This window comes from Agrococcus lahaulensis DSM 17612, assembly GCF_000425105.1.
GTDB lineage: Bacteria > Actinomycetota > Actinomycetes > Actinomycetales > Microbacteriaceae > Agrococcus > Agrococcus lahaulensis.
Genome location: NZ_AULD01000005.1, coordinates 776522 through 834192, shown reverse-complemented (window position 1 = coordinate 834192; position 57671 = coordinate 776522). Strand labels below are relative to the sequence as shown.

Below are 57671 nucleotides of genomic sequence, written 5' to 3'. Positions count from 1 at the left end.
CGCCTGCGCGCCCGGAGCCGCGCTCGGTGCGGCCGCGGACGCATCCGCCGTGCCCTGCTCCGCCGTCCCCTTGGGCGGCAGACCCGCCTTCGCGCGCTCCTCGGCCTCGATGCGGTCGTACTCGAGCCGGGCGGTGCGGTCGCCGCGGATGATGAACCGCAGCACCATCCAGAACAGCAGCCCGAGCACGATCGTCGGGATGAGCGAGAAGATCGCGTTCCCCCACCAGCTCTCAGGCATGCGGTGATCCTATCGCTCGCTGCGCCGCCCTGCGGGCGCCGCGAGCCGGCGACCCGGTCCGATTCACTTCGGCTGGCCGGGCGAAGGCGTCAGGAAGTCGCCCGTCATGCCGAGCGTCGCGTCGGTCATCCGCATCGAGGAGGCAGCGTCGGGCGCGCTCCCGGTCAGCGCACGGATCGCGTCGATGGTCTCCGGCACGACGATCGACTCGTTGTGGACCTGGTAGGTCAAGTACACCTCGTCGTCCTGCACGGTGACCAGATCCTCCCAGATCGCCACCTCCCACATGTCGCCCCGCGGTCGGCCGAGGTCACGCATGAGCTCGATCGTGGAGTTCAGCGCGACGAGACCGTCGGACATCCGGATGAACGCGACGCGCGGAGCGGCGCGGAACGCGTCGAGCACCTCATCCCGGGTCACCTGCTTCGTCATCCGAAGGGTCCAGTAGTGGTTGTGCGTCTCCGTGTGCGCGCCCTTCGCCGCGATGGTGACGAGGTCGAGCTCAGGCATCACCGTCTGCGCGTCCGGCCCTTGATGCGAGGGGATCCTCGCTTCCGGGACGACGGTGTTCATGATGCCGCCCAGGTGCGATTCCCATGGATCCGTGGCACGTCGGATCAGCACCCCTCGAGCGCTCGAGAGGAGGCCGGCGTCATGCAGCGCGCCCAGCACGCGCACGATGCTCGTCGTGTTGCACGACACGACCCGGGTGCTCTCGCGACCGAGCGCGCTCTCGTAGTTCGCCTGCGCGACGAAGGAGTGCCCGGTCGTCTCATGCGACTCCCCACCCTGGAGCACGAACTTGACCCCGGCATCCCGGTACCGCTGGATGTTGCCAGCCGCGACGCGCTTCGGAGTGGTGTCCACCACGATGTCGACCGCGCTGATGAGATCCTCCAGCGTGCCGGCGATGTCCAATCCAGCCGCACGCATGGCGCGCGCCGCGTCGTCGGTCGCGCCGAAGATCGGCGCCTTGCCTCTCGCGGCCATGATGCGCCAATCCGTCGCGACGTCGGCGACGCCGACGAGCTCCATGTCTGGCTGCAGCCGCACCGCGTCGGCGACCCGCTTCCCGATCACGCCGTATCCGTTGACGGCCACCCTGGTCTTGCTCATCGCCCATCCTCCCGGTTGGTTCGGTGTGTTGGATCCTGCGCGCTCGTCGCCGACCGCGCATCCCCGCGCGTCCCTCGCGCCAGCGGGAACCGCTCGCTCTCGCCTCCCGAGAGGAGCGCGAAGCGTCCCGCGACTCCGACCCGGACGGGAGGTGCGCCGCACGGCAGCAGCGAGACCGTCACGAGATCTCGGCTCAGGGACACGTCGATCCGATGGCCCCGGTAGCCGATCTGGAAGCCCGCATCCTCGAGGTGGCCGGGCAGGCGGGGATCGAGGATGAGCGCATCCGCCTCGGTCCGCAGGCCGGCGAAGGCACGGATCACGATGTCGATCGTCCCGGACATCGCCCCGAGGTGGATCCCCTCGCGCGTGGTGCCGCCCTGCGTGTCATCCAGGTCTGCGATCAAGGCCGCCCGGAACGTGGACCAAGCCTGCACCTCGTCGAATCGGGCCAGGACCGAGGCGTGCACGACACGGCTGAGCGTCGAGCCGTTCGCGGTTCGGGGGAGGTAGTACGCGATCGTGCGCTCGAGGTCCCGCTCCGAGCACTCGTAGCCGAGATGATGCAGCTGCTCGATCACGCCGGCGGGCCCGAGGAGGTAGATCAGCATGAGCACATCCGCCTGCTTCGAGAGCTTGTAGCGGTTGGCCATGTCGCCCTCGGCCTCGAGGATGAGATCGAGCCGCCCGATGTTGCCGTACGTGGCGCGGTAGCGCTGCCAGTCGAGCTCGAGCAGCTGCTCATAGCCGTCGAACTGGCTGATCACGCCATCGGCATGGAACGGCACAGCAAGACGGCTGCCGAGCACGGACCACATACGGATCTCGTCCGTCGTGATGTGCAGCCGGTCTACGAGGTCGTCACCGGGATGACCTCGCAGCTCCTCCAGCGCATCGGCGGCGCGGTCGCAGAGCCACGACACGAGCACGTTCGTGTAGGCGTTGTCGCGCAGGCCCTCGCCCGGCGCGTGCGGGTATCCATCGTGGTACTCGTCGGGCCCCATCACGCCGTCGATGTGGTATCTGCCCGTCTCGGGCTCCCAGCGTGCCGACGACGCGAACATCCGGGTGACCTCGACGATGAGCTCCGCACCGCGCGCTGCGAGCCAGTCCCGGTCGCCGGTGGCCTGGAAGTGCTGCCACGCGTTGAAGGCCACCGCGAGCCCGACATGGCGCTGACGGCTCGAGTTGTCCGGCATCCAGCGGGCCGAGCGCGTGTTGTACAGCTCTCGCGGGGTCTCCTCGCGTCCGTCGCTGCCGCTCTGCCAGGGGAAGAGCGCCCCCTCGAGTCCTTGCGCGCGCGCCGCGGCCCGAGCGGCATCCAGCCGCCGCCAGCGGTACTCCAGCAGCGCCTGACCGACCCGAGGGCATCGCAACCCGACGACCGGCATGACGAACAGCTCGTCCCAGAAGACGTGCCCCCGGTAGCCCTCGCCGTGGAGACCGCGGGCGGGCACCCCGGCATCGAGCGCTGCGCTGTGCACGGAGATGGTCTGGAGGAGATGGAAGACATGCAGGTTGAGGAGCAAGCGTGACTGCTGATCGGAATCGAGCGCGATCGCGAATCGATCCCACAAGCGCCGCCACGCCGCCACATGCTCGGTCAGCAGCGCCTCGAAGCCCGGGCGCCGACGGTCCAGCTCGGTCAGCGCGGCAGCGCCGGGGGACGCGATGGCACCGTCGCGGGAGGTGACCACGGCGACATCCTTGTCGATCGTGACCGGCAGGCCGTCCGCGAGCCGGAGGTCGAACTGCCGCCAGTGAGCCGCGCCGTCGCGCTCAGCGGCGCGTGGCGTCACGGTCGCATCGCCCGTGAGCGTGGTCCGAACGGCGAGCGCGATGCCGATCCGACTCTGCACGGTGCTGACTTCGCACAGCACCGTGTCGATGGCCGCCTCGGTGAACGAGGGGTCGGAGAGATGCCGGGTGCTGGCATAGGCGCGGACGTTGCCGTTCGCCACGGCCGCATCGATGCCGACCCGAACGCCGACGGCGCCGCTGAAGCCCTCGGCCGTGATGGTGGTCTCCAACCCCGCGAGGTGAGGGTTGTGCATCGCGACCAGCCGCCGCTGGAGGATGCTGAGTCGTTGGCCGGACTCTCCGATCAAGGTGGCTCGGCGCGTGAGGACCCCGCGACGCAGGTCGAGCTCGCTCCGCTCCTCCACGACTCGGATCCCCCCGCTCGACCACCACGGCCCATCCCCGATGCGGAGGTCGAGCGGCAGCCAGTTGGGGACGTTGACCAGGTGCTCCTCCTCGAGCGCGTGACCATGGATCACGCCGGTGGCACGGTTGTAGACCCCTGTCAAGTACGTGCCGGGATAGTGCACGCCGTCATCGTGATGCTCGGGACGCGCCCCTCGGGTCGCCATGTACCCGTTGCCCAGAGCGGTCAGCGCCTCGCGATGGCCCTCGTGCGCAGGGTCGAAGCCGTCGTAGACCAGGGTCCAGGAGTCGGCCTCGGTGGCGCCCAGGTCGAGCTGTGAGACGTCTCCCAGCACGACATCGGCGCCGGCCAGCTCGAGCTGCTCGCGGTTCCCCGTGCGGTCGATGCCGACCACGAGCCCGAAGCCGCCGCGTCGAGCAGCCTCGACACCGGAGACAGCATCCTCCACGACCGCCGCGCGCGCCGGCGGTACGCCGAGCAGGCGCGCCGCCGCGAGGAACATCGCCGGATCCGGCTTGCCCGGCAGCCGCTCCTCCGCAGCGGTCTGCCCGTCGACGATCACGTCGAACTCGACGTCGAGCCCGGCTGCAACCAGCGAAGCGCGAGCGTTGCGGCTCGCGGTGACAAGGCCCACAGGAACCCCGCCCGAGCGCAAGCGCTTCAGCAGGGCGACAGTTCCCGGATAGGCGGCTACGCCCGCGCGGCGCACCGATTCGAGGAACAGCACGTTCTTGCGCGCACCGAGCCCGTAGACCGACCACTCGTCCGGCCCGTCCTCTGGACTGCCGTCGGGCAGTCGGATGCCGCGCGACGCGAGGAACGCGACCACTCCATCCTCGCGCTGCCTCCCGTCGACGTAGCGCCGGTAGTCCTCACCCTCGTCGAATGGCCGTGCCGCATCGGCGGTCGAGAGCCGAGGATCTCGCAGGACCTCATCGAAGAGCTGCTTCCACGCCGCCGCGTGCACGACCGCGGTCTGGGTGACCACCCCATCCATGTCGAACAGCACCGCCTCGTAGGGCACCGCGGGCTCGTGGCGCGTCGGTTCGGGCTCCGTCGCGCCACCGGCTCGGCTGGACAGGCGCATGCTAGACGGATCGGTCCACGGTGCCGCTCTGCGGCCGGCCTGCCGGATCGGGCCCCCACGACCACTGCCAGTCGGTGATCTCTGGCATGTCCTCGCCGTGGACTCGGATGTACTGGCGGTGCTCGAGCAGCTTGTCCTTGAGCTCCTCGCGCACGTGGGCTGAGCTCTCGCGAAGCCGCGGAACGCGGTCGATCACGTCGATGGCCAGACTGAAGCGGTCGATCTGGTTGAGCACGCACATGTCGAACGGGGTGGTGGTCGTGCCCTCCTCCTTGTACCCGCGCACGTGGAAGTTGTGGTGGTTCGTGCGCCGGTAGGTCAGCCGGTGGATCAGCCAGGGGTAGCCGTGGTAGGCGAAGATCACCGGCGCGCCTGTCGTGAAGAGCGCGTCGAAGTCGCGGTCCGTCAGCCCGTGCGGGTTCTCAGCATCGTCCTGCAGCCGCATGAGGTCGACGACGTTGACCACTCGGATGCGCAGGTCGGGGAAGCGAGTGCGCAGGAAGTCGACGGCCGCGAGCGTCTCCATCGTCGGCACGTCGCCGGCGCAAGCCATCACGACGTCGGGCTCGGCACCCGCGTCGGAGCTCGCCCATTCCCAGATGCCGATCCCCTTGGTGCAGTGCACGACGGCGGATTCCATGTCGAGGTACTGCAGCTGCGGCTGCTTGCCCGCCACGATGACGTTGACGTACTGGCGGCTTCGCAGGCAGTGATCGGCGACGGACAGCAGCGTGTTCGCGTCCGGCGGCAGGTAGACGCGGATCACCTCTGGCTTCTTGTTGATCACGTGATCGATGAAGCCCGGATCCTGGTGCGAGAAGCCGTTGTGATCCTGCCGCCACACGTGCGAGGTCAGCAGGTAGTTCAGCGATGCGATGGGTCTGCGCCATTCGATGCGGTTGGCGGTGTCGAGCCACTTGGCGTGCTGGTTGAACATCGAGTCGACGATGTGCACGAACGCCTCGTAGCACGAGAAGAACCCGTGTCGGCCCGTCAGCAGATAGCCCTCGAGCCAACCCTGGCAGGTGTGCTCGGACAGGATCTCCATCACTCGGCCGTCTCGGGCGAGGCGATCGTCTTCCGGCACCGTGCGCGCGTTCCATGTCCGATCCGTCGCCTCGAGCACTGCGTCCAGTCGGTTGGAGTTGTTCTCGTCCGGGGCGAAGACCCGGAAGGTGTCCGAGTTCATCGCCATCACGTCTCGCAGCATCTCGCCCAGCACTCGCGTGGACTCGACCGCCCCCGTGCCCGGTTCCGTCACCGCGACCGCATAGTCGCGGAACTCCGGCATGCGCAATGCGCGAAGCAGCACGCCGCCGTTCGCATGGGGGTTCGCGCTCATCCGGCGGGCGCCCGTCGGGTGCAGGGTCCGGATCGCCTCGACGGGAGCACCGCTCTCGTCGAACAGCTCCTCGGGACGGTAGCTGCGCAGCCAGTCCTCCAGCACCTTTCGGTGGCCGTCGTCCTCACGAGCGGCGCTGAAGGGCACCTGGTGGGAGCGCCAGGAGCCTTCGACCTTCTTCCCGTCCACCTCGGCTGGCCCTGTCCAGCCCTTCGGGGACCTCAGCACGATCATCGGCCAGCGAGGACGCTCGTTCATGCCGTCCTCGCTGGCTCGCCGCTTGATCTCCGCGATCTGGTCGAGGCAGGCGTCCAGAGCTCTGGCGAAGTCCTGGTGCATCTGCCCGGGATCATCGCCCTCGACGTAGTGCGGCGTGTGGCCGTAGCCCCGCAGCAGGCCGTCCAGCTCGTCCCGGTCGATCCGGTCCAGCACTGTCGGATTCGCGATCTTGTAGCCGTTCAGGTGGAGGATCGGCAGCACGGTGCCGTCGCGGGCCGGATCGATGAACTTGTTCGAATGCCAGCTCGCGGCAAGGGGACCGGTCTCCGCCTCGCCGTCACCCACCACGGCGGCGACGATCAGCTCCGGATTGTCGAACGCCGCACCGTAGGCGTGCGAGAGCGCGTAGCCAAGCTCCCCGCCCTCGTGGATCGAGCCGGGAGTCTCCGGCGCGACATGGCTGGGAATCCCACCGGGGAACGAGAACTGGCGGAACAGCCGCTCCATCCCCACGGCGTCCTGCGAGATGTTCGGGTAGGTCTCGCTGTACGTGCCTTCGAGCCACGCCGCCGCCACCGGGCCCGGCCCGCCGTGCCCGGGGCCCATGACGTAGATCGTGTCGAGGTCTCGCTCGATGATCGCCCGGTTGAGGTGCGCGTAGATGAAGTTGAGCCCGGGGGTCGTCCCCCAGTGGCCGAGGAGGCGCGGCTTGACGTGCTCGGGCAGCAGCGGCTCGCGGAGGAGCGGATTGTCCATGAGGTAGATCTGTCCCACCGACAGGTAGTTGGCCGCCCGCCACCAGGCGTGGATGCGTTCCAGTTGCTGGGGGTCGAGGACGGTTGCCGGCTCGGGCTGGCCCTGCGCGTTCACGGGGTCTCCTGTCTCTCAGACGATTCGGCCTTCACCTGCTGGGACGGCTGCCGGGCACCGCTCGGCTCCGGGAGCGGCCGGTCGCGCTTCGCACCGGCTGCGGCTTCGACGGGGCTCGGCAAGCGCAAGCGCTTCAGCAGCAGGGCGTTCACGGCGACGATCACACTGGAACCGGACATGGAGATCGCGGCGATCTCGGGGCTGAGCATGAGTCCGAACGCGGGATAGAAGACTCCGGCTGCGATCGGCAGGGCGATGACGTTGTACCCGATCGCCCACGCCAGGTTCTGACGCATCTTGCGCACGGTGCCCTTGCCGATCGTCAGGGCGATGGGGACATCGAGCGGATCGGATCGCATCAGCACGACGTCTGCGGTCTCGATGGCCACGTCGGTGCCGGCGCCGATCGCGATGCCCAGGTCTGCCTGAGCCAGCGCGGGCGCGTCGTTCACGCCGTCCCCGACCATCGCCACGCGCTTGCCGGCCTGCTGCAGCTCCCGCATCTTGACAGCCTTGTCACCGGGCAGGACCTCGGCGATGACGGTGTCGATGCCGAGCTGGGCGGCGATCCGGTTGGCGGTCGCCTCGTTGTCTCCGGAGAGCATGACGACCTCGATGCCGGCTTCGTGCAGGGCCGCGACAGCGGGTGCGGCAGTCTCGCGTGCGGCATCGGCGAGGGCGATGACGCCGACAGCCCTGCCGTCCACGGCCACGAGCACGGCGGTCCGGCCCGTCGACGCGAGGGACTCCCGCTCCTGTGCCACGAGGGCCAGGTCGATCCCTTCGCCGACCATCAGCTTGCGGTTGCCGACGAAGATCTTCCGTCCGTCGACGGTCGCGCCGGCGCCGTGCCCAGGCACGTTCCGGAAGGCGCTCGCCGTCGTCGAGCGGACGCCGCGGGCGACGGCGTAGTCCACGACGGCCCCCGCCAGCGGGTGCTCGGACTCCCGCTCGACCGCGGCGACGAGCGCCAGGAGCTCGTCCTCGTCGATGCCGTGGGCGATGAAATCGGTGACCTCCGGCTCCCCCTTGGTCAGGGTGCCGGTCTTGTCCATCACCACGGTGTCGATGCCGGACGCGGTCTCGAGGGCGGTCGCGTTCTTGAACAGGATGCCGCGCTTGGCTCCCAGCCCGGTGCCCACCATGATGGCCGTCGGCGTGGCGAGGCCCAGGGCATCGGGGCAGGTGATGACGACGACGGTGATGGCGAAGAGGATGGCTTGCGGAACGCCAGCGCCCGCGAGCCACCAGGCAAGGAATGTGGCCGACCCTCCGATCAGCGCGACGAAGACGAGCCAGAACGCTGCCCGATCCGCGAGCCGCTGACCGGGGGCCTTCGAGTTCTGCGCCTCCTGCACGAGGGCGACGATCTGCGCCAGTGCGGTATCGGCGCCGACTCGGGTCGCCCTGACCCGCAGCGTCCCGGTGGTGTTCACGGACGCGCCGATCACGTCGGCTCCGGGCGACTTGGACACGGGCAGGCTCTCCCCCGTCACCATGGACTCGTCGATCTCCGACTCGCCCGACTCCACCACCCCATCCGTCGGGATCTTCGATCCGGGGCGCACGAGCATCAGGTCGCCGGGCATCACCTCGGCCGTCGGAAGCTCGATGGTCTCGCCGTCGCGGATGACGAGAGCCTTCGGCGGCGCCAGCTCGAGCAACGTGCGCACCGCATCGTTCGCACCGCCCCTGGCCCGCATCTCGACCCAGTGCCCCAGCAGCACGAAGGTGGCCAGCACGGTGGCCGCTTCGTAGAACACCTCCCCGCCGCCCGTGAGGGTGACGACGAGGCTGTAGATCCATCCCGCTCCCACGCCCACGGCGACGAGGACCATCATGTCGAGCGTCCGCGCGCGCAGCGCCCGGTAGGCGCCGTCGAAGAAGATCCACGCCGCGTAGAAGATCACCGGCAGGGAGAGGATGAGCGCGAAGACGTCGTCGCGCAGGCCGAACGGCGCCGGGACGGTGAAGCCGAGGACCTCGCGCCCGATCGGCGACCACAGCGTGATCGGCACCGAGAGCATCGCCGCCACCAGGAAGCGGTTCCGCATGTCGCGGATCATCGATCCCATCGACATGCCGTGGCCGCCGCCGTGACCCATGACGTCCTGCGCCTCGCGGGTACCGAGCCGGCTGTCGCGGGCCGGCCCGGCGTCGGCATGTGCGGCGTGGGCGATGGATCCGGCACCCTGGCTGTGGTGGGAGTCGCCGTCACCCCGAGCCGCGTGATCGCCCATCGGGTCGCAGAGGTGGTCGGGCACGGACTGGCCGGAGCAGTGATAGCCGCAGTCGCGGATCCATTCGGTCAGGTCGGCGATCGACGTCACCGTCGGGTCGAACGTGACGGTCGCGGTCTGCGAGACGGGATTGGCATCCACGCGCGTCACGCCGGGACGACGGGACAGACTGGTCTCCGTGACGGCCTTCGAGGACGCCCAGTGCACTCCCACCATCTCCATGACGACGGTCTCTTCCGTCTCACCCATGGCGCATCGTTCCTCTCAGTAGTGCGTCGTGAGGACCAGCATCAGGGGGATCGACGCGGTGATCCCGACGATGCCAGAAGCCCGTCAGATTGTCGACAGCAGCTGCTGCATCTCAGCGATCTCCGCCTCCTGATCCGCGACGATCTGCTCGGAGAGCGCGAGCGCCTCGGTGTTCTGACCGTCTTCCAGCTCGGTCTGCGCCATCTCGACGGCGCCCTCGTGGTGCGCGATCATGAGCTCGAGGAATCGGCGATCGAACTCGACCCCGGAGAGGCCCGCGAGCTCCGCCATGGCCTCCTCCTGGCTCATGCCGTCCATGTCCATCCCGCCGTGGTCCATGCCGCCCATGCTCATGGTCTCCTCGCCCCACGCCTCGAGCCACGAGGTCATCTTCTCGATCTCGGGCCCCTGGGCAGCGGAGATCCCCTCCGCGAGGGATCGGACCTCTTCGCTCGCCGCCCGCTCGACGGCGAGGTCAGCCATCTCGATGGCGCCCTCGTGGTGGACGATCATCATCTGGGCGAACATGGTGTCGGCGTCGTTGTGGCTCGCGCCGGCCTCCCCGGTCGAAGACGCGGTCGGTGCAGCGCTTGGAGGTGTCGCATCGGGTGTCGTGGTGCTGCTGGCGCCGCTGCAGGCGGCGAGCGCGAGGGACACCACGATCGCGGTGCCGGCGACGGCACCGCGCTTGCGGATGCTCTTCATCAGGTTCATCTCTCCTCGAGTGTTCGCAGTGCGGGGTCTCCGCCGGTCCGGGACCGCGGCCCGGATCGGTGGTGCCGGGACTCATCTGCCCAGAGCGTCCGCACTCGGTTCACCCTCATGTCTACCGAGGATGCGGAGTCCCGGATCCGTTCGGGTGAGCGACTTCACGGAACCTTCATGACCCGGCCCCGAGACTGCACGACCCGTCCGGCGCCAAGGGCAGCTCGACCGCGATCACCGTTCCCTGTCCTGGCCCGCCGCTGGCGGCACTCACGGAGCCGCCGTGGGCCTCCGTGATCGCCCGGACGATGGCCAGCCCTACCCCCGAGCCGCCGTGAGCCCGATCGCGCGCGGTATCGACGCGGTAGAAGCGATCGAAGATGCGGGGCACGTGCTCCTGCGGGATGCCCTCCCCGTCGTCCCGCACCGTGATCCGGAGCAGGGCGCCGACGCGAGCAGCGCCGAGGCGCACGTGACCACCGGCCGGGGTGTGCCGCAGCGCGTTGTCCAGCAGGTTCGTGAGCACTTGACCCAGCCGATCGACATCGGCGTCGAGCAGTGCAGCGGCGGCGCTCGGTGGTACGTCCACGCTGAACGCCACGCCTGCGGCGACGGCACGGCCGATGATCTGGGCGGCAGCGTCATCGAGGAGCCGCCCCGCCGGCACACGGGTGCGCCGCATGGCGAGCCGCCCCTCCTCGGCCGTCGTGACGAGCGCGATGTCCTGGCTCAGGCGAGTGAGGCGCGCGACCTGTGCTCGCAGCATCTCGATGGTCGGTGCGTCGGCACGGGCGACGCCATCGCGAATGGCTTCGAGGTAGGCCTCGAGCACGGCGGCCGGCGTCCTCATCTCGTGAGCGAGCTCGCTCAGCATCCGGGTACGCGCGACCTCGAGCCCCGCCAGGTCGACCGCCATGCGGTTGAACGCCCGCGCGAGCTCGTCGAACTCCGACCCCATGCCGAGCAGCGGAGCGCGAGCCGAGTAGTCGCCGACCGCGACCTGCTCCGCCGCGCTGCGGACCCCGGCGAGTCGGCGCTGGATCCGGCGCGCGAGGAAGGCGCTGATGACGATCGACGTGACGGCGGCGGCGACGAGCGCCAGTGAGAGGCTCAACGCCGAGGCGGTGCGGAAGGCTTCTTCTGCGTGCCGATTGACGGCCGGGTCTGCGGTCCCGGATTCGAGCAGGTGCGCGTGGAAGATGGGCGGCCCCACGGCTGAGCCCACGGCCCACGCGGTCAGAGAGCCGACGCCGACCGCGATGGCGATCGCCGCCAGCAGGCGAGCGCGCAGCCCCCTCGCCTGCAGCCTCGAGCGACCGACGAGCGCCCACCGACCCTTCACCGACCGGCGCCCATGCGATAGCCGACGCCGCGCACGGTGCGGACGAAGTCGGGGGCGGCCGGGTCATCCCCGAGCTTGCGGCGCACGTGCGCGACGTGGACGTCGACGAGGTGCTCGTCCCCGACCCAGTCCGATCCCCAGACTGCATCGATGATCTCCCTGCGGGAGAGCGCGAGCTCTGGCCGGGTCGCGAGCGCCATCAGGACGTCGAACTCCGTCCTCGTCAAGCGCACCGGCCGGCCATCGACCAGGGCCTCCCTGCCCGCTGCATCCAGCGTGAGGCTGCCGAACGTGAGTGGCGGCTCGGCCGCTCGCCGAGCACGCTCGCGCGGCCGTCGCATCATCGTCTTCACGCGTGCGACCAGCTCGCGCGGGCTGAACGGCTTGGTGAGGTAGTCGTCCGCGCCGACCGCGAGCCCGACCAGCTTGTCGACCTCCTCCGCGCGCGCGGTGAGCATCACGACGTAGCAGTCGGAGAACGTCCGGAGCGCGCGGCACACCCGGACCCCGTCCGCGCCCGGAAGACCGAGATCGAGCACCACGACGTCCGGATCCCATTCGCGGGCGATGGCGATCGCATCCGCGCCGTCGCCAGTCGTGCGGACCTCGAACCGTCCTCTCTCGAGGTAGGTCGCGACCAACCGGGCCAGCGGCTCCTCGTCCTCGACCACGAGCACCCGGGGTCCGACGTCGGCCGAGGTCACCATCCCCTCATCCTGCCCGAACCGCGGGATGCGTGCCGGGGCGTGCGCATCGCCGTCCGATGTCGATGCGCTTCCATCAGGCTGCGCGAGCGGAGCTGCTCGCGGCGCGTGGAGTCAGGTGAGCAGCTCGCGCACGCGCTCGCGGCCGATCGCGAGCAGGAGCGTCGGGATGCGCGGTCCCGTCTCGCGGCCCACGAGCAGCCGGTAGAGCAGCGCGAAGAACGCGCGCTGCGCGGCCGAGAGCTCCTTGTCGCCCTTCACGATCGCGTCGGGCTCGAGCCCGCGCTGCACCTTCGCGACGCCGTAGGCCTGGTTGGTGAGGCCGTCGAGCGTCCACGCCTCCTCGATCGGCGGCAGGCCGCCGCCGCCGTCGAGCAGCAGCCGGAGCGCATCCCGCTCCCCCTCGGTGAGCGCGTCGAGCGCCTCGCGGTCGGGCTCGGCGCGCACGATCGTGTGCTCCTCGGCGGGCATGTGGGTCGCGACCCACGCCTCGACGCGGTCGAGCCGCGGGCGCAGCGCGTCGAGGTCGGTGATCGGGTCGTCGGCGTCGAGGCCGCGCAGGATCCGCAGGATCTGCTCCTCGTCGCCGAAGGTGATGTCGACGACGGATGCGAGGGTGCGGTAGGCGACGCGGCGCGGCGTCTCGGGCAGCCGCTCGTGCGCGGTGGAGGTCGCGCGCTCGAGCGCCGCGAGCTCGGCGGGCTGGGCGGTGCCGGCGGCGGCCTTCCGCGCGAGCGCATCCCACTCGTCGTAGGTGCGCTGCAGCTCGGAGCCGAAGGCGACGTCGAACGACTGGTTCATGCGGCGGCGGGCGTAGAGCCAGCGCAGCACCGGCGCCTCCATGACCGCGAGCGCGTCGGCGGGCACGGGCGCGCCGCCGCGCGAGGACGACATCTTCGCGACGCCGCCGAAGCCGACGAACGCGTACATCGGGCCGAGCGGGCGCTGCCAGCCGAAGACCGGCGCGAGCTCGAGCCCGACCTGGAAGGACGAGCCGGGCGACTGGTGGTCGACGCCGCTCGGCTCGAACACGACCCGCTCGAAGGCCCAGCGCATGGGCCAGTCGACCTTCCAGACGAGCTTGCCGGAGCGGAACTCGCGCAGCAGCACCGTCTCGCGGTGCCCGCACCGGCACGCGTAGGTCATCTCGGTCGAGTCGTCGTCGTAGGCCTCGATCGTCGTGAGGTCCTTGCCGCAGCTCGTGCAGTAGGGCTTGTAGGGGTAGTACTCGGCGCCGCCCGAGCCGTCGCTCTCGCTCGCCGCGCCCGAGGAGGCGTCGAGGGCGCGCTGCAGCTCCTCGTCCTCGTCCTTCGCGGCGGGCAGGGTGCGGTACTGCGCGAGGATCGCGTCGATCTCGCGGCGGTGGCGCATCGCGTGCAGGATCTGCTCGGTGTAGGCGCCCGCCTGGTACTGCTCGGTCTGGCTGATGCCGCGGTAGCGGATGCCCGCCTCGGCGAACGATGCCTCGGCCTGGGCGCGGAAGTGCGCGGCCCACGACTCGTGCTCGCTCCCGGGCGGGGCGGGCACGCTCGTGAGCGGCTTGCCGATGTGCTCGGCCCACGACTCGTCGACGCCCTCGATGCCGGCCGGCACCTTCCGGAAGCGGTCGTAGTCGTCCCAGCTGAAGATGTGCTCGGCCTCGATGCCGCGGCGCTGCAGCTCGTCGACGACGAGGTGCGGGCTCATGACCTCGCGGAAGTTGCCGAGGTGGATGGGACCGGAGGGCGAGATGCCGGATGCGGCGACGGGCTTCGTGCCGCGCGCGTCGGCCTCGGCGATCACCTCGTCGGCGAGGCGCGAGACCCAGTCGGCGCGCTCGTGCTCGGCGGATGCGCCGGCGATCTCGGCATGGGCGTTCGGCGTCTCGGTCACGACTCCCGATCCTACCGAGCGCCGTCCGCCCGGCTGCCGGAGCGCATCCGCCGCTCGCGCCCGGCGAGCGGGTCAGGCGATGGCGAACACCGCGTTGTCGATGAGGCGCACGCTGCCGACTCGGGCGGCGACGAGGACCTGCGCGGGGCCCCGGTGGTCGTCGGGGGCGAAGAGGAACGTCGCGGGGTCGACGACCGCGAGGTAGTCGAGCTCGACGCCCGGCTCGCGCTCGAGCACGGCGCGCGCCGCCGCGAGCATCGCCTGGACGCCCTCGGCTGCGACGGCGCCGGCGGCCTCGAGCGCGCGCGAGAGGGCGAGCGCGTCGGTGCGCTCGGCCGGCCGCAGGAGCCGATTGCGGCTCGAGAGCGCGAGGCCGTCGGGCTCGCGCACCGTCGGCACCCCGATGATCCGCACCGGCAGGTTGAGGTCGCGCACCATGCGGCGCACGAGGAAGAGCTGCTGCGCGTCCTTCTCGCCGAAGACGGCGACGTCGGGCGTGATGATCGAGAGCAGCTTCGTCACGACGGTCAGCACGCCGTCGAAGTGGCCGGGGCGGCTGCTGCCCTCGAGCACGCCGCCGAGTCGGCCCGCGGTCACGAGCGTCTCGGAGCGGCCGCCGTCGGGGTACATCTCCTCGACCTCGGGCATGAAGAGCGCCTCGGCGCCGAGCACGATGAGCTGCGCGGTGTCGGTCTCGGGGGTGCGCGGGTAGCGGTCAAGGTCCTCGTTCGCGCCGAACTGCATCGGGTTGACGAAGACGGAGGCGACGACGGTGTCGGCGTGCTCGCGGGCGGTGCGGACGAGCTCGAGGTGCCCCTCGTGCAGCGCTCCCATCGTTGGCACGAGCGCGATGCGGCGCCCGGCCGCGCGCTCGGCGGCGACGAAGGCGCGCGCGTCGTCGACGGTCGTCAGGCTCTGGATGGGCTCGGGCACCAGCCAAGGATAGGTGCGGGCGGGTGCGCGGCCGCGCGACCGGCAGGGCGCGCGCCGCTCGGCCGGCTGGGCGCGGCCGAGGCCCGGCGACCGGTCGGCGGCGCACCCGGCCGGTCGAGCGAGGGTCAGGGCTCGAGCGGCGGGTCGGGATAGCGCGCGAGCGCCGACTCGACCGCCGAGCGCACGACGCCGCCGAGCACGCGCCCGGGCCGCTCTACGCCCAGCTCGTGCAGCTGCCGCAGCGCCTGCGCGACGATCCCTTCGGCGAAGTCGCGAGCGGCGCCGATCGCCTCGGCGTACGCGGCGCGATCGGCCTCGTCGACGACGATCGGCTCGGCGCCCATCTCGACCGCGAGCGCTTGCCCGATGGGCAGCACGGGACCGGGCGCAGTGACCGCGATCGTCGACTCGAGCAGCCGCGAGAGGTCGAGCGACGTGCCGGTGAACGCCATCGCGGGGTGCAGCGCGATGGGGATCGCGCCGCGCTCGATCGCAGGCCGCAGCACCTCGACGCCGTGCTCGGCGGCGGTGTGCACCACGAGCTGCCCCGGCTGCCACGCGCCCGTCGCGGCGAGGCCCGCGACGAGGCCCGGCAGTTCCGAGCTCGGCACCGCGAGCAGCACGAGCTCGCTGCGCTCGACGAGCGTGGGGGTGTCGAGCAGCGGCACGCCCGGCATGAGCGCCTCGGCGCGCTCGATCGCATCCGCGCCGGTCGCGACGATGCCGACGATCGCGTGGCCCGCGCCCGCGAGCGCCGCGCCGAGCACGGGGCCGACGCGGCCCGCGCCGACAATGCCGACGCCGAGCCGACCGGGCCTGCCCGTCGCGTCCGCGGCGCTCACGAGCTGCTCCCGGGCGACCGGTCAGCGCCCATGGCGAGGACGGCGCCAGCGGGCGTCGGGGTCGGCCGGATCGGGTCGGGATGCGTCGGGTGCGCTCGCAGGGGCGCCCGGCTCCGGGTCGTGGTGCGCCGCCGGCTGCGACCCCGGGGCGAACGGCTGCTGCGGCGGGTGCGCCGGCTGCTGCTGCGCTGGTCGCCACGGCTGCGGCGCGGGCTGCCACGGCTGCTGTGCACCGACCGGCGGCCACGGCTGCGGCTGCGGCTGCTGGGCGGGCTGCCACGGCTGCTGCTGCGCCGGTCGCCACGGCTGCTGCTGCTGCGCGGGCGGCCACGGCTGCCCGAGCTGCCCCTGCGCCGCCGGCCACCCGCCTCCAGCCGGCGCCGACGGCGCGTGCGGCTGCCCGGAGGCAGCGGCGCCCGGCCCGCTCGGCGGCGCCATGAGCCCGTCCTGCACCGCCGGTGCCGTCTCGAGCACGGCGTTGCGGGAGAGCGCGCTCGCCCACGACTCCGACGCATCCCGGTCGATCGCGACCTTGATCGAGCGCATCGCGTGCTCGAAGAGCGTGCTCGCGTCGCCCTGGTCGATCGCGCCGATGCCCGGCGACAGCACCGTGTCGGGCACGTGGAGCTGGACGCGCGCGAGACGCGCGAGGCCGTAGATCGGCCCCTGCTGCAGCGCGACCGACTGCACGCGCGCTTGCGGCACGAGGTGCATCGAGCGCCAGATGCGCCCGTGGCGCAGCAGGAACGCCGCGTCGTGCACGTGGAAGCCGTTGCGCTGGACGGAGAACCACCGGAAGATGCGCGCCCGCGGCGGGCTGACGACGAAGGCGTCGGGCGCCTGGCCGAAGAGGCCGGCGTCGATGAGCGGCGACTGGGCCAGCTCGGGCAGCACGAGCCCGACGACGGTGCGCACGTCGCGCAGGTCGCCAACGGGCAGCAGGTAGCTCGCCATCTGACTGCTCCCGCCCTGCCCCGAACCGTCGGGCTTCATCTTGCCGGCGCGCGTGAACGTCACCTGCCACCAGCCGAACGGCCGCCACAGCAGCGGCTGCTTGATCTGCAGCGCGAAGATGCGGCCCGGCGGGATGATCTCCGTCGTCGTCGACGCGAGGCCGTAGGCGAGGCGGATGCCGTCGGGCGTCGCGGCGATCGAGTAGCGCAGCTTCGAGCCGAGCGACTTCATGCCCGCGACGAAGAACGCGAACGCGCCGGGCAGGAGCGCGAACACCGCCCACCATTGCTGGAAGCCGATGATCACGACGAGCGTCACGACGAGGTAGGCGACCGCCCACGCGATCGTGCCGTCGAGCAGCGACGAGAGCGCGATGCGCTGCACGGGGATGCGCACGAGCGAGTCGGGCGCGAGGTGGGCGATCTCGGCGTCCGGCCGCAGGAAGTCGTCGACGACCGAGGCGCCCCCCGCCGCGCCGCGCTCGGCGGCGAGCCGCTCGGCGTCGCCGGCCGAGCGGCCCGACGCGCGGTCCATGATCTGGTACCGCAGCGCATCCGCCACGGACGAGCTCAGGTAGTTGAGGTCGACGTTCGAGTCGTTGCCCGCCTGCTGCACCTCGAACTTGCACGCGCCGAGCAGCCGCGCGAACCACGGCTTCTGGATGTTGATCGCCTGGATGCGCGCGAGCGGCGCGCGCCGGTGCTTCTTGACGAGGATGCCCTGCTCGACCTCGACCGCGTCGCCCGTGATGCGGAAGCGGTGCACTCGCCACGCGACCCAGAAGAGCGCGACGGCCACCGCGACGAGCGCGATGACACCGAGCAGCACCCACAGCAGCTGCTCGACGATGAAGTCGCCGAAGGGGTCGTCGTTGAACTCGTCGAACTCGTCGGGCACGAACGCGCCCAGCACGCGGTCGCGGAAGGTCGAGATGAGGATGCCGAGCACGATGATGAGCGCGAGGCCGCCGCGCAGCAGCGGGGTCGCGGGGTGCAGCCGGTGCCACTCGCCGTCGACGAGCTCGATGGCCTTCTGGTGCGCCTGCTGCTGCGCGCTCGGTGCGGCGCCCGGGCCCGGCTGCTGCTGCATGCCGAAGGCGGGCGGATGCGTCGGGTCGGCCTGCTGCTGCGAGCCCGCCGCGGGCTGCGGCGGGTGCCAGCCCGCCTGCGGGCCGGGGGGCTGCTGCTGCGGGTCGGTCACAGACCCGCCCGTCGCGACTCGGAGACGTCGACGAGGTGGTCGCGCAGCTCCTCCGCCGTCGAGCCCGGCATGCCGGGGATCGTGATCGCGCTCGACGCGGCGGCGGTGACGAACTTGAGGGTCTTGAGCCCGAACATCCGCTCGAGCGGGCCCTGCGTGATGTCGACGATCTGCATGCGGCCGTAGGGCACGGCGACGAAGCGGCGGAAGAGCATGCCGCGGCGCACGAGCAGGTCGTCGGCGCGCTGCAGGTAGCCGATGGTGCGGGTGCGGAGGAACGCCCACACGGCGCTCACGATCGAGAGCACGACCGCGGCCGCGATCGGGATCCAGCCCCACGGCATCGGCAGCTGCTGGTCGTTCGCGAACCAGATCGGCACGGTGACGCCGATGCCGAGCACGGCCCAGCCGATCACGTTGCCGATCGAGTCGACGAGGGCGTAGCGCATGCTCACGCGCTGCCACTCGCCGGGGACGTCCAGGCGCTCGGCCACAGTTCCTCCTCTGCCGGTTCCTCCGGCGATCGATCCAGGCGTGGCCAGGCTAGCCGCCCGGGAGCCGCCCGGCGGTCTGGGATACTCGTCGGGTGACGACCGACACCGAGCAGCGCAAGCGCCACACCGGCCGATGGATCGCCGTCGGGATCGTCGGCGTCATCGTGCTCGCCCTGCTGGCCGCGATCGGCTGGTACTTCCTGCGCGTCAACCCCTCGCTGCAGCAGGTCGAGACGATCGAGACGGCGTTCCCCGAGGAGTCGCTGCGGCCGTCGGTCGAGCCGGTCGAGGGCAACGCGCCCGTCAACGTGCTGCTGCTCGGCAGCGACTCGCGCGCGACCGACGGCTCGCTGCTCACCGGGCTCGGCGACCGCGCCGACACCATCCTCGTCGCCCACATCCCGCCCGACCGCGAGACGGTGCAGATCATGTCGATCATGCGCGACTCGTGGGTCGAGATCCCCGGCCACCCGGGCATGCGCAAGGTCAACGCGGCGCTCGCGCTCGGCGGCGTGCCGCTCATGGTGCAGACGGTCGAGGGCATCATCGACCAGCGCATCGACCACGTCGCGGTGATCGACTTCGAGGGCTTCAAGGACCTCACGACCGCGCTCGGCGGCGTCACGCTGCAGAACGACATCGCCTTCAGCGAGGGCGCCTACTCGTTCCCTGCGGGCGAGATCACCGTCGAGGGCGACGCGGCGCTCGCCTACGTGCGCGCCCGCTACCCCTTCAGCGACGGCGACTACCAGCGCGCCCACAACCAGCGGGCGCTGCTGCGGGGCGCGATCGAGCAGCTCATGACGCGCGAGAACCTCACGAACCCCGACCGGCTCGCCGACATCTTCGCGACCGTCTCGCCGCACATGGCGATGACCGACACGCTCTCGCTGCCCGTCGGCGTCCAGCTCGCGACGCAGATGGCGCAGCTCGACTCCTCGCGCGTGCAGACCTTCACGATGCCGACGCTCGGCACCGGCATGGAGGGCTCGCAATCGGTCGTCTACGTCAACTGGGACGGCGTCGAGCAGATCCGCGAGGCGTTCGACGCCGAGTCGATGACGAGCTTCCAGCCCGCGCCGGAACGTTGAGCCCGGAGCGCACAAGTCGGCGAAGCCGACTTCTGCGCGCAGGGCTCAAGGCCGAGTAGCGCGCCCCAGGGCGCGCGTATCGAGGCCTCACCCCGGAGGCGCGCCCCGGGCGCGCGTATCGAGGCCTCACCCCGGAGGAGCGCCGCAGGCGCGCGCATCGAAGCCCAGTCAGGCCGGCTCGGGCGCGGATGCGCTCGGCGCCGTCTCGTCGTCGTCCGGCGGCAGCACGCACCACGACTCGGCGACGAGCCCCGCGACGAGCTGCAGCAGCGCCCCGACCAGCACGACGCCGAGCGCGACGAGCGCGTGCTCGGCGACGACCGAGCGGGTCGAGAAGAAGCCGATCGCGCCGAGCGCGGCGCCGGCGAGCAGCGCTCCGAGGGTCGCGGATGCCTTGGCGAAGCCGAGCACGCCCGTCGCGTGCCGGTAGTCGATGCGCCGCTTGCCTCGCCCCGCTTGCCGCACGGGCCACGCGGCGATGAGCAGCACGCCGCCGAGCACCGCGAGCGCGGGGCCGAGCGTGAGCGGCGGCACGAGCGCCGCGCGGCCGGTCATGACGAGCATCGCCTCGAGCAGCCAGCCGACGAGCGCGGCAGCGGCGACGAGCAGCCCGACGACGAGTGGGCTCGTGCGCGTCACGGCAGCTTCCACGCATCGCCGTGCGCGTACTCCGCGAGCTCGGCGATCGGCCCGTGGCCGGGGATCGACGCGCGCGGGTCGACCTCGAGCCACGGCTGCAGCACGAACTGCCGCTCGTGCGCCCGCGGGTGCGGGATGACGAGCCGATCCTCGGCGTGCTCCATCTCGCCGATCGCGACGATGTCGATGTCGATCGTGCGGCTCCCCCATCGCTGCGACCGCTCGCGGCCGAGCGCGGTCTCGACCGCCTGCACGGCGTCGAGCAGGTCGATCGGCTCGAGCGTCGTGCCGACGATCACGACGATGTTCACGTAGTCGGGCGAGAGCCCCTCGCCGTCGGGGTGCCACGACGGCGACTCCCACGCGCTCGAGCGGAGCAGGACCCGGATGCCGTCGATCGCGTCGAGCGCGCGCACGGCGGCGTCGATGGTCGCGACCCGGTCGCCGAGGTTCGCGCCGAGCGAGAGGACGGCGCGGCGCTCGAGCTGGAGCCTCATCGGATCCCCTCCCGCTGCCGGAGCCGACCGCGGCCGAGCGAGACCGACACGTCGCCGAACGGCACCGCGATCGGCGCGCTGGGCTTGTGCACGGTGACGTGCGCGTGGTCGACCCGACGGTCCTCGAGGCACACTCGCGCGATCCGGTCGGCGAGCGTCTCGATGAGGTCGACGGGGTCGCGCTCGACCGCGGCGACGATGCGCTCGGCGAGCTCGCCGTAGTGGACCGTGCGGGTGACGTCGTCGCTCGCGACCGCGTCGCGCACGTCGAGCACCAGATCGACGTCGATGACGAACTCCTGGCCGTCGCGCCGCTCCTCCGGCAGCACGCCGTGGTGACCGCGAGCGCGGATGCCGCGCAGCGCGATGGAGCCGGCGAGCCGCTCGATGTCGCCGGCCGCGTTGTCCCACCGCGGCCCGTCGGCGCGCTCGGCGGCGATGAGCGCGCGGAGCGCCGACGCGGTCGAGGCGACGTCGTGCACGCGGAGCGCGTGCGCGCCGCGCTGCGCCGCGAGCAGCGAGGTCGCGGCCGTCGGCGCATCGCGCTCCTCGACCGGTGCGCCCTCGGGCAGCAGCGCGCCGAGGAAGCGCTTGCGGCTCGTGCCGACGAGCACCGGGAGGCCGAGCCCGATCACCCGGTGGAGGTTCGCGAGCAGGCGCCAGTTGTCGCCCGGCTCCTTCGAGAACCCGAAGCCGGGGTCGACGACGATGCGCTCGCGCGGGATCCCTGCGGCGACCGCGGCCTCGACGCGCGCGGCGAGGTGCTCGACGACCTCGGTGACCACGTCGTCGTAGTGCGTGTCCTGCGTCACGTCGATGCCGCGCGAGTGCATGAGCACGATGCGCGCGCCGCCCTCGGCGACCGCGCCGAGCATCCCCTCGTCGTGCAGGCCGGCGGTGACGTCGTTGATGATCTCGGCCCCCGCGGCGATGACGGCGCGGGCGGTGGATGCGTGGATGGTGTCGACCGAGACCCGGATGCCCTCGCGGACGAGCTCCTCGACGACCGGCAGGATGCGCGCGAGCTCCTCGGTGGGGTCGAGCGGCGTCGCGCCCGGCCGGGTCGACTCGCCGCCGATGTCGATGACGTCGGCGCCCTGCGCGCGGAGGCGCCGTGCATGCGCGATCGCCGCGCCCGGGTCGACGTAGCGACCGCCGTCGCTGAACGAGTCGGGCGTGACGTTGAGGATGCCCCATACCTCGGTCATCGTCACCTCCGCTCGCCGATCAGGGCCATGATCTCAGCCCGCTCGATCGGCTCCGCGAGCCGGCCGCGGCTCGCCACCGTCACCGTCGAGGAGTTGACCTGCCTCGACCCGCGCGCCCCGACGCATCCGTGCACCGCGTCGACGACGACGAGCACGCCCTCGGGCTCGAGGCCCGCGACGAGCGCGTCGGCGATCTCGTCGGTGAGGCGCTCCTGGATCTGCGGCCGCGACGCGATCGTCTCGACGACCCGCGGGATGCGGCCGAGGCCGACGATGCGGTCGCCGGGCAGGTAGGCGACGTGGGCGATGCCCGTGAACGGCAGCAGGTGGTGCTCGCACATCGAGCGGAACTCGATGTCGCGCAGCAGCACCATCTCGCCCCGCTCGCCCGCGAGGTCGGCGGTGTCGAGGTGGGCGGACGCATCCTCGCCGACGCCCGCGAAGTACTCCGCGTAGGCCTCGGCCACGCGGCGCGGCGTCTCGGCGAGCCCGGGCCGCGCCGGGTCGTCGCCGATCGCCGCGAGCAGCTCGCGCACGGCCGCGGCGATGCGCGTCCGGTCGACGGCCATCAGCCCGCGGGCTCGGTGGCGACGTCGGGCTCGACGACCTCGTCGACGTGCTGCGACACCGGCAGCTCGATCGGCGGCCGATCGCTCACCGGCCGGTCGGGGTGCGAGAGCCACTGCGGTCGCTCGGGCAGCTTCTCGACGTCGGCGAAGATCTCGGCGAGCGCGAGGTGGTCGAGCGTCTCGCGCTCGAGCAGCTCGCCCGCGAGCCGGTCGAGGACGTCGCGGTTCTTGTTGAGCACTTGCCACGCCTCGGTGTGCGCCTGCTCGATGAGCGCGCGCACCTCGCGGTCGACCGCCTCCGAGAGCGACGGCGAGTAGTCGCGGCCGCCGCCCATGTCGCGGCCGAAGAAGGCCTCCGACTGGGCGCTGCCGAGCTTGACGGCGCCGATCGCCGCGGTCATGCCGTACTCGGTCACCATCTTGCGGGCGATGCCGGTCGCCTTCTCGATGTCGTTGCCGGCACCGGTCGTCGGGTCGTGGAAGACGATCTCCTCGGCGACGCGACCGCCCATCGCGTAGGTGAGCTGGTCGAGCAGCTCGTTGCGGGTGACGGAGTACTTGTCGTTGACGGGCAGCACCATCGTGTAGCCGAGGGCACGGCCGCGCGGCAGGATGGTCACCTTCGTGACGGGGTCGGAGTGCCGCATCGCCGCCGCCGCGAGCGCGTGGCCGCCCTCGTGGTAGGCGGTGATGAGCCGCTCCTTGTCGTTCATGACGCGCGTGCGGCGCTGGGGGCCCGCCATCACGCGGTCGACGGCCTCGTCGAGCGCCTCGTCGGTGATCTGCGTCAGGTTGCCGCGCGCGGTCAGCAGCGCCGCCTCGTTGAGGACGTTCGCGAGGTCGGCGCCCGTGAAGCCGGGCGTCTTCCGCGCGAGCACCGACAGGTCGACGCCCGGGGCGATCGGCTTGCCCTTCGCGTGCACCTTCAGGATCGTCTCGCGGCCCTTCATGTCGGGGGCGTCGACGCCGATCTGGCGGTCGAAGCGGCCCGGGCGCAGCAGCGCGGGGTCGAGGATGTCGGGGCGGTTCGTCGCGGCGATGAGGATGACGTTCGTCTTGACGTCGAAGCCGTCCATCTCGACGAGCAGCTGGTTGAGCGTCTGCTCGCGCTCGTCGTGACCGCCGCCGAGGCCCGCGCCGCGCTGGCGGCCGACGGCGTCGATCTCGTCGACGAAGATGATCGCCGGGGCGTTCTCCTTCGCCTGCTCGAAGAGGTCGCGCACGCGGCTCGCGCCGACGCCGACGAACATCTCGACGAAGTCGGAGCCCGAGATCGAGTAGAACGGCACGCCCGCCTCGCCCGCGACGGCTCGCGCGAGGAGCGTCTTGCCGGTGCCGGGAGGGCCGTAGAGCAGCACGCCCTTCGGGATGCGCGCGCCGACCGCCTGGAACTTCGACGGGTCCTGCAGGAACTCCTTGATCTCGCCGAGCTCCTCGACCGCCTCGTCGGCGCCCGCGACATCCGCGAACTTCACCTGCGGCATGTCCTTCGAGATGAGCTGCGCCTTCGACTTGCCGAACTGCATGACGCCGCGGTTGCCGCCCGAGAGCCGGGTCATGAAGAAGTAGAAGAGCGCGCCGAGCAGCAGCACGGGCAGCAGGATGCTGAACAGCGACAGCAGCCAGTTCGCCTGCGGCACCTCGTCGATGTAGCCGTTCTCGGGGTTCGCCTCGGTGATGGCGTCGACGAGCTCCTCGCCGCGCGGCTCGACGTAGTAGAACTGCACCCGCTCGCCGTACTCCTCGTGCGGCTCGGTGAGCATGAGGTCGACGCGCTGCTCGCCGTCGACGATGCGCGCCTGGGCGACGTCGCCGTCGGCGATGAGCTGCATGCCGACGTCGGTCTGCACCGGCCGGAACTGCGGGGTCATGAAGAAGCTGAACGCGATGCCGACGATCAGGAGCGCGAGCGCGATCCACGGGATCGGTCCGCGCAAGAACCTCTTGAAGCCCTTGTCCTTGTCCTTCTCAGTCGCCATTCGCCCAGGCTATCGCCGCGCGCCCCGCGCCCATCCGGCTGTTCGCTGTGGGCGCGGCGGCAGCTAGCCCTGGAGCAGCTCGAGCGACATCACGACGGCGCGCAGGGTCGCGTACTCGGGGTCGGCGACGTACTGCTGCGCGGCCTCGAGCGACGGCACGGCCCACGGGGCTCCGTCGCCCGCGCCGCTCGCGACGACCTCGGAGCCGAACGAGACGGCGCCGGAGGGGGTCTCGATCGCGTTGACGAGCGGGCACTGCGGCCGCTGCGCGGCGTCGGCGGGCAGCAGGCCCATGCTGAAGACCCATTGGTCGCCCAGCTGCAGGGCCGCAGCGCCGAACGCGGCGCCGGCGGCGCCGTCGATCGCGACCTCCTGGCGGTCGAGGCCGAGCGTGCGCCACCCGACCGGCGTGCCGGAGCCGTCGACGCACGTGCCGTCGCCCGTGTCGGGGTCCTCGGCGTAGCCGAGCTGCCGCTCCCCGTCGGCGCTGAGGACGTCGAGCCCCCCGGGCGCCTCCGCGACGGTCCACTCGGCGGGGATGCGGAAGGTCGCGGTGCCGCTCGGCACGAGGATCTGCTGCCAGCCCGTCGTGTCGACGCCGGCGATCTCGGCGGGCAGCGACGACTCGACCTCTGGCGGCGCCTCGGCCGCGGGCGCGGTCGGCGGCGGCGCGGTGATGCCGGGCGGGATGGAGGGCCCGGCATCGGGATCCGGCGACGGCGCGCCCGAGCAACCGACGAGCACGAGGGCCGCTCCGAGAAGGGCGAGGGGCGCGAGCGGACGGCGGAGCGGCTTCACGCGACCATCGTCCCAGACGCTCGCGCGAGCGCCGCTGTGAGCGCGCCGCCCTGCGGCGATCGCGACGAGCGCGCGAGCGCGACCCAAGACATCCGGCCTACTCCCCGGAGTAGACGTGCGGCGCCAGCACGCCGATGCCGCGCAGGTTGCGGTACTTCTCGGCGTAGTCGAGGCCGTAGCCGATGACGAACTCGTTGGGGATGTCGAAGCCGCAGTACTTCACGTCGACCTGCACCTTGAGCGCGTCGGGCTTGCGGAGCATCGTGCAGATCTCGACGGATGCGGCGCCGCGCGACTCGAGGTTGGCGCGCAGCCACGAGAGGGTCAGGCCCGAGTCGATGATGTCCTCGACGATGAGCACGTTGCGGCCGGTGAGGTCGCTGTCGAGGTCCTTCAGGATGCGGACGACGCCCGACGAGACAGTGCCTGAGCCGTAGGACGAGACCGCCATCCAGTCCATCTCGATGTGGCGCTGCAGCGCGCGGGCGAGATCGGCCATCACCATGACCGCGCCGCGCAGCACGCCGACGAGCAGGAGGTCCTTGCCCTCGTAGTCGGCCTCGATCTCGCGCGCGAGCTCCTGGAGCTTCGCGTGGAGCTCCTCCTCGGTGATGAGTGTCTTGGCGAGGTCGGCCTCGACGTGGCTGAAGTCCATCTGCGCTCCTGGCGGTCGGCGTGGGTGAGACAAACCTACCGGCGCGCACCGCTCCTCCGGCCGTCGCGCGTCACCTCGTCTCGAAGGAGCGCAGGATCTCGACGATCGTCGCGTACTCGTCGGTCTCCATGTAGGCGCGCGCGTCGTCGAGCGAGTCGACGGTCCAGAGCGGGTCGTCGCCGCCGCTGTTCAGCTGGAAGTGCGTGCCGAAGCTCACACCGCCGTCGGAGGAGCTGCCGACGAAGTACACGTGGCAGGCGTCGGCGCGCTCGATCGATCCGGAAGACGTGATGCCGACCCCGACGCGCCAGCGGTCGTCATCGGTGCCGAGCGCGACCGTGGCGATGACCGGGTCGCCGGCGTCGGGCAGCAGCGGCTCCGCGCGCGCGGGTTCCGTCGCGAGCACCTCCAAGGGGAACGTGACGCCGCCGCAGGTGCCGCCGATGTCGACGAAGTCGTGCATCGCGAGCAGCTGCTGCCCGTTCGGAGCGGTGAGCGTCGCCGAGTCCGCCCAGCGCTCGGGAGACTGCGTGTCGGTGCTGCCACCGGGCGAGAACGGCTCCGAGTCGGCTTCGAGCGTCCAGGTCGGCGGGTAGCGGAACGAGGCGCTGCCGTCGCTCGTGGCGTACTCGAGCCAGTCGTCCGTCATCACGAGCGGGTCGGCGCTCGCGCTTGGCTCCGCCGACGGATCTGTCGGGGCACTCGCGGAGGGTGCAGCCGTGAAGGACGCCGCGGGCTCGCTCGGCGCGGGGGCGGCTGCGCCGGCGCAGCCGGTGAGCGCGAGCAGCGCGGCGACGGCGGCGGTGATCGCGAGGGGGCGTGACATGGGGGTCCTCTCGGCGGTGCCAGAAGACATCCTCACCCTGTCAGGTTCCCCCGTTGCCGACGGATCGCGCCGAAGAGGTCACGATTCCGCAACGACCGCCGAGGAGGCGTCAGGCGGCGACGAAGACGAGCCTGCGGCCCTCGCGCGAGACGCGGATGCCGGGGAGGTGGATCGGCCCCTGGCCGTGCCAGTCGGTGACGAGGCGCGAGACCTCGAGCGTCTGCTGCCTCGTGAGCGCGGTGTGGAACTCGCTCTGCACCGCGAGCCGGATGATGCGCTGCCGCAGGGCAGGCGGGTTCGCACCGAGGCCGCCGACGTCGAGCGAGAGCCCGCCCTCGGCGTGCTCGACGAGGTCGCCGATCTGCTCCTGCGCGAAGTGCGCGAGCGCCTCGGCGTCCTCCCGCAGCGTGTCTGCGGTGCGCGTGAGGGCGAGCGCCACTCCCCCGCCGAGCACCTCGTCGAGCATCGGCAGCACCCGGTGCCGCACGCGCACGCGCAGGAAGCGCTCGTCGTCGTTGTGCGGGTCGCTCCACGGCTCGAGCCCCTGGTCGCGGCACGCCTGGTGCGTCGTCGCGCGCCGCACCTGCAGCAGCGGCCGCCGCAGGAAGCCGATGCGCGGGTGCATGCCCCACAGGCTCTCGGGACCAGAGCCGCGCGCGAGGCCGATGAGCACGGTCTCGGCCTGGTCGTCGAGCGTGTGCCCGAGGAGGACTGCGGATGCGCCGGTGTCCTTCCGCGCCTTGAGGAGCGCCGCGTAGCGGGCCTGACGGGCGGCCGCCTCGGGGCTCCCGTCGGGCGCGACCTGCACGGGCACGATGCGCACCGGGTCGAGGCCGAGCGCTCGCCCCTGCTCGGCCGCGCGCTCGGCGATCTCGGCGCTGCCCGCCTGCAGCTGGTGGTCGACGACGACGGCGCCGGCGCGCAGGCCGGCGCGCTGCGCCTCGAAGGCCGTCGCCCCGGCGAGCGCGAGCGAGTCGGCGCCGCCCGAGAGCGCGACGAGCACGAGCGCGCCCTCAGGAAGGTCGGCGAGGGCCTCGCGCACCGCCCGACGCACGTCGGCGACGGCAGGCGTCAGCCGCGGTCGACGGTCGCTTTCGGGCATGAAGTAACCTTATGCCGATTCCTCACCCCCACGAGAAGGAGCCGCTCTTGGCCGCCTACGACGTCGTCATCGAGATCCCGAAGGGGAGCCGCAACAAGTACGAGGTCGATCACGAGACGGGCCGCGTCTACCTCGACCGGGTGCTGTTCACGACCTTCGTCTACCCGACCGACTACGGCTTCTTCGAGGGCACGCTCGGCCTCGACGGCGACCCGGTCGACGCGCTCGTGCTGCTCGAGTACCCGGTGCCGCCGGGCGTCTTCGTGCGCGTGCGCCCCGTCGGCCAGCTCAACATGGAGGACGACGGCGGCATCGACACGAAGGTGATCTGCGTGCTGGACAAGGACCCGCGCTGGGCCCACATCCAGGACATCGACGACGTGCCGCGGCAGATCCGCAACGAGATCGAGCACTTCTTCCTGCACTACAAGGACCTCGAGCCCGGCAAGTGGGCCAAGCTCGGCGACTGGGACGGCGCGGAGGCCGCCGAGGCGACGGTCCAGGCCGGCATCGCGGCGTTCGACGCCGAGCACGGCGACCAGACCGGCGAGTCGGTGGAGAAGCCCGAGGGCGGACGCGACATCGACGACTGACGCGCGCAACGAGACGAAGGGGGCGCACCGCGAGGTGCGCCCCCTTCGTCGTGCCGGGTCGGCGCATCCCGCACCCCGCTGGTCGAGGAGGTCGGCGCATCCGACGTCTCATGGTCTCGACTCGCCGGCCCGGAGGGCCGGCGGCTCGACCAGCGGAGTACGGATGCGCCGGGCCGGTCAGCTCAGGTAGACGCCGCGGGCGTTGAGGAACGACTCGGGGTTGACGAGCGTGCCGCCGACGCGGATCTGGAAGTGCAGGTGGCAGCCGGTCACCCAGCCGGTTCTGCCCTCGTAGGCGATCACCTGTCCGGCGCTCACGCGCTGACCGGGAACGACGCTGGCGGGTCTGATCATGTGGTAGTACTCGGTCTGCACGCCGCCGCCATGGTCGATGTAGAGCATGTTCGCGCCATAGATGTCGCGGGAGCGGAGCGTCACGACGCCGCTGGCCGCGGCGTAGATGGGCGAACCACAGCCGCCTGCGATGTCCACTCCGGCATGCAGCTTGCGGCCGAGCTGGCCGACCGGGTCGTTGCGCATCCCGTAGCCCGACGTGAAGCGTCCGTACAGGGGAGTCTGCCAGCCGCTGCTGGCGGGGGGCGCCACCGGGACGGAGCTGCCGCCACCGCTCGACGAGCCGCCTCCTCCCGAGCCGCCGCCAGCCGCAGCCCGAGCCGCGGCTTCCGCGGCGGCCTGCGCCGCGGCCTCGCGCTGGCGCTGCTGCTCGGCGAGCCAGCGCTGCCGCGCCTCCTCGGCCTCGCGGCGCTCGCGCTCGATGCGCAGCCGCTCCTGCTCGGCGAGGTACGCCTGCCAGCGCTGGCCGGCCTGGTAGTCGGCCTCGGTGGCGGCGCGGTTCTCGACGAGCACCGACAGCTGCGCCTCGAGCACGACGCGGTTGTTCTGCTCCTCCTCGACCGCGGCCTGCGCGGCCATCGCGGCCTCCTGCGCGGCGAGGTAGGCGGCGTCAGCCTCCTCCTTGAGCTGGCCGAGGGCGTCGCGCGCGACGGCCGCCTGGTCCTGGAGGGCCTGCGCGGTGTTGGAGTCCTGCTGCGCCTGCTGGTAGAGCGAGTCGGCGGTGCCGGCGGCGCGATCCATGAGGTCGAGGCGATAGAGCCAGCTGTCGGCGGAGCCGGGGTTGGCGAAGAGCTCAGCGCTCATGTCGCCGGTGCCGCCGCTGCGGGCAAGCTGCGCCGCGAGCTGACCGGCGGCGAGCTCCGACTCGCTGGCCCGGGCCGACGCCTCGTCGGCCTGCTCCTGCAGGCGCTGGGCGACCGCAACGGCCTCGTCGTAGACGCGCTGCGCCTCGATCGCCTCGGCGGCCTTCTGGTCGGAGAACGCCTGCGCGTCCACGGCCTCGGCCTCGAGCTGCGCGATGAGTCCGCGGATCTGCTCGATCTGCGTGTTCTTCGCGGTCACGTTGCCGCGTGCCGCCTCGACCTCGGCCCACGTGGGGTAGCCCCACTGATCCTCGTGGCCTCCGGCGTTGGCGCTCGGGGCGCCGGGCACGAGCATGACGAGCACGAGGCTGGCGACTGCCGCAGCCGTGGCGAGGCCGTGGCGGACGGCGCGCAGGCGCGACCGATCCGCGAGGCCTGGGGCCGGCCGGCTGGGGTGGGCCATGTCGCTCCGTTCGAGCAGCGCGCGGCTGCATAAATCAACATCGTGCACCCGGGCTGCGCCCGTGTCACGACACACATCGGGAGCCACGCTATCAACTTTCATACTCCACCTGAAGGTTCGGTTCAGCCGACACTGAGGCGGGCGTGTCGCCGGAAGCGCGGCGCAGAGACCGCGAGGGGCTCGCCGCGGGTCGGCGCCGGTTTGCACGGCGGGTGCCGCGTGCTGTAACGTCATCCCTCGGTAGTCATGTGCTCCGGCGCATGGCCCCATCGTTTAGCGGCCTAGGACACCGCCCTTTCACGGCGGCAGCACGGGTTCGAATCCCGTTGGGGTCACTCACTCGCGGATTCATCTGTACGATGGGGACTACCGGAATGGCCCTGTAGCGCAGTTTGGTTAGCGCGCCGCCCTGTCACGGCGGAGGTCGCGGGTTCAAGTCCCGTCAGGGTCGCCATTGCCCTGGCCCTCTCGAGAGAGAGGGCCTTGTGCAAGGGCGGGCGAGAGCCCGCTTCGGCTCCTCGAGAGCCTGGCTCTGTAGCTCAGTTGGTAGAGCGTTCGACTGAAAATCGAAAGGTCACCGGATCGATGCCGGTCGGAGCCACCATCGACAAGCCCCCGCCTCGGCGGGGGCTTGGTCGTTCGGCGGGCAGCGGAGGCGTCAGTCGCCGATGAGCGCCCGGAGCGTCGGCGCGTCCTCGTTCGCTCCGAATGCCGGGAAGCCCGGCTGCAGCCGCAGGCCTACTGCGAGCGAGTCGAGCACGACCGGATCGAAGCCGAAGTCGTCGACGAGCTGCGCCACGAGCCGCACATCCTCCGGGCTGTCGCCCGCGACGGCGATCGCGCGCCGCTGCGGGCTCCCGGCCGAGCGCGGCCAGTCGGCGAGGTCGTGGTAGCCCATGTGGTTGAACGCCTTCACGACGCGCGACTCGGGCAGGAACTCCTGCACGATGGTGCTCGTCGGCCGCTCGGGGTCGGTGAACTCGTCGCGGAGGCCGTCGGTCTCCCACCAGTAGTTCATGGCGTCGACGACGACCTTGCCGCGCAGCGCCTCGACCGGCAGCCGGTCGTACTGGCCGAGCGGCAGGGCGAGGATCACGAGGTCGGCCTGTGCCGCGGCATCGGCGGCGAGCATGGGCTCGGCGCCCGGCGCCATGTACTCCGCGATGAGGCGGATGCGCTGGGGCGAGCCCGAGGCGGCGATGAGCGTGCGGTGCCCCGCGGCGAGCGAGAGGCGCGCGAGCACCGTGCCGATCTTGCCGGCCCCGAGGATGCCGATCGTGAGCGTCTCGCGCGGTCGCTCGGCGTCGGCGATGCTCGATGCGACCGTGTGCGTCATGCGGGTGCTCTCCTCGTCGTGCGGATCTCTCGTCGTGTCGACCCGAGTGTGCCAACGCGCCCTGAGGGTTCCCCATTCCGCCCGGACGCGCTCGACGCCTTCCCTGAGCGGCGTCGCCGGCGGATCATGACCGCGGGTGTCGTATCCGGCGCCTCCCGTTCGTAGATCATGTGAGGCGGTCGATGGGGCCGCTCGAGAGGAGACAGTGATGGCGCAGTACTTGATCGCGTTCAACGACGAGTGGGTCCCGGCGCACACCGCCGAGGAGCTGCGTGCGAAGAGCACGGCCTCCGGTGCCGTGATCGCGCAGATGCAGCAGGCAGGCGTCTACGTGTTCGGGGACGGCGGGCTCGACGCATCCACCGTCGTCTGCAGCGTCGAGAGCCGGGACGGCGAGCCCGTCTTCACGGACGGGCCCTACGTCGAGACGAAGGAGCACCTCGGCGGCTTCGCGGTGATCGACGTGCCGGACGACGAGACCGCGCGCTACTGGGCGGGCCGGCTCGCAGTCGCGCTCGACTGGCCGCAGGAGGTGCACCGCTTCCCCTCCGGCATGGCCGAGATCGTGGAGCGGCACGCGCAGGATCGCGACTGAGATGGCGCGCTACATGCTGTCGGTGTTCGGGCCCGCCGAGCGCGAGCCGTTCGGGGAGTACGGCTCGCGGGAGGCGATGGGGCAGGCGCTCGCCGACACCGGCGCCTTCAACGAGCGGCTCGAGCGCGACGGGCACTTCGTCTTCGCCGACGGGCTCGCCGAGGCGACCAGCGCGACGACCGTCGACGGGCGGGGCGAGCGGCCCATCGTCACCGACGGCCCCTACCTCGAGTCGAAGGAGCACCTCGGCGGCTTCTGGGTCATCGAGGCAGCCGATCTCGACGAGGCGATCGCGCTCGCCGCGGAGGGGTCGAGGGCGTGCCGCAACCCCATAGAGGTGCGCCCGTTCAACTCGGCTGAGTCCGTCCGCGCCACGCTCGACGCGTGATCGACCAAGCCGGCCTCGCGATCGCCCGCGCCCACCGCTCCGAGTGGTCGCGGGTGGTCGCCGGGCTCGCCCGCCGCTTCGGGGACCTCGACCTCGCGGAGGACGCCGCGGGCGAGGCCTTCCTCGCGGCGGTCGAGCGCTGGCCGCGGGAGGGCGTGCCGCCCAACCCCGGCGGCTGGCTCACGACGACCGCGACCCGGCGCGCGATCGACCGGCTGCGCCGCGAGGAGCAGCGGCACGGCAAGCACGAGGCCGCGCTCATGGTCTTCGACGACTCCCCTCCCGAGCCGGCCGGCGCGGTCGACGACGACCGGCTGCGGCTGCTGTTCACGTGCTGCCACCCGGCGCTCGCGATGGAGGCGCGCGCCGCGCTGACCCTGCGGCTCGTCACCGGGCTTGCGGTCGCCGACATCGCACGAGCCTTCCTCGTGCCGGAGTCGACGATGGCGCAGCGGCTCACGCGGGCGAAGCGCAAGATCCGCGTCGCGCGGATCCCCTACCGCGTGCCCTCGGAGGCGGACGTCGGCGAGCGCCTCCAGGGCGTGCTCACGGTCGTCTACCTCGTCTTCAACGAGGGCTACCTCGCGGGCTCCGGCGCCGAGCCGGTGCGCCGCGAGCTCACCGACGAGGCGATCCGGCTCGGCCGACTGCTGCGCGAGCTGCGCCCCGACGACGGCGAGGTCGCGGGCCTGCTCGCCCTCATGCTGCTCGCCGAGGCTCGGCGGCCCGCGCGGGTCTCGCCCTCGGGCGAGCTCGTGACGCTGGATCGGCAGGACCGCGCCGCGTGGCATCGCGACCTGATCGACGAGGGGCACGCGCTCGTGCGCGAGCGCGCCGCGACCGGCGAGGCGCCCGGTCGCTTCCAGCTGCTCGCCGCGATGAGCGCCGTGCACACCGCCGCGTCGACCGCGCGGGAGACCGACTGGCCGCGGATCGTCGCGCTCGACCCGTCGCCGATCGTGCGGCTCAACCGAGCGGTCGCCATCGGCGAGGTGCACGGCCCGGGTGCGGCGCTCGCCGAGGTCGACCGCGTGGCAGTCGAGATCGACGGCTACCACGCGCTGCACGCGACACGAGCGGATCTGCTGCGCCGGCTCGGGCGGCGCGACGAGGCGCGCGCCGCCTACGACCGGGCGCTCGAGCTCACGAGCAATGCCGCCGAGCGTGCCTACCTCGCCAGGCGGCGCGACGAGCTCGACGAGTGATCGCGCACGCCGGTCAGTCGGTCGAGTCGACGAGCGGCTCCGCAGCCGGGTCCGGCTGACGCCCGCGGTGGAAGCGGCGGCCGCTCACCCGCGAGATCTCGATGCGCACGAACTCGCGCTTCACGCTCGGCACGAGCGAGCGGATCGGCAGCTGCTCGGCTTCCTCGAGTTCCTTGCCCGAGTCGAGCCTGCGCGCCCTGCCGTGCGCGACGACGCTCCACGCCTCGCGCTCGCCGATGTGGTCGATCTCGAAGACCACGTCGTCGGCGAGCAGCACCCCGGCGAGCTTCGTGCCTGGCGCGGTGCGGAACGTGATCTCGCGCCCGTCCGCGTGGTAGTTGATCGGGAAGACCTCGAGCACGTCGCCGACGCGGAACGCGATGCGCCCGAACTCGAAGGCGCGCAGCAGCTTGAGGCACTCGTCCTCGCTGATCTCGATCATCCCGGCCGTGCTCATGGCCTCATCGTGCCAAAGCCTCGGCGGCCGCGCCAGAGGCGGCGCCGGTCAGCGCTCGCGCTTCGCTCGCTCCTCCCGCAAGCGCGCGGCGAGGCTCGCCTCGTCGGCGAGCCGCGGCTCGGTGCGCAGCTCGGGGCGGACGCCCGCCTTGTCGGCGTAGAAGGCGCGGATACGGTCCATGTCGGCAGGGACGTCACCCGTGAGCGAGATGGTCGGGCCGAGGCCCGTCGTGCGGGTCGTCGCGTCGACGAAGCCCAGCGTGACGGGCAGGCCCGCCTCGAGCGCGATGCGGTAGAAGCCGCTCCGCCACTGCGTCGAGCGGCGCGTGCCGTCGGGCGTGACGACGATCGCGGCGCGCGGGTCGTCGCGCACGAGCGCGATGACGCGGTCGACGAGCCCGGCCGGGTCGTCGCGGTCGACGGGGATGCCGCCGAGGCGGTGCATCACCCAGCCGAGCGGGCCCTGGAACAGCTCTCGCTTGCCGAGCCAGCGCACCGGCAGTCGCGCATCCCACGCGATCGCGAGCATGAGCACGAAGTCGCGGTTGGAGGTGTGGGGGGCGCCGATGAGCAGCCGCGCGCCGTCGACGGGCGGCTGCTCGCGGACGAGCCGCCAAGGGCTGAGCGCCCAGTGCAGCTGCGCGAGCGCGTGGCGGACGGGCTGCCGCTTCGGTGCCCTCCGGTTCATCGCCTCGTCGCCAGCATCGGGCACTCGAACGGGTCGCGGGCGGCGAGGCCCACGCGGTTCAAGTAGCGGATGACGGAGGCGTAGGCGCCGACCATGCTGGTCTCGGTGTAGCTGATGCCGTGCTCGCGGCAGTGGGCGCGCACGATCTCGCTCGCCGCGCGTAGGTGCGGGCGGGCCATGTTGGGGAACAGGTGGTGCTCGACCTGGTAGTTGAGGCCGCCCATGAGCGCGCTCATGCCCCAGCCGCGGATGTTGCGCGAGGTGCGCACCTGCTTCGTGAAGAAGTCGAGCTTCGCGTCGCGGCTGACGGTCGGCATCCCCTTGTGGTTCGGCGCGAAGGACGCGCCCATGCCGATGCCGAAGACGGCGAGCTGCACGCCGAGGAACGCGAGCGCCATGAGCGGCGGCATGACGAGCAGCAGGAACGTGATCAGCAGGGCGAAGCGGCCGGCGATGAGGCCGAGCTCGAGCCAGCGCCCGACGACCGGGCGGCGCTCGAGCAGGGTGATGATCGAGCGCACGTGCAGGTTGGCGCCCTCGAAGGTCAGCAGCGGGAAGAACAGCCAGCCCTGGCGCTGGGTCACCCAGCGCTGGATGCCGCGCGCCTTCTTGGCGTCGCTCGGCAGGAACGAGATCGTGTCGATCTCGATGTCGGGGTCGCGGCCGATCTGATTGGGGTTCGCGTGGTGGCGCGAGTGCTTCGTCATCCACCACTGGTGGCTGATGCCGACGACGCCCGCGGCGAGGATGCGCCCGAGCCGGTCGTTCGCGGGGCCGGACTTCAGCACCTGCCGGTGCGAGGCCTCGTGCGCGATGAACGCGATCTGCGTGAGCACGATGCCGAGGCCAGCCGCGATGAGCAGCTGGAACCACGAGTCGCCCAGCAGCACGGAGCCGACGAGCAGCCCCGCGAGCGCGATGCCGAGACCGGCCATGAGCCACGCGTAGAAGCCCACTCGGCGCTCGAGCAGGCCTGCGTCTCGCACGGCCTTCGCGACGACCCGGAAGTCGGCGCGCGCTCCTCGCTCGGAGGGCGGTGTGGTGGCCCGGGGCTCGCCTTGCGAGCTCCTCACGGCGGTCATCGTGGTCATGGTGCCCCTCTCGGGCTCGTCGGCGACTTCCCAGCCGATGCGGGCCTGACGACCTGCTCGATCGCGACCCCGGATGCTTTACAGCGTATGGCGTACGCAATTCTGTAGGCCGCATACGCCCTGTGGATCGCGTCTGCATCCGCGGGCGCGCGGCCCGCGACGGCATGGAGGGGACCCGCCCTGCGGCGGATCCCCTCGATGGACGGCGGCGGCTCAGCGGGTCGCGAGCTCCGCGTCGTGCTCGTCGTCAGCCGCATCCGCCGACGGCGCCGACACCGAGTCGGCCGAGGGCGCCGACATGACGTCGGCCGGCGGCACGGGCGCCGCGCCCGCCGTCGCGATCGGCTGCGCCGACGGGTCGGACGCGCGCCCCCGCTTCTCGGGCACCGGAAGGGCGCCGGCGGCCCGGAGCTGCGCGTAGTGCGCCATCGCCTCGGCCTGGCGCTCGGACTCGGCGCCGGTCGCGATGTGCGCGCGCAGGTGCTCGTCGCCGAGGCCGAAGGCCGCGGAGAGGTCGAGCGCGTGCGGCCGCAGCTTCTGCAGCAGCACCTCGATCGTCGAGGTCACGGCCTTCGAGCGGGCACCCGAGAGCCGGCCGTTCTCGAGGTGCCACGCGGCGTGCTCCTCGATGATCGTGAGCGCGAAGAGGTCGCGCACGTGCGTCATGACCTCCTTGGTCGCCGCGGGCATCCGCTCGACGGCCGCGTCGAGCGCGTCGTACTGCTGCAGCTCGACCCACGCGCGCGCGGCCTCGATGAGCTCGTGCTGCTCGTCGTTGAACGCCGCGGCGGCGCCGGCCTGGTCCTTCGGGGCGCTCCGCAGCCGGCCCGCGATGTCGGCGACCATCTGCTCGACGCGGTCCTCGAGCAGGTCGCGCTGCACCTCGCGGTCGCGGAGCGCGAGCGACGACTTCTTCACGTTGCGGAGGTCGCGCACGTCCTGCGAGAAGGTGCGGAGGCCGACGAACGAGGTCGCGCGGTCGAAGAGCTGGTCGGCGGCGAAGCGCGCGATGTCGGCCTTCGAGGCGCCCTTGAACTGCTTCGAGAAGTCGCCGAGCAGGCGCTTGCCGACGAGCTGGAGGAGCACGGTGTTGTCGCCCTCGAAGGTGACGTAGACGTCGGTGTCGGCGCGCAGCTGCACGAGCCGGTTCTCGCCAAGGAAGCCCGCCCCGCCGCACGCCTCGCGCGCCTCCTGGAGCGTGTCGAGCATCTGCCACGTCGAGAGCGCCTTGAGGCCGGCGGCGAGGGTCTCGAGGTCCTCGCGCTCCTCGGGGGTGTCGGTGCGGCCCGAGAAGACCCCGTCGAACTTCGAGAGCAGGATCTCGTGCGCGTAGGACTGCGCGTACGCCTTCGCGAGCCGCGTGAAGAGTCGGCGCTGGTGCCGGCGGTAGTCGAGCAGCACCTCCTCCTCGGCGTTGCTCGAGGCGTTGAACTGGCGCCGCTCGGTGCCGTAGCGGATCGCGATCGCGAGCGCGGCCTTCTGCGCGACGACGGCGGCGCCGTCGAGCGAGACGCGGCCCTGCACGAGCGTGCCGAGCATCGTGAAGAAGCGCCGGCCGGGGCTCGCGATCGGGCTCGAGTAGGTGCCGTCGGGCGCGACGTCGCCGTAGCGGTTGAGCAGGTTCGTGCGCGGCACGCGCACGTGGGTGAAGTGGAGCCGGCCGTTGTCGATGCCGTTGAGCCCGCCCTTGTAACCGTCGTCCTCGCCGCCGACGCCAGGCAGGAACGCGCCCTCGTCGTCGCGCAGCGGCACGTAGAAGGCGTGCACGCCGTGGTCGACGCCCTTCGTGATGAGCTTGGCGAAGACGACCGCGTGCTTGCCGTGCAGCGCGGCGTTGCCGAGGTAGTCCTTCCACGCGCCGCGGAACGGCGTGTGGATGACGAACTCCTCGGTCGCCTCGTCGTAGGTCGCGGTCGTGCCGATCGAGGCGACGTCCGAGCCGTGGCCGGTCTCGGTCATCGCGAAGGCGCCCGGCACGTCGAGGCTGATGATGGCCGGCAGCAGCTCGTCGTGGTGGCGCCGCGTGCCGAGGTGCAGCACCGCCGCGCCGAACAGCCCGTACTGCACGCCCGACTTGATCTGCAGGCTCGGGTCGGCGAGCACGAGCTCCTCGAACCCGGCGATGTTGCCGCCGTGGTCGTCGGCGCCGCCGAAGCGCTCCGGGAACGCGGCGTGGACGGCGCCGTCGGCGACGAGCATGTGCATCTGCTCGAGCACTCGCTCGCGGTGGTCGGCCATCGTCAGGTCGTCGACGCGCTGGTAGCGCGGGTCGGCGACCTTGGCGCGCGCCGCGAGGCGGCGCTCGGCCCACGTGCCGAGCAGGTCGCGGCCGAGCCAGTCGACGTCGACCCGGCCCTGCGGGCGCGAGCTCGTCGAGCGCTGGCGGTCGGTGCGGTCGGCCATGGTTCCTCCTTCAGGACAGGATGGATGCGTCCTCACGGTAGGCACGCCCCTCGAGGCCCCGCGAGGGCGTTGGCCCCGACCGCAATCGGCGCCGGTGCCGCCACGCGCCCGCTTGTGCGGGATCGACAACGGCCGGACGCATCCGCTGTCCGGGTCCGCAAGGGCGCGATTCAGCCCATCGCGTCGAAGATCGCCTCGCCCGCGACGAGCGTGAGCGCGACGGGCATGCCACGCAGCGCCGCCGCGGCCTCGTGCGGGTCGTCGGTGTCGGGCAGCGGCGCGCCGAGCACGACGAGGTCGGCCGGCTCGCCGACGGCGACGCTCGTGCGGCTCGAGGCGGCGATCGCCTGCTCGAGCGAGAGCGCCTCCTCCGGCTGCCACGGCGCCTCGTCGCCGCGCGTGCGCGTCACCGCGGTCGCGATGCCGAGCCACGGGTCGAGCGGCGTCACGGGCGCGTCGGAGCCCAGCACGACGCGCACGCCGGCGTCGACGAGTGAGCGCAGCCGGTAGGCGTCGCGCGAGCGATCGGCCCACAGCGAGGCCATGAGCTCGCGGTCGTCGAGCGCGTGCTCGGGCTGCACCGAGGCGACGATGCCGAGCCGCGCCATGCGGGGGATGTCGGCCCCGGCGACGAGCTGCGCGTGCTCGATGCGGCCGCCGACGCCCGCGCGCTCGAACGCGTCGATCGCCGCGGTGACGGCCGCGTCGCCGATCGCGTGGACCATCGCGTCGAGACCGAGCTCTCGCGCTCGCGCGAGCAGCCGGTCGAGCGCCTCGTCGTCGACGTTGCGGACGCCCCTGCCGAAGTCGCCGCCGTCGACCTTGGCGCTCGAGGTGCCGTACGGATGCGCGGTCCACGCCGTGCGCGTGCCGAGCGAGCCGTCGGAGATCACCTTGAGCCCGCCGACCCGGGCGCTGCCCGCGATGACGTCGCCCGAGCGGAGCCCGCGCTCGGCGGCGAGCTCGAGCTCGTCGGCGTAGATGCCGACGTCGACGCGCGTCGGCGTCGCCCTGCCGGGACGCATCCACTGCCCGACCGCGTCGCCGAACTCGAGGTCGACGACGCCGACGACACCGCGCGACGCGGCTGCCGCGAGGGCGTCGACGACGTGGCGGTCGAGGGCGTCGGGGTCGAGCATCGCCTCGACGTCGCCGAGGGCGGCGAAGGCGGCGTCCTCACGGAGCAGCGCGCCGTCGAGCTGGAGCCCGAGGCGCTCGAGCATCGCGGTGTTCGGCCACGAGCAGTGCACGTCGCTCGAGACGACGAGCGTCGGCACGGGGCCGGTCGCCTCGTCGAGCAGCGCGCGGGTCGGCGCGGCGGGCCAGAGGCCGTCGCGCATGCCGACGAGCACGAGTGGGTCGGGACCGGAGTGCCGCACGACCGCCGCTGCGGCGATCGCGGCCGCCTCCTCCGCCGACTCGGCGGCGAGCACGCTCTGGCGCGTGCGGTGCCGCGCCCACTGGCTCATGTGCGTGTGCTCGTCCCACAGGCCGGGGACGACGACCGCGCCCTCGAGGTCGCGGCGCTCCCCCGTCGACGGGGTCGAACCGGCCGGGCTGATGCGCTCGATCTCGCCCTCGACGATGTCGATGTCGGTCAGGGAGCCGTCGAGGAGCCGGGCGTTCGCGAGTCGCATGGCTCCATTGTGGGGCCCCGCTGCAGGGCCGCCGCGCGCTCGCCGCCTCAGTGCGAGGGCCGCGGCTCGCGGCGGCGCGCGATGCGCTCGAGATCCGGCTTCCGGCGCGGCGCCTGCTGGCGCAGCAGCACGACGACGGTCGCGAGCGATCCGACGACGCCGATCGCGGCGATGATGGCGAGCCACGTGGGGTCCGTGGCGACGCTGCTGGCCCAGGTCGCATCCATGCGTCGATGATGCGACCGCGATGGCGGGAGCACCAGGGGTCGATTCGCGGGCGAAGGCCCGACGATCGAGTCGTCGGGCTTTCGGCGATCGGGATGCGCGGGCGTCATCGGGCGGGCACCGCGCCGCCCCAGATGCTCGCGTCGATGACCGGCTGGGCCATCTGCGGAGCGAGGCCGTTCCCGGGCGCGTCGAGCCGGTGCGAGAACTGCTCCTCGACGGCCGCGGCGAGGCGGCGCGCGTCCTGGTCGAGCGAGCGGTCCCGCAGCTGCGCGATGCGCTCGGCGTCGGTCGCGACGCGGGGCGCGCGCTGGCGGACCAGCGCGGTGACGGTGCCGACGATCGCGACGGCGCCGAGGACGAGGAGGATGAGGAGCCAGGTGGTGTTCATGGCAGGAAGTCTGCGCTTGCCAAGATCCCGCCACGAGTGGCAGGATCGTCAATGTCCGACAACATCCTGCCAATCGTCCGGAGGGCTCCGATGCTCAAGGTGGCCTGCATCGTCGACGACGACCTCAGCGCGTTCGAGCTCGCCGTCGCCGGCGAGGTCTTCGGCTACGACCGCTCGGATCGGGGCGTGCCGCGGCACGACTTCCGGGTCGTCACGCAGACGCCCGGGCCCGTGCGGGTCTCGGGCGGCCTGAACCTGCCGATGATGGTGGAGCACGGGCTCGACTTCGCCGACGAGGCCGACCTGCTCATCGTCACCCCCTATGCGCAGTGCGAGTACGACGGCGAGTGCTCGCTCGCGGTCTCGCGCGTGCTCCAGCGCGCCGTCGACCGCGGCGCTCGCGTGCTCGCGCTGTGCTCCGGGGCGTTCGTCGCCGCGAAGGCCGGGATCCTCGACGGCCGGCGCGCGACGACGCACTGGCGGCACATCGACGACCTCGCCGCGCAGTTCCCGCACATCGCGCTCGAGCGCGACGCGCTGTGGGTCGACGACGGGCCCGTCACGACGAGCGCCGGCACCGCGGCGGCGATCGACGCGTCGCTGCACGTCGTGCGCCAGCTGCACGGCGCGCAGGCCGCCGCGGTCATCGCCCGCTCGATGGTCGTGCCGCCGCTGCGCGACGGCGGCCAATCGCAGTTCGCCGTCGGACCGGTCGCCGAGCAGCGCGCCGAGACGCTCGCGCCGCTCATCGACTGGATGGTCGCGCACCTCGACGAGGAGCACACCGTCGCCTCGCTCGCGCGGCGGGCGAACCTCTCGGAGCGCACGTTCGCGCGCCGGTTCCGCGAGGAGCTCGGCACGACGCCTGCGGCGTGGCTCACGTCGCAGCGCGTGCAGCGCGCGCAAGCCCTGCTCGAGGCGACCGACCTGGGGCTCGACGCCGTCGCGCAGCAGGCGGGGTTCGGCACGGCGGCGCTGCTCCGGCACCACTTCACGCGGCAGCTGCGCGTCTCGCCCTCGGCCTACCGCCGGCGATTCGCCGTACCCGAGCCGGCGCCTCAGCCGAGCGCGCTCCAGCCCGGCGGCATGTAGCCCTCGGCCTCGAGCACGAACCGGCCGAGCGGCGTCGGCGGGCGCTTCTGGATCTTCGGCGCCGACGAGCGCAGCTCCTTGAACGGCTTGCCGTACACCGTCACCTCGCGCGCCGCCTCGAACTCGACGCCGGGGCGCGGCATCGGCACGGTCAGCACGCGGCCGGCCGCCCACTCCGGCTCGACCGGCATGACGGGCTGCAGCTCGATGACGCGATCTCCGGGGAACATGAAGCCGCCGAAGGCGACCGGGCTCCCGCCGTCCAGCGGAGTGAGCCACCGCATCCAGACCCCCGGGTCGAAGTCGGGCAGCGGCTGCGTCGCCGCCCGCTCGATCGCGCGCCGCGCGCCGAGCTGCCACACCTCGTACGCCCGCTCGTCCGACCCGTCGAAGTCGTAGACCTGCACCTCGACGAGCGCGTCGATGTCGTCGAGCGCGGTCTCGTCGATCGCGAGCCCGTCCGGCAGCGCTGCTCGGTACGTCCAGGGATGGAGCGACTTGCCGAAGCGGGTCGCGGGTTCGATCACCAGCCCACCGACGTCGTCGAACTCGGCGTCGACGAGGAATGCCTCGCCTTGCGGATCGAGCGCCCAGAGCCCGTAGGGGTTGATCGGCTGCTCGCCCTCCCGCTCGAGGGGCGGCTCTTGCGGGAGGAAGTCCTCCATGGTGCTCGACACGTAGAGGCCGCGCTCCTCCGAGCGCCATTCGTCGTCGCGCGTCGCGTCGGCGCGCACCGTGCCGTCGGGCCGCTCACGCTCGAGCTCGACCTCGGCGAACCAGCCGCCCTCGTCGACCTCGTCGATGCGCTTGACCGCCGTGCTGTAGATGCCGGCGGGGATCTCGCCCGCGCCCTCGGGCACGCGCACGTAGGTGCGGCGCTGCCCCATCGGGTGGTTCGAGAGGCGGATCTCGACGATCGGGCCGCGGCGCGACTCGAGGTAGCCGACGTGCGGGAAGGAGAGGTCGCCGACGAGCTGGGTCACGCGTCAACGGTAGCCGGGTCTCGATACGCCCGGCCTGCGGCCGGGCTACTCGACCAACGGGCGGAGGGGCGGCCCGCGGCCGGGCTACTCGACCAACGGGCGGAGGGGCGGAGCGGGTCAGGCGAGGAGCGCGCCCGAGCCGGGCGGGAGCGTCAGCTCGCCCGCGAGCGCGACGTCGGGGTGGGTCGCGAAGCGCAGCTCGCTGCGCTCGACCGCGACCGTCTGCGGCTCGCGACCGACGTTGATGACGACCTCCACCGCATCCGCCATGCCCGCTCGCCGCGCGAGGCGCAGCACGCGCCGCTCCTCGTCGACCTCGACGCGGTTGCGCGAGTAGTGCGGGTCGGTGAGCGCCTCGAGCTCGCGACGCAGCTGCGCGAGCTGCCGGTAGCCCTCGAGCACGCGCGCGTGGCGCCCGCCCTCCGGCTCCGACCAGTCGAGCTTCGAGCGCTCGAACGTCGCGGGGTCCTGCGGGTCGGGCACGACGGCCGGGTCCCAGCCCATCTGCTCGAACTCCTCGAGCCGGCCCTCGGCGGTCGCCTTGCCGAGCTCGGGCTCGGGGTGCGACGTGAAGAACTGGAACGGCGTCGACGCCGCCCACTCCTCGCCCATGAAGAGCATCGGCGTGAAGGGGCCGGCATAGAGCAGCAGCGCGGCGCACAGCAGCTGCGACTCGTCGAGCACCTCGGTGATGCGGTCACCGCGCGCGCGGTTGCCGATCTGGTCGTGATTCTGCGCCGACACGACGAGCCGCCACGACAGCGAGCGCTCGACGTCGATCGGATGCCCGTGGTCGCGACCGCGGAACGACGAATAGGTGCCGTCGTGGAAGAAGCCGCGCTCGAGCGCCTTGCCGAGCGCCGCGAGCGGCTCGAAGTCGGCGTAGTAGCCCGCCGTCTCGCCCGTGAGCGCGACGTGCACGCCGTGGTGGAAGTCGTCGGACCACTGCCCGTCGAGGCCGTAGCCACCGCCCTCGCGCGGCGTGATGAGCTTCGGGTCGTTCATGTCGCTCTCGGCGATGAGCTCGAGCGGCCGGCCGAGGTGCGCGGCGAGCGCCGCCGTCTCGATCGCCATCTCCTCGAGGATGTGCGTGGGGCCCTCGTCGTGGAGCGCGTGCACGGCATCGAGCCGCAGCGCATCCACGTGCATGTCCTCGAACCAGAAGCGCACGTTGTCGAGGATGTACCGGCGCACGGCGGGCTCGGCGAGGTTGACGTGCTCGCCCCACGTCGAGCGGCCCTCGCTCGAGAGGTAGGGCCCGTAGAGCGGCAGGTAGTTGCCCGACGGGCCGAGGTGGTTGTAGACGACGTCCTGCACGACCGCGAGCCCCGCGGCGTGCGCCGCGTCGACGAAGCGCTGGTAGGCGTCGGGGCCACCGTAGCCCTCGTGCACCGCGAACCAGGCGACGCCGTCGTAGCCCCAGTTGTGCGTGCCGTTGAAGGCGTTCATCGGCAGCAGCTCGACGTGGGTGACGCCGATGTCGCGCAAGTGGTCGAGCCGGCCGGCGGCCGCCTCGAGCGTGCCCTCGGGGGTGAACGTGCCGACGTGCAGCTCGTAGATCACGCCGCCCGCGATCGGCTTGCCCGTCCAGCCCGCGTCCTGCCAGGCGTGGGCGGATGCGTCCCACACGCGGGAGCGCTCGTGGACGCCGCCGGGCTGGCGCATGCTCCGCGGGTCGGGCCGCACCGCGTCGTCGTCGTCGATCTGGAAGCCGTAGTCGCCCGCCGGCGCGAGCGCGTGCCACCAGCCGCCCTCGGCACTCGTCATCTCGACGGACTCGTCGTCGGCGACGACGCGCATCCGCTTGGCGTTCGGCGCCCAGACCCGGTACTCGTGCAGCATGAGTCGAGGCTAGGGCGGCAGCGCGGCGCGAGCCTGCCGGTTGCCTGGGAGCCGCCCGAGTCGGCCGCTAGCGCTGCGCGGAGCGCGCGCGGTACCACTCGTTCGCCGCGGGCAGGAAGAGCAGCACGACGCTCAGGATCGAGATCAGCGAGCCGAAGTTCAGGCCCTGGCCGGAGGCGAGCGACGTGAAGATGCCGATCGCGGCGAGCACCGCGAGCACGATGCGCGCCCAGTTGCGGCCCTTCGTCGCGAACAGGAGCACCACGATCTGCGCCACGACGAGCACGGCAGCCACGGCGATGAGCATGCCCACGACGCCGAACGCCGCCGCGTCGCCCGTGCCGGCGAGCGCGAGCAGCCCGAGCAGGGCGATGCCGATGCCGATCACGCCGAGCGCGACCCCGGCCCACTGGATGCCGAGGCCCCACTTCACCACCGCGGGCATGGGGGCGGCGGGGCCGAAGGCGGGCTGCCCGTGCTGCGCGCCCTGGCCGTACTGGGCCCCCTGGCCGTACGGGGCGTAGCTCACCGGCTGGTCGCCGTAGGGCTGGCCGGCATAGGGCTGGCCCTGCTGAGGCTGGCCCTGCCGCGGCTCGCCGTAGGGGGCCGGCGAGCCGTACGGGCTCGGCTGCCCGGGCTGCGACTCCTGCCCGTATCGCGGCTGCTGGTCGTCGGGGTAGGGCGCGTCACGCTGCATGACTGCAGGCTATGCCTCGGCTGTGCCGAGCGCACCCATCGCGTTCGCGGCGCGCCGACGGCGGAGGAGCCGAGCACACCCACCAGCAGCCCGACCCCTCCGGCGGCGACGCGACCGGCTCGGCACCGCCGTCGGCGCGAACCGAGTCGCGAGCTCGATCGTCTGAGACGCGAGCAGTCTAGTAACGGCGTCTGCGAACGCGCCGAGAGCATGCCCCGCCGCGGAGCGCCCGGCTCGGCGGGTGAGCGGTCACTTCCGCCCGTGAGCGGTCACTTCCGCCCGTGAGCGGTCACTTCCGCCCACGAACGGTCACTTCCGCCCGTGAGCGGTCAGCCCCGCCCGTGAGCGGTCGCTTCCGCGCGTGAGTGGTCGATCCGGGCCGCGGGTGGGATCGTGCGCGCGGCTGACCGCTCAGACGCGGAAGTGACCCCTCAGGCGCCGAGATGACCGCTCGGGCGCCGAAGTGACCGCTCGCGCGGAGCTGACCGCCCGGGTCAGTCGTCGGTTCGAGTGAGGAGGGCGACCGGCAGGGTCGAGAGGAGGTCGGCGAGCGGCGTCTCGCCGCCGCGGAGCTCCTTCGTCGTCAGCAGCTCGCGCCACCGGCCCTCGGGCAGCTGGATCGTGGTGTCGCCCCAGCCGCCGCGCGCGGCGAGCCCGATCGGCATGCGCGTCGCGACGGCGATCGCGCCGCCCCGGTCGAACGCGATCGCGTGGGCGGCCGCCTCGCCGTGCGGCAGGATCGGCGCGTAGTCCGCGAAGCGCTCGGGGTGGTCGCGCCGCAGGCGCAGCGCCTCGCGCACGAGCCGGGTCTTCGCGACCTCGAGGTCCCACCCTCCCGACAGGGGCGAGCGCGCGGACTCGCGCAGCGCATCCATCCGTGCCCAGTCGATCGGGCGGCGGTTGTCGGGGTCGACGAGCGACTGCTCGAGCGCCTCGGAGCCCTGGTAGACGTCGGGGAAGCCGGGAATCGTGAGGCTCAGCAGCTTCGCGCTCAGCACGTTGGCGCGGAAGCCGGCGTCGGTCGACTCGAGGAACGCCTCCACGTCGCGGCTCGCCGGCTCCTGCAGCACCTGCCGCACGAGCTCGGCGAGGTGGCCCTCGAACTCCTCGTCGGGCGCCGTCCAGTGCGTGATGTCGTCGGCCTCGCGCGAGGCCTTCTCCATGTAGGCGAGCAGCCGCTCCTCGCTCGCGGGCCACGCGCCGACGACCGCCTGCAGCAGCAGGTTGACGAAGGGCCGCCCCTGGTTGGGCGCGAAGACCAGCAGCCGGTCGAGCAGCGCCTCCCACTCGCCCGGCACCTCGGAGATCGTCGTGATGCGCGCGCGCACGTCCTCGCCGCGCTTCGTGTCGTGGGTCGAGAGCGTGTTCATCGCGAGCGGCCACTCCTGCTGGCGCTTCGCCATCGAGGTGTGGAACTCCTCGACATCGACGGAGAACACCGCGGGGTCGCCGCCCACCTCGTTGAGGCTCGTGAGCCGCGAGTAGCGGTAGAACGCGGTGTCCTCGACGCCCTTCGCCATCACCATGCCGCTCGTCTGCTGGAAGCGCAGTGCGGCGGGCTGCTCGGGGTTGCCGAGCACCGGCAGCAGCGCGTCGATCGTGCCCTCGAGGTCGGGCCGGTGCTGCTTCGCGAGCTCAGCTGCGCGGCCGAGGTGGTCGCGGCCCTCGGGCAGGTAGGAGCGGTAGACGGGGAAGCACGCGAGCAGCTCGGCGATCGCGTCGGCCGCGTCGGCCGGCGCACCCCGCTCTCCCCACGCATCCGCGGCACGTACCTCGCGCTCGAGGCGCAGCACCTCGGCGCGCAGGATGCCGTCGGCGATGCCGCGCTTCGTGCCGTGGATCATCTCGGCCCAGTCGACGCGCTCGCCGCCGCGCAGCCGCGCGTCGAGCGCGTCGAGGGGCTCGGCCCCGGCGGGGTCGGTGAGCACGCGGTCGATGAGCCCGAGCGTGTCGTAGCCGGTCGTGCCGGCGGTCGCCCAGCGCGGCAGCTCCTCCCCCGGCTCGAGGATCTTCTCGACGAGCACGAACGCGCCGCCCGTGAGCCGGTCGAGGTCGTCGAGATAGCCCGCAGGGTCGCGCAAGCCGTCCGGGTGGTCGACGCGCAGTCCCTGCACGAGCCGCTCGTCGAACCAGCGCGCGATCTCGGCGTGCGTCGCGTCGAAGACCTCGGGCAGCTCGACCCGCACAGCGGCGAGCGTCGAGACCGCGAAGAAGCGCCGGTAGTTCAGCTGGTCGTCGCCCTGCTTCCAGTGCCCGAGCCGGTAGTGCTGCCGCTCGAGCACCTCGTGCGGCGTGCCCTCGCCGGTGCCGGGTGCGATCGGCAGCCGCGTGTCCCAGTACCTGAGCGCCTCGCCGCCGTCCTCGATGGCGAGGTGGCCGACGGTGCCGTCCTCCGACCAGTCGTCGTCGCCGACGATCGGCAGCAGCAGCTTGCCGCCGCCCGCGTCCCAGTCGACGTCGAAGTACGGCGCGATCGCGCTCTCGCGCCCCTCGCGCAGCAGCTGCCACCACCACGCGTTGTGCTCGGGCACCGCGACGCCCATGTGGTTCGGCACGATGTCGACGAGCACGCCCATGCCGAGCCTGCGCGCCTCCTGCGCCACCGCATCCAGTCCCTCCGGCCCGCCGCGCGACGCGTCGACGCGCGCGTGCGAGACGACGTCGTAGCCGTGGTTCGAGCCGGGCTCCGCATCGAGGATCGGCGAGAGGTAGACCCAGTCGACCCCGAGGTCGGCGAGCGCCTCGAGCCGGGCGGCCGCGTCGAAGAGCGTGAACTCCTCGCTGATCTGCAGTCGGTAGGTGCTCTGCGGGGCGTGCACGGCTCTCCTCGCTCAGTCCTGCTCGGGCGTCTCGGATGCGTCGACGGTCGCGATGGCGCCGGTCGCGGTGCCGTTCACGGCGGCGAGCGAGGCCGCGACCGAGAAGTCCTGCTCGACCGGCGGCTTGTGCTCGCGCAGCACCACGAGCGCGCGCGACGCGATGCGGAGCGTGCTGCCCGCCTCCACGGGCTCGTCGTGCGGCGCCTCGGCGCCCGTGTCGATCAGCACGTCCCACGCCTCGGCGTACTCGGCCGGCGGCAGGACGAGCTCGCGCTCCTCCTCCGAGGCGCTGCAGTAGATGAGGAAGTGGTCGTCGACGATCCGCTCGCCGCGCTCGCCGACGCCGGCGATGCCGTGCCCGTTGAGGTACATGCCGACGGTCTTCTCGCCCGCGGCAGCCTCCCAGTCGCCGTCCTCCATCGGGGTGCCGTCGCCGCGCAGCCACACGATGTCGTTGAGCCGCTCGCCGTTGCCCGTGCGCACCGTCGTGCCGGTGAAGAAGCGCTTCCGGCGGAAGGTCGGGTGGTCGTGGCGCAGCTGCGCGATCGCGGCCGTGAACTCGATGAGCGGCTGGTCGATCGTCGACCAGTCGATCCAGCTGAGCTCGGAGTCCTGCGCGTAGGTGTTGTTGTTGCCCTGCTGCGTGCGGCCGAGCTCGTCGCCGTGCAGGATCATCGGCACGCCCTGGCTCAGCAGCAGCGTCGCGAGGAAGTTGCGCTGCTGGCGGGCGCGGATCGCGAGGATCTCGGGGTCGTCGGTCGGCCCCTCGACGCCGTAGTTGTAGGAGCGGTTGTGGCTCTCGCCGTCGTTGCCGTCCTCGCCGTTGGCCTCGTTGTGCTTCTCGTTGTAGCTGACGAGGTCGCGGAGCGTGAAGCCGTCGTGCGCGGTGACGAAGTTGATGGATGCGACGGGCCGGCGACCGGAGTGCTCGTACAGGTCGGCGGAGCCGGCCAGGCGGCTCGCGAACTCCCCGAGCGCGGTCGGCTCCCCGCGCCAGAAGTCGCGCACCTGGTCGCGGTACTTGCCGTTCCACTCCGTCCACTGCGGCGGGAAGTTGCCCACCTGGTAGCCGCCCGGGCCGATGTCCCACGGCTCGGCGATGAGCTTGACCTGGCTGATCACCGGGTCCTGCTGCACGAGCTCGAAGAAGGTCGACAGCCGGTCGACGTCGTAGAACTCGCGCGCGAGCGTGGAGGCGAGGTCGAAGCGGAAGCCGTCGACGTGCATCTCGGTCACCCAGTAGCGCAGGCTGTCCATGATCATCTGCAGCGCGTGCGGGTGGGCGACGTTGAGGCTGTTGCCCGTGCCGGTGTAGTCCATGTAGAACTGCTCGTCGCCCTCGACGAGCCGGTAGTAGGCCTGGTTGTCGATGCCGCGCCAGCTGAGCGTCGGGCCCATGTGGTTGCCCTCGGCGGTGTGGTTGTAGACGACGTCGAGGATGACCTCGATGCCGGCGGCGTGCATCGCCTTCACCATCGCCTTGAACTCCTGCACCTGCTGGCCGCGCTCGCCCGTCCCCGCGTACTCCGCGTGCGGGGCGAAGAAGCTCAGGGTGTTGTAGCCCCAGTAGTTGCGCAGGCCCTTCTCGAGCAGCACAGCGTCGTGCACGAACTGGTGCACGGGCATGAGCTCGATCGCCGTCACGCCGATCTTCTGCAGGTGGGCGATGATCGACGGATGCGCGAGGCCCGCGTAGGTGCCCCGGAGCGCCTCGGGCAGGTCGGGGTGGGTCTGCGTGAGCCCCTTGACGTGCGCCTCGTAGATGACCGTCTCGTTGTAGGGCGTGCGCGGGTAGCGGTCGCCCGTCCAGTCGAAGAACGGGTTGATGACGACGCCCTTGACCATGTGCGGCGCGGAGTCGTCGTCGTTGCGGCTCAGCGGATCGCCGAAGTTGTAGCTGTGGAGCGGCTGGCCCCACTCGATCGTGCCGCTCGTCGCCTTCGCGTAGGGGTCGAGGAGGAGCTTCGCCGGGTTGTGCCGCAGCCCGCGCTCGGGCTCGTACGGGCCGTGCACCCGGTAGCCGTAGCGCTGACCGGGCTGCACGCTCGGGAGGTAGGCGTGCCAGACGAAGGCGTCGACCTCGGTGAGCTCGACACGGGTCTCGACGTCGTCGTCGTCGAAGAGGCACAGCTCGACGCGCTCGGCCGACTCGGTGAAGATGGCGAAGTTCGTGCCGGTGCCGTCGAAGGTCGCACCCAACGGATAGGGCTGGCCGGGCCAGACCTGGAGCTCAGGGGCGGAAGCGGTGTCAGTCATCGGGCTGAGTGTATGGCGGGGTGTCTGTGGTACTGCTGGGGGCGGTCGCATCGCGAGCCCCTCCGAGAGCCGACGCCCGGGACGGGCGTCGGAGCTGGGGTCGCGGTCGAGGCCCGAAAGGGCCTCGACCCTCAGCTCCACCGCTCAGTCGCCGACGACGCGCTCCTCGCCGCCCGTGATGCGCAGCAGCTCCTCGTAGCTGAGCATGAAGACGGTGTCGGCCGTGCCGGCCGCCGCCGAGAGCTGCTCGTAGTCGGCGAGCGCGACGTCCACGATCGTACGGATCGGCGCGGGGTGCCCGAGCGGCGCGACGCCGCCGATCACCTGGCCGGTCGCGGCACGCACCTGCTCGGGCGTCGCGCGCTCGATCGGCCCGGCGCCGAGCTGCGCGGCGAGCGCGGCCGTGTCGACGCGGTGGCGACCCGACGTCATCACGAGCAGGGGCGCATCCGCCATCCAGAAGATGAGCGAGTTGGCGATCGCGCCGACGTCGATGCCGAGCGCCGCCGCGGCGGCCTTCGCCGTGTGCGTGCCCTCGGGGAAGCGGATGATCTCGCGGTCGATGCCGAGCGCGGCGAGCTCTCGCCGGATCGCCTCGGCCCTGGGAGGCAGCGTCATGCCCCCATCCTGCACAACGCAAGCCGCTCGGCCGAGATCCGCCGCGCGGGAGCCGGCCGCGCGCATCCCGCCGCCGGACGCCCGGCGCGGGCTTGCGTTGTGCGTGGGACGGGAGGGAGCGGGCCGAATGGGTCGGCTGGGCTCACGCGATGCGGCTGCCGGCGGCGAGCGTGCGGGCGGGAGCCCGCACCGCCGCGATCGCGCCCCACACCGCGAGCGCCGCGAGCGCGAGGTGGATCGCGAGCCCGACGAACCAGCTCGGCACCGTGCGCTCGTAGACCTCCTCGGCCGTCTCGCCCTGCCACGCCCCGTAGGGCAGCACCTCCGGGCACTCCTCCTGCACCGGCTCGAGCTGCGCGTACCGCACGCCGATCGCGATCTGACCGAGCAGGTCGTCGGGGTAGCCGCTCGCGTCGAAGTGCGGCGGCACCGCGTCGGCGAGGATCACGTAGGGATTGGCGGCGAGCAGCGGCCAGACGCGGTCGGGCCTCGGCACGGTCGTGTCGAACGTGCGGTCGGTGACGCGGCACGTCGTCTCGTCGGTCTCCTCGTCCCAGTCCCACGTGACCTCGTTGTAGGTCTCCTCGCTCTGGAACGCGATCGTCGCGACCCCGAAGCCGATGAGGGTCCCGACGCTGAAGAACGCGACGACGAGGTAGGTGACGACGGTCGAGAGCACCGGCCGGCGGATGAGCCCGGACAGGCCGACGCCGATCGCCGAGACCACGCCGATCTCGACCACGACGACCGGGATCGCGATGGCGACCGCCTCGATGCGCAGGCCCCCGAGCAGGGCGGAGCCGAGCATGAACGGCGCGCAGACGGCGAGGAAGCCGAGCGAGGCGATCCACGCGCCGAGCACCTTGCCGAGCACGAGCTGGGCGGCCGTCACCTGCGTCACCTGCGTCGCGGCGAGCGTGCCGCCGTCGCGGTCGCCGTTGACGGCGTTGCCGCTCAGCGCCGGCGTCACGAGCGAGGTGACGAGCATGACGAGGAAGATCGTGGTCGAGAAGATCGCCCCGCCGAGGTCGCGCTGGTAGCCGGAGAGGGACAGGAACAGCACGACGATGACGCCGCCGACGACGAGGCCGACGACGACGAGCAGCACGTACCAGGCGACGCTCCGCACGCGCTGCGCGAGCTCGAGCCGCACGACCACGCCGAGCATGCGCAGCCACGCACCGAGCCCCCGCGGAGGAGCCGGCACGGGTGCCGGCTCCCGGGGCGGGAGGGTCGTCGTCTGGCTCATCGGCGGCCTCCCGCGAGTCCGAGGTAGGTGCGCTCGATGTCGCCGACGGCGGGCGCGAAGTGGACGATCGGCACGCCTGCGGCGACGAGCCGCTGCAGCAGGTCGGCGGCGTGCTCCTCGCGGTCGAGCGCGATGAGCGCGACGTCGCCCTCGAGCCGCACGCGGTCGAACGCGACGCCGATGCTCGCGAGCTGGTAGCTGAGGGCGCGCGGGTCGAGGGCGCGCACGCGCCACTCGCGCGCCGCCTGCCGGGCGAGCACGAGCCGCTCGCCGCCGACGACCTCGCCGCGGTCGACGAAGACGGCGTCCTGCGCGATCTCGTCGAGCTCGGAGAGGTCGTGGCTCGAGATGAGCACCGTGCCGCCCGCGGCCGCGAAGCCGCGCAGCAGCTCGCGCAGCTCGACGCGCGAGGTGGGGTCGAGGCCGGCGGCGGGCTCGTCGAGCAGCAGCACGCGCGGGTGGTGCACGAGCGCGCGGGCGAGCCCGAGCCGCTGCTGCTGGCCGCGCGAGAGCACGCGGCTCGGCCGGGTGGCAAGCTCCTCGAGCCGCGCCTGCGCGATGAGCTCGTCGGCGCGCTCGCGCGCCCGGCGCTCCGGCAGCCCGTGCAGCCGCCCGACGGTCACGAGGATCTGCCGCGGCGAGAGCGTGCGCCACGTGCCGAGCACGTCGGGCATCCACCCCATCGCGCGCCGCACGGCCCGCGGGTCGCGCACCGGGTCGGCACCCGCGACGCGGATCGCGCCGGCGTCGGGCGCCAGCAGCGAGGCGAGCATGAGCAGGAGCGTCGTCTTGCCCGCACCGTTCGGCCCGATGAGGCCCGTCACGCGACCGGGCTTCGCGTGGAAGGTCATCGCGCGCACCGCGTGCACGCCGCCGAAGCTGCGCCGGAGGCCCTCGACGACGATGCCGTCGGCGCTCAGGTCCACCGCGTCGGCGGGGCGGACCGGGTCGACGAAGACGGGGGATGCGGGCAGCGGCTCGGGCGCGCCGGGGCTCGCGGGCGCGCCGGGGCTCGCGGGCGCGCTCATCGCGGGCGCCGGCGGCAGGAGGGACGATCCATAGCCACATCCTGGGGCTCGCGGCGGAGCAGCGGAACAGGCGCGCCCGAAGATCATCCTCTGGCGTGACGCGGGCGCTCGCGGCCGGAGCGCCGTCCTACCCTGGAGGAGTGCCTGCCTCCGCCCGATCCCTCCTGCGCGGCATGCCGACCGGCGGGCTGCTCGTGGGCGTGCTGCTCGTGCTCGGCTCGATCGCCTCGGTGCAGCTCGGCGCGTCGATCGCGAAGACCGTCCTCGATCGCATCGACCCCGCCGGGCTCACGCTGCTGCGGCTCGTCTTCGCGGCCCTCGTCGTCCTCGCGATCGCGCGCCCGCGCATCCGCTCGTGGAACGCCGCGGCGTGGCGCTCGATCGTCTTCCTCGGCGTCACGCTCGCGGGCATGAACCTGCTGTTCTATCTCGCGCTCCCCCGCATCCCGATCGCGGTCGCGGTGACGGTCGAGCTGCTCGGCCCGCTCGTGCTCGCGCTCGTGCAGTCGCGGCGGGCGGTCGACTTCGCGTGGGTCGGCGTCGCGGCCCTCGGCGTGGGCGTCATCGGCGTGCAGTCGCTCGGCGGCGACCTCGACCCGGTCGGCGTGCTGCTCGCGCTCGCGGCGGGCGGCTGCTGGGCCGCCTACATCCTCGCCTCGGCGCAGGTCGGGCAGCGGGTGCCGGGCGTCGGCGGGCTCGCGGGGGCGCTCGTCATCGCGGCCGTCGCGGTGCTGCCCTTCGGCCTGCTCGGCGCGATCGACGCGGTCGCCGCCGACCCGAGCGTGCTGCTGCCCGCGTTCGGGATCGCGATGCTCTCGAGCGCGATCGCCTACGGGCTCGAGCTGCTCGCGCTCCGCCGCGTGCCGACGCGCGTGTTCGGCATCCTCATGTCGCTCGAGCCGGCCTCGGCGGCCCTCTTCGGCTTCCTCGTCATCGGCGAGCTGCTGACCGGCTGGGACCTGCTCGCGATCGCGCTCGTCATCGTCGCCTCGGCGGGCGTCGCGCTCACCGCCGCGCGCGCGAGGCGCGAGCCGCCGCCGCTGACCGGCCCGAGCGGGCTGCAGCTGCCGCCGCTCCCCTGAGCCGCTCGGGCAGGGACGGCGCGGGCGCCGCCTGCCACGATGGATGCGTGGACGGGCACGACGACGACGCGGCGCGGTGGGCGCCGCCCGAGCGCCGCGCCGCAGCGGGCGGCGACGGCGGTCGCGCCGAGCCTGCCGCTCCGTCCGCGGCGGCGCCGTGGACGCGCGGCGTCCGCCAGCCCCGGGAGCCCGTCGACGCATCCGCCCCGCTCGAGGCGGGGCCCGTGCCGGTGCCGGAGCTGCCGTGGGAGCCGCCGCCGGAGGCCGAGCGGGCGGCCGCGCGCGAGCCGCGCATGTGGCCGATCGCGGTCGGCGTCGCGGCGCTCGCCGTGCTCGCGTGCATCCCCCACTGGGTCGCGCCGACGGTCGCGATCATGGTCGCGCTCGTCGGCATCCCGGTCGCGTGGGGCTTCCGCCGCATCTCGCACGGCCGGCGGCGCGTGCAGTACATCGTCGTGGTGCTGACGTTGCTGCTGACGGTCGCGCTCTCGGTCGTGGCGCCGCTCCTCTGGCTGCGACTCGGGGTGCTGCAGCCGCTGCAGCTGCCGAGCTGAGCCGCGCCGGACCCGCGGCAGCGTTGCCTAGGCGCAGGTGCCGGGCTCCTGCAGCGCCGGGTCGGCGACGATGCCGCCGGCGATGTCGAAGCGCGCGACGAGCTCGTCGCCGTCGACCTCGATCGACGTCAGCGTCGCGCCGGCGGGCACGGACGACGCGATGCACACCCGGCGGTCCTGCAGCAGCCCGTCGAGCGCGGCGCCGAAGCGCTGGCGCAGCTCGTCGGCGCGCACGGTCGCCTCCGCGATCGTCCCCTCGACGGGCGTGAGCACGATGTCGCCGTCCGACGCGCTGGGCTCGAGCGCGATGCCGAGCGGGATGGATGCCCCGAGCACCTCCGCCTCGAACGAGGCGGCGACGTTCGGCGCGGCGAGCTCGACGGAGCCGGCAGGGAACCCGTCGATGCCCGACAGGAGCGAGCGCAGCTGCTCGGTCGTCATGCGCACCTCGGCGGCGCCGCCGGCGGCGGGTGCGTCGCCGCGGATGGGGACGGCCTCGCCGCGGGCGACGACGTCGCCCGAGAATGCCCCGACCGTCACGTCCCGCGAGGCGATGCGCACGTCGGCGAGCGTGCCGGCGATGAGCTGCGGCAGCAGGATGCCGTCGATGTCGACGTCGACCGGGTGGTCGGCGGGCAGCGCGAGCCGCTCGACGACCGCGTCGCGCACCATGCCCGGGACGACCTGGCGCGCGACGAGCTCGGCGCCGACCACGAGCGCCGCGAGCAGCAGCAGCGCCGCGACGCCGACGATCGCGCCGCGTCCGCGCTTCCGAGCTGCTGCCACACGGGCATCGTAGGCGCGAGGCCGGCGCGCGGGCTGGACGTCGGTACCGCGGCCGGGCCCGGCAGACGCGGAACGGCCCGGTCGCAGACCGGGCCGATGGAGCGGATGACGGGCGCGCAGGTCCAGTGGACCTCCGCGTGATCCGACCGGTGCGGCCGCAGGCCGCGCCTCCGTTCGATTCCCGGCAGACGCGGAACGGCCCGGTCGCAGACCGGGCCGATGGAGCGGATGACGGGAATCGAACCCGCGCTATCAGCTTGGGAAGCTGAAGTTCTACCATTGAACTACATCCGCGTTGCCGCTCGAGCGGCTTCCCCATCGTACGCCACAACGCCCGCCGACGCCTGCGCCCGCCGATGCGCGGCCCGGTGGCGCGTCAGCCGCCGTACGGGTGCGCGACGATGTCGGCCTGGTCGGGGTGCTTCTCGAGCCACCGCTGCACGAACGTGCACTGCGGCACGATCCGCCGGCCGGCCTCGCGCGCCTCCGCGATCGCGAACGCGGCGAGGGCGCTGCCGACGCCGTGGCCGCCGAACGCCTCGCCCACGACGGTGTGCTGGAGCGTGCGCTCCCCCGTCTCCTCGTCGTCCGCGTACGACAGCACCCCGGCGAGCTGGTTGCCGATGTGCGCCTCGAAGCGCGAGCGGTCGGAGTCGTCCCCGACGACGACGTGGGTGCCAGACGCTGCGGGATCGCTCATGCCGCCCATCCAACCCCGAAGGCAGATGGGCGGCAAGCCTCACGCGGAGCTGTCGCGCTGCGGGTGCGTGTGCCCCGTCGCCGCGTCGTCGGCGCTGCCGCGCACGGGGGTCGCATAGGTGCGCATGTGGAGCCGCACTGCCTCCTCCTCCTCGGCCTTGCCCTGGCGCTTGCGGCGGCGGGCCGCCGCCGCGAGGTTGAGGCTCTCGACGAGCACCGCGAACACCATCGGGCCGTAGATGAACGCCTTGTCGATGTGGAAGCCGAAGCCCTCGGCGATGAGGAAGACACCGATGAGCAGCAGGAACGACAGCGCGAGCATCTTGACCGTCGGGTGGCGGTTGACGAACTCGAAGATGTAGCGCGCGGCGAAGAGCAGGATGCCGAAGGAGATGACGACCGCGCTGATGATGACGATCATGTTGCTCGTCATGCCGACCGCGGTGATGACCGAGTCGAGCGAGAAGACGAGGTCCATCGCCAGGATCTGCGCGAGCACGGCGCCGAAGGTCGCCTTCGCGGCGCTCGAGCCGTGCGACTCCTCGTCGCCCTCGAGCTTCAGGTGGATCTCGTGGATCGCCTTGTAGAGCAGGAACCCGCCGCCGCCGATGAGGATGAGCTCCCGGCCCGAGAACCCCATCCCGAACACGGTGAAGAGGTCGTCGTTGAGCGTGATGATCCAGCCGGCGAGCAGCACGAGCCCGACGCGCATGACCATCGCGAGCGTGAGCCCGAGCGTGCGCGCCTTCGCCTGCTGCGACTCGGGCAGCTTCGCGGCGAGGATCGAGATGAAGATGACGTTGTCGACCCCGAGCACGATCTCGAGCACGAAGAGCGTGAGGAAGATCGCGAGGAGATCGGGCGTGAGTTCGAGCGAGAAGTCCATGGTGCGACGATCGTAGGGCGGCGAGCCTGCGAATCGGCCCCCGATCCGATCGCCGTCACGGCACCCGGTGCAGCCACTCCTCGGTCGCGAACTTCGAGCGGATGCGCTCCTCGGCCTCGGCGAGCTCGGCCTCGGTGAGCGCGCCCTCCGTGCCGCCGTAGAGCCGCCGGAACGTGCCCTTGAGCGCGTCCTGCACCTCGGCCTTCGCCATGCCGGTCTGCGACTTCAGCGGGTCGACGCGCTTCTTCGCGCTCGTCGTGCCCTTGTCGCTCAGCTTCTCGCGGCCGATGCGCAGCACCTCGGTCATCTTGTCGGCGTCGATGTCGTAGGACATCGTCGCGTGGTGCAGCACGGCCCCGGAGGCGAGCCGCTTCTGCGCCGCACCGCCGATCTTGCCCTTCGCCGACGTGATGTCGTTGAGCGGCGCGTAGAACGCGTCGATGCCGAGGCCCTTGAGCCCCTCGATGACCCACGCATCCAGGAACGCGTACGAGTCCTGGAAGCTCATGCCC

Annotated in this window: 51 protein-coding genes and 4 tRNA genes (2 of these 55 running past the window's edge); 11 read left to right on the top strand and 44 right to left on the bottom strand. The window is 72.3% G+C overall.

The genetic code is table 11. The features are described from left to right. The 13 genes from H508_RS16605 to H508_RS0104560 form a co-directional block, all read right to left on the bottom strand. A protein-coding gene (locus tag H508_RS16605) for a hypothetical protein (RefSeq protein ID WP_051222686.1) crosses the window boundary here: on the bottom strand, positions 1–240 show its 5' portion. 51 nt of this gene lie to the left of the window's left edge; only the first 240 of its 291 coding nucleotides appear in the window; the start codon lies at positions 238–240; the stop codon falls past the left edge of the window. Between the two features lie 63 nt (positions 241–303). Then, on the bottom strand, positions 304–1356 hold the full coding sequence (locus tag H508_RS0104615) for a type II glyceraldehyde-3-phosphate dehydrogenase (protein WP_026373203.1): 1053 nt from the start codon (positions 1354–1356) through the stop codon (positions 304–306). Then, positions 1353–4547 (bottom strand): beta-phosphoglucomutase family hydrolase, encoded by a 3195-nt coding sequence (locus H508_RS14565; RefSeq protein ID WP_245569443.1) that lies wholly within the window; start codon positions 4545–4547, stop codon positions 1353–1355. The genes H508_RS0104615 and H508_RS14565 overlap by 4 nt, the downstream gene beginning before the upstream one ends. Before the next feature lie 64 nt (positions 4548–4611). After that, the gene (locus H508_RS14560; protein ID WP_035253781.1) at positions 4612–7041 is read right to left on the bottom strand and encodes a phosphoketolase family protein; all 2430 of its coding nucleotides are present in this window, start codon (positions 7039–7041) and stop codon (positions 4612–4614) included. Continuing rightward, complete coding sequence (locus H508_RS14555) at positions 7038–9530, bottom strand: heavy metal translocating P-type ATPase (RefSeq protein WP_051222684.1); 2493 nt, start codon at positions 9528–9530, stop codon at positions 7038–7040. Before H508_RS14555 ends, H508_RS14560 begins: the two co-directional genes overlap by 4 nt. 84 nt (positions 9531–9614) lie before the next feature. Beyond that, a complete protein-coding gene (locus H508_RS0104595; RefSeq protein WP_035254071.1) occupies positions 9615–10235 on the bottom strand; it encodes a DUF305 domain-containing protein in 621 nt (206 codons plus the stop codon). Between the two features lie 175 nt (positions 10236–10410). Further along, positions 10411–11577: a HAMP domain-containing sensor histidine kinase gene (locus tag H508_RS14550; RefSeq protein WP_245569442.1), complete on the bottom strand. Its 1167-nt coding sequence runs from the start codon at positions 11575–11577 to the stop codon at positions 10411–10413. Continuing rightward, complete coding sequence (locus tag H508_RS0104585; protein WP_026373201.1) at positions 11574–12284, bottom strand: response regulator transcription factor; 711 nt, start codon at positions 12282–12284, stop codon at positions 11574–11576. Before H508_RS0104585 ends, H508_RS14550 begins: the two co-directional genes overlap by 4 nt. A gap of 111 nt (positions 12285–12395) precedes the next feature. After that, a complete protein-coding gene (gene lysS, locus H508_RS0104580) occupies positions 12396–14153 on the bottom strand; it encodes a lysine--tRNA ligase (protein WP_425393445.1) in 1758 nt (585 codons plus the stop codon). A gap of 72 nt (positions 14154–14225) precedes the next feature. Then, positions 14226–15086 carry a pantoate--beta-alanine ligase gene (gene panC, locus H508_RS0104575; RefSeq protein ID WP_035253780.1) on the bottom strand — a complete coding sequence of 287 codons (861 nt, stop codon included), beginning with the start codon at positions 15084–15086 and terminating at the stop codon, positions 14226–14228. A gap of 125 nt (positions 15087–15211) precedes the next feature. Next, positions 15212–15928: a DUF2520 domain-containing protein gene (locus H508_RS14545; protein WP_035253778.1), complete on the bottom strand. Its 717-nt coding sequence runs from the start codon at positions 15926–15928 to the stop codon at positions 15212–15214. A 21-nt stretch (positions 15929–15949) separates the two neighbouring features. Then, on the bottom strand, positions 15950–18082 hold the full coding sequence (locus H508_RS14535; protein ID WP_051222682.1) for a PH domain-containing protein: 2133 nt from the start codon (positions 18080–18082) through the stop codon (positions 15950–15952). Further along, entirely contained in the window at positions 18079–18576 is a 498-nt protein-coding gene (locus H508_RS0104560; protein WP_026373199.1) for a PH domain-containing protein, read from the bottom strand. The genes H508_RS14535 and H508_RS0104560 overlap by 4 nt, the downstream gene beginning before the upstream one ends. Before the next feature lie 92 nt (positions 18577–18668). On the opposite strand from H508_RS0104560, the gene H508_RS0104555 reads away from it, so the two are divergent. Further along, positions 18669–19667 carry an LCP family protein gene (locus tag H508_RS0104555; protein WP_026373198.1) on the top strand — a complete coding sequence of 333 codons (999 nt, stop codon included), beginning with the start codon at positions 18669–18671 and terminating at the stop codon, positions 19665–19667. A 168-nt stretch (positions 19668–19835) separates the two neighbouring features. On the opposite strand, the gene H508_RS0104550 is transcribed toward H508_RS0104555, so the two are convergent. The 9 genes from H508_RS0104550 to tilS form a co-directional block, all read right to left on the bottom strand. Continuing rightward, entirely contained in the window at positions 19836–20306 is a 471-nt protein-coding gene (locus tag H508_RS0104550) for a DUF3180 family protein (protein WP_026373197.1), read from the bottom strand. After that, positions 20303–20803 (bottom strand): 2-amino-4-hydroxy-6-hydroxymethyldihydropteridine diphosphokinase, encoded by a 501-nt coding sequence (gene folK / locus H508_RS14530; RefSeq protein WP_051222680.1) that lies wholly within the window; start codon positions 20801–20803, stop codon positions 20303–20305. Before folK ends, H508_RS0104550 begins: the two co-directional genes overlap by 4 nt. Next, a complete protein-coding gene (gene folP, locus H508_RS17520; protein ID WP_035253775.1) occupies positions 20800–22011 on the bottom strand; it encodes a dihydropteroate synthase in 1212 nt (403 codons plus the stop codon). Before folP ends, folK begins: the two co-directional genes overlap by 4 nt. Positions 22012–22013: 2 nt before the next feature. Beyond that, complete coding sequence (folE, locus tag H508_RS0104535; RefSeq protein WP_026373196.1) at positions 22014–22580, bottom strand: GTP cyclohydrolase I FolE; 567 nt, start codon at positions 22578–22580, stop codon at positions 22014–22016. Further along, positions 22580–24559 carry an ATP-dependent zinc metalloprotease FtsH gene (gene ftsH, locus H508_RS14520; RefSeq protein WP_051222678.1) on the bottom strand — a complete coding sequence of 660 codons (1980 nt, stop codon included), beginning with the start codon at positions 24557–24559 and terminating at the stop codon, positions 22580–22582. Before ftsH ends, folE begins: the two co-directional genes overlap by 1 nt. Before the next feature lie 63 nt (positions 24560–24622). Then, complete coding sequence (locus tag H508_RS0104525) at positions 24623–25357, bottom strand: hypothetical protein (protein ID WP_026373195.1); 735 nt, start codon at positions 25355–25357, stop codon at positions 24623–24625. 97 nt (positions 25358–25454) lie between these two features. Further along, positions 25455–26012, bottom strand: a complete 558-nt coding sequence (gene hpt / locus H508_RS0104520) for a hypoxanthine phosphoribosyltransferase (protein ID WP_021010982.1) — start codon at positions 26010–26012, stop codon at positions 25455–25457. A 70-nt stretch (positions 26013–26082) separates the two neighbouring features. Further along, positions 26083–26838, bottom strand: coding sequence for a hypothetical protein (locus H508_RS0104515; RefSeq protein WP_026373194.1), 756 nt, complete (start codon positions 26836–26838; stop codon positions 26083–26085). Positions 26839–26947: 109 nt separating this feature from the next. Beyond that, a complete protein-coding gene (gene tilS / locus H508_RS0104510; protein ID WP_026373193.1) occupies positions 26948–27940 on the bottom strand; it encodes a tRNA lysidine(34) synthetase TilS in 993 nt (330 codons plus the stop codon). A 47-nt stretch (positions 27941–27987) separates the two neighbouring features. Here tilS and H508_RS14515 point away from each other — a divergent pair, with 47 nt between their 5' ends. Continuing rightward, on the top strand, positions 27988–28533 hold the full coding sequence (locus H508_RS14515; RefSeq protein ID WP_051222676.1) for an inorganic diphosphatase: 546 nt from the start codon (positions 27988–27990) through the stop codon (positions 28531–28533). A gap of 177 nt (positions 28534–28710) precedes the next feature. On the opposite strand, the gene H508_RS0104500 is transcribed toward H508_RS14515, so the two are convergent. Then, on the bottom strand, positions 28711–30153 hold the full coding sequence (locus H508_RS0104500; protein WP_156905980.1) for a peptidoglycan DD-metalloendopeptidase family protein: 1443 nt from the start codon (positions 30151–30153) through the stop codon (positions 28711–28713). Positions 30154–30415: 262 nt separating this feature from the next. Between H508_RS0104500 and H508_RS0104495 the strand changes: the two genes are divergently transcribed. The 3 genes from H508_RS0104495 to H508_RS0104485 all read left to right on the top strand — a co-directional run bounded on the left by H508_RS0104495 (position 30416) and on the right by H508_RS0104485 (position 30757). Beyond that, positions 30416–30488: transfer RNA gene (locus H508_RS0104495), tRNA-Glu, on the top strand. A gap of 41 nt (positions 30489–30529) precedes the next feature. Beyond that, positions 30530–30607, top strand: a tRNA-Asp gene (locus tag H508_RS0104490). A gap of 74 nt (positions 30608–30681) precedes the next feature. Beyond that, a tRNA-Phe gene (locus H508_RS0104485) sits at positions 30682–30757 on the top strand. Between the two features lie 54 nt (positions 30758–30811). Here the strand turns inward: H508_RS0104485 and H508_RS0104480 are convergent. Next, a complete protein-coding gene (locus H508_RS0104480) occupies positions 30812–31489 on the bottom strand; it encodes an NADPH-dependent F420 reductase (RefSeq protein ID WP_051222671.1) in 678 nt (225 codons plus the stop codon). A 208-nt stretch (positions 31490–31697) separates the two neighbouring features. Here H508_RS0104480 and H508_RS0104475 point away from each other — a divergent pair, with 208 nt between their 5' ends. From H508_RS0104475 to H508_RS0104465, 3 genes are read left to right on the top strand one after another with little or no spacing between them, the layout of a single operon-like run. Beyond that, positions 31698–32084 carry a YciI family protein gene (locus H508_RS0104475; RefSeq protein WP_026373190.1) on the top strand — a complete coding sequence of 129 codons (387 nt, stop codon included), beginning with the start codon at positions 31698–31700 and terminating at the stop codon, positions 32082–32084. Position 32085: 1 nt separating this feature from the next. Continuing rightward, positions 32086–32472: a YciI family protein gene (locus H508_RS0104470; protein WP_035253772.1), complete on the top strand. Its 387-nt coding sequence runs from the start codon at positions 32086–32088 to the stop codon at positions 32470–32472. Next, the gene (locus H508_RS0104465) at positions 32472–33677 is read left to right on the top strand and encodes an RNA polymerase sigma factor (protein ID WP_026373188.1); all 1206 of its coding nucleotides are present in this window, start codon (positions 32472–32474) and stop codon (positions 33675–33677) included. Before H508_RS0104470 ends, H508_RS0104465 begins: the two co-directional genes overlap by 1 nt. Before the next feature lie 13 nt (positions 33678–33690). Here H508_RS0104465 and H508_RS14510 read toward each other — a convergent pair whose 3' ends face one another. The 7 genes from H508_RS14510 to H508_RS0104430 all read right to left on the bottom strand — a co-directional run bounded on the left by H508_RS14510 (position 33691) and on the right by H508_RS0104430 (position 40568). Continuing rightward, entirely contained in the window at positions 33691–34134 is a 444-nt protein-coding gene (locus tag H508_RS14510) for a pyridoxamine 5'-phosphate oxidase family protein (protein ID WP_035253771.1), read from the bottom strand. A gap of 48 nt (positions 34135–34182) precedes the next feature. Beyond that, on the bottom strand, positions 34183–34821 hold the full coding sequence (locus H508_RS14505) for a 1-acyl-sn-glycerol-3-phosphate acyltransferase (RefSeq protein WP_051222747.1): 639 nt from the start codon (positions 34819–34821) through the stop codon (positions 34183–34185). Further along, on the bottom strand, positions 34818–35903 hold the full coding sequence (locus tag H508_RS0104450) for a fatty acid desaturase family protein (protein WP_425393444.1): 1086 nt from the start codon (positions 35901–35903) through the stop codon (positions 34818–34820). Before H508_RS0104450 ends, H508_RS14505 begins: the two co-directional genes overlap by 4 nt. 222 nt (positions 35904–36125) lie before the next feature. Beyond that, positions 36126–38315, bottom strand: a complete 2190-nt coding sequence (locus H508_RS14500) for an acyl-CoA dehydrogenase family protein (protein WP_084155040.1) — start codon at positions 38313–38315, stop codon at positions 36126–36128. A gap of 170 nt (positions 38316–38485) precedes the next feature. Beyond that, entirely contained in the window at positions 38486–39952 is a 1467-nt protein-coding gene (locus tag H508_RS0104440; protein ID WP_026373186.1) for an amidohydrolase, read from the bottom strand. Between the two features lie 47 nt (positions 39953–39999). Continuing rightward, positions 40000–40179, bottom strand: coding sequence for a hypothetical protein (locus tag H508_RS0104435; RefSeq protein ID WP_026373185.1), 180 nt, complete (start codon positions 40177–40179; stop codon positions 40000–40002). A 104-nt stretch (positions 40180–40283) separates the two neighbouring features. Continuing rightward, positions 40284–40568, bottom strand: coding sequence for a hypothetical protein (locus H508_RS0104430; protein ID WP_026373184.1), 285 nt, complete (start codon positions 40566–40568; stop codon positions 40284–40286). Between the two features lie 90 nt (positions 40569–40658). Here H508_RS0104430 and H508_RS0104425 point away from each other — a divergent pair, with 90 nt between their 5' ends. Continuing rightward, positions 40659–41660: a GlxA family transcriptional regulator gene (locus H508_RS0104425; RefSeq protein WP_026373183.1), complete on the top strand. Its 1002-nt coding sequence runs from the start codon at positions 40659–40661 to the stop codon at positions 41658–41660. On the opposite strand, the gene H508_RS0104420 is transcribed toward H508_RS0104425, so the two are convergent. From H508_RS0104420 to H508_RS0104385, 8 genes are all read right to left on the bottom strand, one after another. After that, a complete protein-coding gene (locus H508_RS0104420) occupies positions 41627–42643 on the bottom strand; it encodes a hypothetical protein (protein WP_026373182.1) in 1017 nt (338 codons plus the stop codon). The two genes, H508_RS0104425 and H508_RS0104420, sit on opposite strands and share 34 nt — an antisense overlap. A gap of 117 nt (positions 42644–42760) precedes the next feature. After that, positions 42761–44485, bottom strand: coding sequence for a malto-oligosyltrehalose trehalohydrolase (gene treZ, locus H508_RS0104415; protein ID WP_026373181.1), 1725 nt, complete (start codon positions 44483–44485; stop codon positions 42761–42763). A gap of 67 nt (positions 44486–44552) precedes the next feature. Beyond that, a complete protein-coding gene (locus H508_RS0104410) occupies positions 44553–45182 on the bottom strand; it encodes a hypothetical protein (protein ID WP_026373180.1) in 630 nt (209 codons plus the stop codon). 494 nt (positions 45183–45676) lie between these two features. Further along, entirely contained in the window at positions 45677–48001 is a 2325-nt protein-coding gene (gene treY, locus H508_RS0104405; protein ID WP_026373179.1) for a malto-oligosyltrehalose synthase, read from the bottom strand. Positions 48002–48013: 12 nt separating this feature from the next. Further along, entirely contained in the window at positions 48014–50257 is a 2244-nt protein-coding gene (glgX, locus tag H508_RS0104400) for a glycogen debranching protein GlgX (protein ID WP_035253770.1), read from the bottom strand. A gap of 144 nt (positions 50258–50401) precedes the next feature. After that, entirely contained in the window at positions 50402–50875 is a 474-nt protein-coding gene (locus tag H508_RS0104395) for a YbaK/EbsC family protein (protein WP_026373177.1), read from the bottom strand. A 142-nt stretch (positions 50876–51017) separates the two neighbouring features. Next, a complete protein-coding gene (locus tag H508_RS0104390; RefSeq protein WP_156905979.1) occupies positions 51018–52124 on the bottom strand; it encodes an ABC transporter permease in 1107 nt (368 codons plus the stop codon). Beyond that, on the bottom strand, positions 52121–53152 hold the full coding sequence (locus H508_RS0104385) for an ABC transporter ATP-binding protein (protein WP_084155038.1): 1032 nt from the start codon (positions 53150–53152) through the stop codon (positions 52121–52123). Before H508_RS0104385 ends, H508_RS0104390 begins: the two co-directional genes overlap by 4 nt. Before the next feature lie 140 nt (positions 53153–53292). On the opposite strand from H508_RS0104385, the gene H508_RS0104380 reads away from it, so the two are divergent. Beyond that, entirely contained in the window at positions 53293–54234 is a 942-nt protein-coding gene (locus H508_RS0104380; protein WP_245569440.1) for an EamA family transporter, read from the top strand. 47 nt (positions 54235–54281) lie between these two features. Further along, on the top strand, positions 54282–54788 hold the full coding sequence (locus H508_RS0104375; RefSeq protein ID WP_026373173.1) for a hypothetical protein: 507 nt from the start codon (positions 54282–54284) through the stop codon (positions 54786–54788). Positions 54789–54815: 27 nt separating this feature from the next. Here the strand turns inward: H508_RS0104375 and H508_RS0104370 are convergent, their stop codons facing one another. From H508_RS0104370 to lplAB, 5 genes are all read right to left on the bottom strand, one after another. Beyond that, the gene (locus tag H508_RS0104370; protein WP_035253766.1) at positions 54816–55574 is read right to left on the bottom strand and encodes an LmeA family phospholipid-binding protein; all 759 of its coding nucleotides are present in this window, start codon (positions 55572–55574) and stop codon (positions 54816–54818) included. 220 nt (positions 55575–55794) lie between these two features. Then, positions 55795–55868 (bottom strand) — tRNA-Gly (locus H508_RS0104365). 82 nt (positions 55869–55950) lie between these two features. Further along, on the bottom strand, positions 55951–56274 hold the full coding sequence (locus H508_RS0104360; RefSeq protein ID WP_026373171.1) for a GNAT family N-acetyltransferase: 324 nt from the start codon (positions 56272–56274) through the stop codon (positions 55951–55953). Positions 56275–56313: 39 nt separating this feature from the next. Then, positions 56314–57159 carry a TerC family protein gene (locus H508_RS14495; protein WP_084155036.1) on the bottom strand — a complete coding sequence of 282 codons (846 nt, stop codon included), beginning with the start codon at positions 57157–57159 and terminating at the stop codon, positions 56314–56316. 55 nt (positions 57160–57214) lie between these two features. Beyond that, positions 57215–57671, bottom strand: the 3' end of a protein-coding gene (gene lplAB, locus H508_RS0104350; RefSeq protein ID WP_026373170.1) for a lipoate-protein ligase LplAB. 593 nt of this gene lie beyond the right edge of the window; only the last 457 of its 1050 coding nucleotides appear in the window; its start codon lies off the right edge, out of view — the gene reads right to left on this strand; its stop codon occupies positions 57215–57217.

Coding starts and splice junctions, on each gene's coding strand:
- H508_RS0104615 (WP_026373203.1), bottom strand. CDS start 1,356: ATGAGCAAGACCAGGGTGGCCGTCAACGGATACGGCGTGATCGGGAAG.
- H508_RS14555 (WP_051222684.1), bottom strand. CDS start 9,530: ATGGGTGAGACGGAAGAGACCGTCGTCATGGAGATGGTGGGAGTGCAC.
- H508_RS0104595 (WP_035254071.1), bottom strand. CDS start 10,235: ATGAAGAGCATCCGCAAGCGCGGTGCCGTCGCCGGCACCGCGATCGTG.
- H508_RS0104585 (WP_026373201.1), bottom strand. CDS start 12,284: ATGGTGACCTCGGCCGACGTCGGACCCCGGGTGCTCGTGGTCGAGGAC.
- folK (WP_051222680.1), bottom strand. CDS start 20,803: ATGAGGCTCCAGCTCGAGCGCCGCGCCGTCCTCTCGCTCGGCGCGAAC.
- folP (WP_035253775.1), bottom strand. CDS start 22,011: ATGACCGAGGTATGGGGCATCCTCAACGTCACGCCCGACTCGTTCAGC.
- folE (WP_026373196.1), bottom strand. CDS start 22,580: ATGGCCGTCGACCGGACGCGCATCGCCGCGGCCGTGCGCGAGCTGCTC.
- ftsH (WP_051222678.1), bottom strand. CDS start 24,559: ATGGCGACTGAGAAGGACAAGGACAAGGGCTTCAAGAGGTTCTTGCGC.
- hpt (WP_021010982.1), bottom strand. CDS start 26,012: ATGGACTTCAGCCACGTCGAGGCCGACCTCGCCAAGACACTCATCACC.
- H508_RS0104515 (WP_026373194.1), bottom strand. CDS start 26,838: ATGTCACGCCCCCTCGCGATCACCGCCGCCGTCGCCGCGCTGCTCGCG.
- tilS (WP_026373193.1), bottom strand. CDS start 27,940: ATGCCCGAAAGCGACCGTCGACCGCGGCTGACGCCTGCCGTCGCCGAC.
- H508_RS0104500 (WP_156905980.1), bottom strand. CDS start 30,153: ATGGCCCACCCCAGCCGGCCGGCCCCAGGCCTCGCGGATCGGTCGCGC.
- H508_RS0104480 (WP_051222671.1), bottom strand. CDS start 31,489: ATGACGCACACGGTCGCATCGAGCATCGCCGACGCCGAGCGACCGCGC.
- H508_RS0104475 (WP_026373190.1), top strand. CDS start 31,698: ATGGCGCAGTACTTGATCGCGTTCAACGACGAGTGGGTCCCGGCGCAC.
- H508_RS0104470 (WP_035253772.1), top strand. CDS start 32,086: ATGGCGCGCTACATGCTGTCGGTGTTCGGGCCCGCCGAGCGCGAGCCG.
- H508_RS14510 (WP_035253771.1), bottom strand. CDS start 34,134: ATGAGCACGGCCGGGATGATCGAGATCAGCGAGGACGAGTGCCTCAAG.
- H508_RS14505 (WP_051222747.1), bottom strand. CDS start 34,821: ATGAACCGGAGGGCACCGAAGCGGCAGCCCGTCCGCCACGCGCTCGCG.
- H508_RS0104450 (WP_425393444.1), bottom strand. CDS start 35,903: ATGACCGCCGTGAGGAGCTCGCAAGGCGAGCCCCGGGCCACCACACCG.
- H508_RS14500 (WP_084155040.1), bottom strand. CDS start 38,315: ATGGCCGACCGCACCGACCGCCAGCGCTCGACGAGCTCGCGCCCGCAG.
- H508_RS0104440 (WP_026373186.1), bottom strand. CDS start 39,952: ATGCGACTCGCGAACGCCCGGCTCCTCGACGGCTCCCTGACCGACATC.
- H508_RS0104435 (WP_026373185.1), bottom strand. CDS start 40,179: ATGGATGCGACCTGGGCCAGCAGCGTCGCCACGGACCCCACGTGGCTC.
- H508_RS0104430 (WP_026373184.1), bottom strand. CDS start 40,568: ATGAACACCACCTGGCTCCTCATCCTCCTCGTCCTCGGCGCCGTCGCG.
- H508_RS0104425 (WP_026373183.1), top strand. CDS start 40,659: ATGCTCAAGGTGGCCTGCATCGTCGACGACGACCTCAGCGCGTTCGAG.
- treZ (WP_026373181.1), bottom strand. CDS start 44,485: ATGCTGCACGAGTACCGGGTCTGGGCGCCGAACGCCAAGCGGATGCGC.
- H508_RS0104410 (WP_026373180.1), bottom strand. CDS start 45,182: ATGCAGCGTGACGCGCCCTACCCCGACGACCAGCAGCCGCGATACGGG.
- glgX (WP_035253770.1), bottom strand. CDS start 50,257: ATGACTGACACCGCTTCCGCCCCTGAGCTCCAGGTCTGGCCCGGCCAG.
- H508_RS0104395 (WP_026373177.1), bottom strand. CDS start 50,875: ATGACGCTGCCTCCCAGGGCCGAGGCGATCCGGCGAGAGCTCGCCGCG.
- H508_RS0104390 (WP_156905979.1), bottom strand. CDS start 52,124: ATGAGCCAGACGACGACCCTCCCGCCCCGGGAGCCGGCACCCGTGCCG.
- H508_RS0104385 (WP_084155038.1), bottom strand. CDS start 53,152: ATGAGCGCGCCCGCGAGCCCCGGCGCGCCCGCGAGCCCCGGCGCGCCC.
- H508_RS0104360 (WP_026373171.1), bottom strand. CDS start 56,274: ATGAGCGATCCCGCAGCGTCTGGCACCCACGTCGTCGTCGGGGACGAC.
- H508_RS14495 (WP_084155036.1), bottom strand. CDS start 57,159: ATGGACTTCTCGCTCGAACTCACGCCCGATCTCCTCGCGATCTTCCTC.